The organism is uncultured Sphingomonas sp. (genome assembly GCF_964021865.1).
In the GTDB taxonomy this organism is placed as follows: Bacteria; Pseudomonadota; Alphaproteobacteria; order Sphingomonadales; family Sphingomonadaceae; genus Sphingomonas.
In genome coordinates, this window is the sequence record NZ_CAXIAM010000004.1 from 1 (window position 1) to 55,213 (window position 55,213).

Consider the following 55,213-nt stretch of genomic DNA (forward strand, 5'->3'; position numbering starts at 1 on the left):
ACAACCAGCCGCACTTCGTCGAGGACGGTACCCGCATCTGGTCGGCAAAACCCGAGGGCGGCAGCGGCCTGTATCTTGCCTTGTTCAACACGACCGCCAAGCCCAGGGAGGTCGGCATCGATCTTAAACAGATCGGGGCACCGTCTAAGGTCACGTTGCGTGATCTATGGACAGGCAACGATGCGGGTTCCGCCAGCGGGCGAGTGGCGCGCATGGTACGGCCGCACGGGGCAGAATTGTACCATCTGACATGACCCAGCCCGTCCATGCGCATCGGCCCCCCCGCGCACGGTACCCCGAAGAGGCGAGCACGTGACGCCTTTGCCGTTAGCGCCTATAAAATGGTGATGGCTAAGATTGCGTACCGAACGAAGACGGGTTCCTCGGGGTCATTCAGCTAATCTGCAATGTATGCTGGCGATAAGCCGTGGCGTCGCGCTGTCGTATCGAAGGGCTGCGCCACCATTCCAGCGTCGCAGCGGCCGGGGTCAGACAAACCCTGCCATAACCGCGATGCGACGTGTCGGCCCATTGCAGTTCGGAGTTGCCGGCGACCAGCGCTTGCGAGACGACCGCCGGGTCCTCCTGCGGGAACCAGCTCTCGAAGCCGGGCGACGTGACCGAGGGGACCGCCAGTTCCACACCGGCTTTGTGCCCGCGGCTGTCGCACAGACGATAGGACCAGGCATTGTGACTGTCCCCGGACAGCACGATCAGTCGAGCATCCGCGTCGCGTGCCGCGCGCAGCACCCGTTCGCGCTGCGCCGGATAGCCGTTCCAATTGTCCATGTTCATGGGCACGCCGACGCGGCCGGCGTCGACCAGCAGGGCGACCTCGTCCCGCGCCGTGTCACCGCCCACCGGCGTCCAGCCCAGCGCAGCGTCGGGCATGACCGATATGCCCATGGGCACCGACTGGATCAGGATCTGGTAGCGTGTCCGCCGCGCTGACGCCCGCATCTCGCGCAGCAGCCATGCCTCCTGCGCCTCACCGAGCATCCGCCGATCGGGGCGCATCCACTCGCCTTCCCGAAACGTGGTCAGCCGATCCATGCGGCCCTCGACCGGCATTTGCAGTGGGTAGAAATCGGCTTCGACGGTACGGCCGGTGGTGCGCGTCTCCAGGCTCATCAGGCTGGCGAGCGTGCCGACGTCGCGCACACCCCAGCGGTTCACGTCCGATACCGGCATCCATTCGCGCCACGCCCGCGCTGCGGCGTCACGACGGAGGCGCCAGTCGCCTTCCGTCGCCGGGTCGTGGTTGTAGGCGCCGCCCGTCCACGCATTGTCGGCAAACTCGTGATCGTCCCACACCGCCAGCCACGGCACCCGCGCGTGCAACGCGGCAAGGTCGGGATCGCAGCGATAGCTGGCATAGCGCGCGCGGTAATCGGCGAGATGCACCGCCTCCCCCGCCGGCTCGATCGTTCGACCGGGCAGCGCCTGTGCTGCGGAGGGGTAGGTGCCGCGCGCATATTCATAGATATAGTCGCCGAGATGCACCGCCAGATCGACGGCGGGATCGCGCGCGGCATGGGCATAGGCGTTGAACCACCCGAACGGCAGGTTGGCGCAGGAGAAGACCGCCATCGTGAAGCGTGGCGGCAGCCCGTCCGGCAGCGTCGCGGTACGGCCGGTCGGCGACATGGCGCCGTCCGGGCCGTGAAAACGATAGAACCAGCGTTGCCCGGGTTCTAGCCCGGTCAACACCGTGCGTGCGGTCCAGTCCGCTTCAGGATCGGCGACGGCCACCCCGCGCGCCGCAATCCGGCGAAAGCCCGGATCGGACGCCAGCTCGACCCGCAACGGCACCGGCGCGCCACGTCGACGATAGCGGGTCCAGACCAGCACCGACGATGCGGTCGGCTCGCCCGAGGCGACACCGTGGGTGAACCCGGCCAGCGGCGCGGCGCACAGCCGCCCCGCCGGCAGGAGACCGAACGCCGCCGCGCCGGCGACGAAGGAGCGCCGGCCGATCATGGCCGCTGGCGATAGAGCAGGGTCAGACCGATCGTGCGCGGGCGGAAGCTGTTGTTGACGAAGAACGGCGAGCGTCCGCCGTAGTTGAACCGCTCCAGCCCGGGATGCGCGTCGAGCAGGTTGTCGACGAACAGTTGCGCCTCGACCTGGTCGAAGGTGATGCCCGTCCGCATCCGTACATAGTAGGTCGCAGGCCGATCGCCGAGGATAGGATTGTAGAAGGCGGTATCGGGATCGAGGCTGGACCGCTCACGGAAATTGCGGCTGGAAAATTCGTAATTGCCGCGCACGAACGCGCCATGACCGCCAAGATCGAAGTCGTAGCGACCGCCGACAACCACCTGCCACGGCGTACCCGCCTGAAACAATGCGTTGCCCTTGTCGATGCCGAACGCACCCGATGTCGCACCGCGATTGACGTAGACGCGCTCTGCGAACCGCGCATCGACATAGCCGACCGACAGGTCGAGCGTGACGCCCTGCGTCGGCCGCGCGGTGACGGCAAGGTCGAAGCCCTCCGACCGGACCTGGCCGGAGTTGACCGTGTAGGTGACGGCGCAAGGGTCCAAGGTCACGCGCTGCTGGATGTTCGACCAGTCGATGCGGAACGCGCTGGCGTCGAAGCTCAAACCCGCCAGCCGTCCCTTGGCGCCTACCTCGTAGGACCATGCGCTGTCCGAGCTGAAGGGGATGTCGGGCACCGGACGGCCCGCCGCGGCGAGCTGCGCCAGGCAGCGCTGTCCGATCGGCGCGTTGATCCCGCCGGCACGATAGCCCTTGGCGACGCTGGCATAGAGATTGAGGTCGTGGACGCCGTCGTAGTTGACGACGAAGCGCGGCGTGAGCGGGCGCTCTCGCGTCCGGCCGGCATCCATGCGCGGGGTCGCGCCGATATAGGGGCCGAAGAAGACATTGTCGTTGGTGAGCCGGGTTTCCGACCAACGGAGGCCCGCTTGCGCATGCAGACCGTCGATCGGCTCGACGTTCAGGTTGCCGAAGGCCGCGATTTGTCGTTCGCGCTCCACCCGGTTGCCGCTGTAGGTGATCCCGCCCGGCAACAGCGGTGCGCCGAGCGTATCGACGACGCCGATGCCGTAGATCGCGCGGAAGAATTGTTCGATCGACGGCTCGACCAGCGTCTCGACGTTGCGCTGGCGATTGTTCGAGTAGAAGCCGCCGACCAGCCATTGCACGCGCGCGGTCGGATCGGCGGACTGGATGCGCAGTTCCTGCGAGAAGTTGCGCTGCGTGTTGAGGATCGCGCCGTCGGATCGCAGGCCGCGCGGCAAGATCGTGAAATTGGGGCCGTCCGCCGTCAGAAGCTGGCCGACGCGATCCTCGTAGCCGGCGAAATTATAGAGGGTGTTGTCGTAATAGCGGGTCTGTCGCCGATCGAACCAGGCGGTGTTGGACACGACCGAAAAGCCCGGTCCGTCATAGCCGATGGCGAGGCTCGGCAGCACGAACCGATCGCGGTTGGCGAGCGGAACCGGATTAGCATTGACGTAGCGATGCGCGGTGGGATCGGAGCGCGACTCCCAATATTGGTCCGTATCCGCGCGCTCGCGCCGCTGATAGTAGACGGACGGGGTGATCGCGACACCCGGCGCAGGCTCGATCCGCAGCGTGGCGCGCGTGGTGGCGATCATGGTGCGGTTGGCGTCCTTGTCCACCAGCGCGTTCGTCGCGGCATCGCGCCGGTCCACCCAGCCCCCGGCGCGGCGATAGTCCGTCGCGATCCGCAGACCCGCCACGCCTTCGACGATCGGCATGCCGACCGCCGCTCCCGCCTCCCACGTCGGCGCGCCGCCTTGCGTAAAGGCCAGCTCGGCGCGGCCGTAGACGTCGGTCCGGGTCAGCGACGGTTGTGGGGTGATGTAGCGCACCGTGCCGCCCATCGAGCCCGCACCGAACAACGTCCCCTGCGGTCCGCGCAGCACCTCGACCCGGTCGAGATCGAACACCAGCGGCAACGCCGACGCCGCGCCCTCGCCAAAGGTGCGGACCTGGATCGGTGTTTCGTCGAGATAGACGCCGGTCGTCGCGGCCCCGGCATTGGAGGCGAGACCGCGGATCGCGATCTGGTTGATCTCCGGACGCAGCCGCACGCCGGGTGTGAGTTGTGCGATGTCCGCGAAGTCGCGCACGCCGAGCTGATCCATCCGCCCACGCGACAGCGCCACGACGCTCGACGGCACCTTGGCCAGCGGCTCGGCCGTCCGTTGGGCGGTGACGACGATGTCGGCGCTGACCCCGCTGTCCTGCGCTTCGGGCTCTGCCGAAGCGACGGTCGATGTAGTCGGTGCCGCAGCAGGCTCGCTGCGCACCACGACCCACATTCCGGCACCCGAGGCACGCGCCACCAGGCCCGTGCCGTCGAGCAGGCGGGCCAGCGCCTGCGGCACCGTCATCTGCCCGCGTACGGCATTGGCGCGCCGTCCGCGCGCAACCGAACCCGACACCATGACCTGGACCCGCGCCTGCCGTGCCAGGGTCGCCACGGCCCCCGACACCGACTGCGCCGCAATGTCGAAACTCGCGACCTGTGCCGTTGCCGGCGTTGCGATCGTGACGGCCGCGATCGAGCAGCCCAGAACCCAATGTATCCGCATCATGCCCCCCATGCGGGGACGATCGTCCCCGTTCGGCAGCCAAGATGATCGTCGCGTCGTTTTCCTTATCGACCGATGACGATCCGATCGGATTCCACCGATGACCGCGCCCCAAGGCCGAGTGCTGCAGTGCGTGCGAAGCCTTCGGGATCGTCGGTGCGAAAGACGCCGTACAGCGGCTCCTCGGCCAGCGACCGGTCGGTGACGACGATCGGGCGATTGTTGTAGCGGTTGATCGTCGTCACGGCACTGGCGAGCGTCTGGCCCTGGAGTTCGAGCCGGCCATCGCGCCAGTCGAGCGCCCGGGCGAGCGCCTCCGCGGACACCTGTTCCGTCGATGCCGGCTGCCCCGCCGCGAAGCGTCCGCGTTGACCGGCCTTTAGCACGACACCACCGCGCCCGCCGGTCACCTCGACGATCCCCTCGGACACGATCACTTCGATCGCGTCGTTCCGCGCAACCGAAAAGACGGTGCCGACCGCCCGGACACGGATGCCCGCCGCCTCGACCACGAAGGGCCGCCGGGAATCATGCGCCACGCGGAACAATGCCCGCCCCTGGTCAAGACGTATGTCCCGGCCGGACGATGAGAATCGCGGCTTCAGGCTGGTGGCCGTGTCCAACGTCACGTTCGACCCGTCGGCCAGAGGCGTCTGGCGTATTTCCCCGACACCGGTGGCAAGCGACGGTGTCGATCGGACGGCGAAAATGCCGGCGGCGAGCACGCAGGCCGCCCCTCCTGCCAGCAATGTCCGACGCGCGAGCCGCGGCACCTTGGCCGGAAGTTCGTCGGCGGGGCGAGTCATGAGGGCGAGCGCGGCGCGTGCCCGGATCAGCGCACCGCGATTCAGCGGGTCGTCGGCCAGCCACCGGTCCAGCTCGGCCTGACGTCCGGCGCCGACCTGACCGGCGTCGAGCGCGACCGCCCATTCGGCCGCCGCCCGGTCACGCTCCTCACGCGCGTCGACGACCGGCTTCTCCATTTTCTATCGCTTCGCCATCAGTGCGCATGGCGGACAACAGATGACGCACCGCCTTTGCCGCATCGTTCTCGACCACACCCTCGCTCACGCCCATCCTGTGCGCGATCTCTCTCTGGGAGAGACCTTCCATGCGCCGCAACCGGAAAATTTCACGACATCGCGCCGGCAATGCCGCCAGTGTCGACGACACCATCGCCAGCTGACGGCGGGCATCGGTGATCCGTTCCGGGTCTCCACGCTCATCGATGATGGATGACGCGAGTGTTTCCGTAAGCGCATCGAAACGAACCACCTTCTGCCGCCTGAACCCTTCGCGGCGCAGGTTTTGGACGATCATCAGGAAATAGGCGCGCGGCACCGCGACGTGATCCACGGCATCAAGGTCGCCCAGACGACAATAAGCGTCGTGAATCAGATCGTCGGCCTCGTCCCGGGTCGCTCCGGCCGAAAGCAGCCGGCGTCGTACCCAAGCCTCATGCGGCAGGATGTGCGTGGCGATCCAGTCGATGGTTGCCGGTCTTGCGCCCGCCATGAGCCCTCCTTGGACGGAAGGGTCGTGTGAAGGATGCCGATTGCGCCGTGATGACACGGCGATACTGCGACATTGTTTTGCAGAATGGAGCTTTGCCTGCGGTCACCTCTTGATTCGCCGTCTCCGGATGTCTGCTCCACCTCGAAGGGTAGCTTCCTCGTCAGGTTCGCCTGTTCAAAACGGCTATTGGTCCAGCTCGGCAAAGTGGCGGTGGTAAGTCTGCTCGATAAGGTCACGGTCCCGCTCACTTGTCATCGCCGCTTTCGCCCGCTCCGCCGCGTCGTGTGCTTCCTGTTTGATGAGCGATCGGACCGGTCCGGCATGTCGAGCCAACGCAGCGAGAGCTTTTTGCAGCCTGATGCCGACTTCAACGATCGCCGCGCCATCGCGTGCGATCGGACGACACCAGTCGTTGAGCAACTCGCCTAAGTGAATCGCCGGGACATGGACCCGGGCGGGTAGTGGCGCACCGTCTCTCGTTCGGTGATCAGTCAGGCGCAACATTACACGCGCGCTCGCCTCGATCACCGCAATCGCCGTTCCGGGATCGTTGACCGCCGGTGACAAGGCGCGTGACGCAATTTCGGACAGTACCACCAGCCCAAACCGTGGATCGTGATCGAACGTGCGGTGGTGGGATAGGGTGAATGCCTGTCGGACCTTGTCGACCGCAGTGTCGTCGCAGCCGCCTGCCACCAGCGCGATCGGCCGCTCGGGTTCGACGAGCTTGCCGGGTAGCGCCAGGACGTGGATATCCGCATCGATCGCCTGTGCAAGCCGTCCCAGCACCGCGACGTCGACGTGGGTCACCCGCGCCATCGTCCTCGGCATGACCGGCGTCATGCCGCGAGGGTCAGGCTTCGTCTGCTCGGTGCCGAGCGCCAGCGGCACCGCAATCGTGTCGACCGCCGCCATCGCTGCCCGCTCGACCCGATCGATCGTGTCGGACACGCGTCCGAACCGCGCGATATGTTCGATCCAGCGGAGCAGAGTGACAACGATGAAAAGGATGACGGCTATCGTGCCGACCAGGAGGATTACGCGCCCGGTTTCGCCGTACAAGCCGGTCGACAGCGCGATGATGCCGACAATGGCGAACAGGAAGCTACCGAGGAAGGTAGCCAGCGTGTTCTGCGCGGTGCTGTCGTCGATCAGCAGCTGGACCGCGCGGGGCGTGATCGTGCTGGTCGCGCCCGAATAGGCCGACACCATCGCGGTCAGCGAGAAGGTGGTCACCGCCAGCATGCTCGACGCCAGAATTGTCAGAATGCCATCGACCGACTTCGCGCCGATGGTCGCGGCGAAGTGGTAAGAGATGGTGTGTCCAACCAGGGCACCTGCAAGTGCGAGGGCCCCCCCGAACGCGCTGACCAGCGCCGCCCTGAACCACATCCTGCGTGTTAGCAGGCGAATAAGCCACTGCCACCGCGTCAATGCCACTTCCCTTCAAGCATCCAAGCATCGGCGAGCCGCGCCGGTTCCTGGTGAAGCCGTCTCAATGTCCTGCCTCGGCCGATTCAGTCAGGCCCCAGCGACGGAGCAGCTGCGGCATCGTCAATCCCTGAGCGAAGATCGAGAAGGCCACCACGCCAAAGGTGATCACGATGATCTCTCCCCGTTCGGCGACACTGGCTGGCACCGCCAAGGCAAGCGCCAGCCCGACCGCACCGCGCAGGCCGCCCCACACCAAAACATGCTGATAAGTGGCCGGAAGCCGGAGCCTGGATCGTGCGAATGGCAGGGCAAGTGGATAAACCGCCGCGGCCCGCCCGAGCAGGGTCAGGACGATCGCGATGACCAAGGGCAGCGATACCAATACGATAGGTTGATGGGCCTCGTGGCTACCGATCAGTAGGAACAGGCACGAGTTGGCGAGAAAGGCGGCGTAGGCCCAGAAGTCCAGCACGTGCTGACGACCGGCGACCGATATCGACCCGCGTGGTCCGACATTGCCGATAATTAGCCCTGCCGCCAGAGCGGCGAAGACGCCCGATGCGTGAACATGCTCTGCGAGCAGAAACGATCCCCAGGCAACGACGGTCGTCAGCGTGACTTCGACCAGGTGATCCGTCGTTCGCCCCGCGACGGTCAGCACGGCCATACCGATCACGGCACCGAGGGCGACACCGCCCGCGACCGTCCACAACAGCGAAAGCGACGCCCCCGAAGCGGTCAGCGCCCCACCATTGGTGATCCCGACAAGGATCGCAAAGCCGACCGCGGCGACGCCGTCGTTAAGCAGGCTCTCGGACTCGACCACCATGCTGAGCCGGGGTTCCGCCTTCATCTCCTTGAAAGCGGCGATTACCGACACCGGGTCGGTAGCCGCGATCAAAACGCCGAAGAATGCCGCTCCGAGCAAACTCCAGCCCAGCAGCAGGTGCATGCCCGCCGTCACCACCGCCGCGCTGATTGCCACACCGGCAAAGGCGAGCACGATCGTGAGCGGCATTTCCGCCCGAAATCGTGACCACCGCAGCTGCATCGCCGCTTCGAAGATCAAGGGCGGCAGGAAGACGTTGAAGATCAGCTCGCGCGATAGCGGGAGGTCAGCGCCGACCGGCACATAGGCGAGCCCGATGCCCGCAAGGACGAGACCTGCAGTGTAGGGAAGACCGATGCGCCGGGACAGCATCGCCACCAGCGAAGCCACGACCAGCATCGTGCCGAGCTCTGTCAGTCCTATCTCTGCCATCAGTCCTCTTTCGGGTGCGAAGCGCCATGGAACGCCTGACGAGCTGAACCGCTCAGATTTACCTGTTAACTGACCATCTGAAGGTTGCGCATGTTCAACGGACTCGGTCTGCCGGCTTTGCTCGCGATCTTTGCCGCCTGCGCCGGCGTCATCTGGATCGCGGGCGTGAAGCTCGCCGACACGACGGACATCCTCTCCTCGCGTCTGCATCTTGGCAAGGCGCTTGGCGGCATCATCGTGCTTGCGGTGGCCACCAACCTGCCTGAGGTTGCGATCACCGTCAGCGCCGCGCTTGCAGGCAATCTGGGCGTGGCGGTCGGCAACATCCTCGGTGGCATCGCGATTCAGACGGTCGTGCTGGTGGCAATGGACATCGCCATGAGGGAGAAGGTCCCTCTGACCTACCGCGCGGCCAGCCTCACGTTGGTCGTCGAAGCGGTGCTGGTCGTCGCGGTCTTGATCGTGTCGATCATGGCGACGCAATTGCCCGGCACGCTGATCGCCGCCCGCCTGACCCCTGGGGCGGTATTGATCGCCGTCCTGTGGGTGATCGGCGTGTGGCTCTCCAGCCAAGCAAGCAAGGGACTGCCGTGGCACGATACGAGCGGCACGGCGCCTGATGGTCAGGAAGAGCCAAAGGGACACTCGCAGGCAAAGAAGGACGATGCTTCGGCGGGGCAGGGCGAAAGCACGATCCGCATCGCATTGGTCTTCGGCGCGGCTGCTCTGGCGACCTTGGCAGCCGGTGTGCTTCTTGAGCGGAGCGGCGACGCTATCGCTCAGCACATCGGTCTAAGCGGCGTCCTGTTCGGTGCGACGGTGCTTGCGGCCGCCACCTCGCTGCCCGAGCTTTCGACCGGCATCACCTCGGTACGAATGAAGGACTATCAACTCGCCGTCAGCGACATCTTCGGCGGAAACGCCTTCCTTCCGGTTCTTTTCCTCCTTGCCGTCGTCATTTCCGGCAAGGCGGTGCTGCCGGATGCGCAGGCGAGCGACATCTATTTGGCAGGTCTCGGCGTGCTTCTGACCTGCGTTTACGCCGCTGGCCTGATTTTTCGCCCGAAGAGGCAGATCTGGCGGATGGGCGTCGATTCCTTCGTCGTGCTTATCCTCTACGCGCTCGGCGTGGGTGGCCTGTTCGCTATATCAAGCGGTCACGGCGGCTGAGCGAAACCTTCAAGGCGGGAATTTGGAAGGTTCCGCGATTTGGGACGGTTCAACGATACGGGGTTGCGGATGAACACGACGAACTTCACCGCGCCGGAGCATGCCACGGTGATGGCGATCACACACCTGGAAGCCGAGCGGCTGCGCGGGTATTGCGGCACGCACCGACGGGGAGGGTGACAGGGCGCCGCTTCATCGGCATCTTGCTTCCAGAACAGATCGGGAGAGGAAGATGGACAGCGCAGGACGTCGCTTGTGGCAGGGATTGGCCGTGGCGCTCGCAGCGACGCTCGCGGTGCCACCCGCTATCGCTCAATCCCCCGATACCTATACGCCCGCAGCGGAAAATCTGGCGGCGCGACAGTGGTTTCAGGACGCCAAATTCGGCATCTTCCTCCACTGGGGCCTGTACAGCGAACTGGGCGGGACCGGATCGTCGGGCGGTGCCGAGTGGATCATGCAGGACAACAAGATCCCGGCCGCGAAATACGAGCGGCTCGCCAAGTTCTTCTATCCTCAGCAATTCGACGCCGATGCCTGGGTGCGCTCGTTCAAGGACGCCGGGGCGCGCTACATCGTCATCACCAGTAAGCATCACGATGGCTTCGCGATGTTCGACAGCAAGGTGTCGCCGTACAATGTGGTCAAGGCCACGCCGTTCAAGCGCGATCCGATCGCGGAATTGGCGGCGGCATGCCGGCGGCAGGGCGTGAAGCTGTTCTTCTATTATTCGCAGCTCGACTGGCACCATCCTGACTATTTCCCGCGCGGACGGACCGGCCATTCGGCGGGCCGGCCGGAGGCGGGCAATTGGGACACGTATCTCGATTATCAGGACGCGCAGCTGCGCGAGTTGCTGACGCAATATGGTCCGATCGGCGGGATCTGGTTCGACGGCTGGTGGGATCAGGAGAAGACGCCGCTGCGCGACCGCTGGCGGCTGGAGCGGACGTACCGGCTGATCCACCAGCTTCAGCCCGGTGCGCTGATCGTCAACAACCACCATCACGCGCCGTTCGCGGGCGAGGATTACCAGACGTTCGAGCGCGACCTGCCCGGCGAGAACAAGACCGGCTTCAGCGGCACCGCGACGATCGGTGCGCTGCCGCTGGAGACCGCCGAGACGATGAACGGCAGTTGGGGCTTCAACCTGACCGACGATCAGTACAAGTCGCCGAAGACGTTGGTGCAGACCTTGGTGGGGGCGGCGGGGCGCAACGCCAATTTCCTGCTCAACACCGGGCCGATGCCCAATGGCGAGATCCAGCCCGAAAATCTGGCGACATTCCATACGATTGGTACGTGGCTGAAGGTCAATGGCGCCAGCATCTACGGCACGCGCGGCGGGCCGGTGTCACCGGGTGAGTGGGGTGTTACCACGCAAAGGGGCAAGACGGTGTACGTCCATCTGCTGCGCGCGCATGACGGTCGGGTCGTGCTGCCGTTGAAGGCGCAGGTCGCAGCGGCGCGGCTGCTCGACGGCGGGGCCAGGATTTCGACGGCGCGGCGCGGGGAGGGCGTTGAAATCACAGGGCTACCGCCGCTCGGCGAACGCTGGGATCAGGTGGTCGAGCTGACGTTGCGCTGAGACTTGGTCGATCGCATCGGCCCGGGCATAGGTAAGTCTATGGCTGCTTTCGATGATTCCGCCGACCCGGCGTTGGGCGCTGCATGCAACCGCCTGGCCGCGTGGGTCGAACCCTTGCCCGCCGGGATCGTGATCGACCCGGCATCGGGGCTGAGTGAAGCCGATCTGGCGTTGATATTGCGGCATCTTCACGCGACGCGCCGGCAAGGTGCCGCCGGGCGGACCTCGGTGCCGCTGACGGCACGGGATTGAGGGCATGGCGGTGCAGAGCGAGAAGCAGAAGATGCTGGCCGGGGAGCCGTATCATGCGGGCGACGCGGAATTAATCGCCGACCATCAGGCGGCGCTGGCGTGGATGGCGCGCTACAATGGCGCGGCGGCGCGACCGGCGGACGAGCGGCGCGCGATCCTGCGCGAGCGGCTGGCGGCGGTGGGCGAGGGGGCGGTGATCCGGCCGCCGTTCCACTGCGATTATGGCTATAATATTCGCCTCGGGGACGACGTCTTCCTCAATTATAGCTGCGTCATTCTCGACGTGGTGACCGTGACGATCGGAACAGGCACGCAGATCGGGCCCGCGGTGCAGATTTTGACCGCGGATCATCCGCGCGACCCCGCGGCGCGCGCGACCGGCGCGGAATGGGGCCGGCCGATCGCGATCGGACGCAATGTGTGGATCGGGGGCGGGGCCTTGATCCTGCCGGGCGTCACGATCGGCGACGATGCGATCATCGGCGCAGGGAGCGTGGTGACGCGCGACGTGCGCGCGGGCGCGACGGTCGCCGGCAACCCGGCACGCGAACGAAGCGCACCACTGCCGGCAGCTTGACGGGGCATCGCTGTCGATTATTGTCCGACATAATCGGGAGAGAAATGGATGACCCTGTCTGAGGCCGGCCGTGCCGTCATGATTGCGGCGCTGCGCGCTGCCATGCTGGTGGCGGTCGCGTGCGTCGCGTTGCCCGTGGCCACCGCCGCCGCTGCTCCGCGCCCGCCCGAGGCGCCGTTGCTGTTGCCCGACATGCCGTTGCACGATCCGTGGATCGTCGCCGACCGCGCCACGCGCACCTATTGGCTGTTCACCCGCAACGAGCAGCGGCTGACCGGTGACCGGCGGCTGGGGATCATGGCCTATCGCAGCCGCGACCTGAAGCATTGGCAGCGGCCGGTGATGGTTTTCACGCTGCCCGAGGATAGCTGGGCGAACGACGGCGCTTGGGCGCCGGAGGTGCATCGCTGGAAGGGGCGGTGGTATCTGTTCTCGACCTTCTACAATGACGGGCTGAAGCTGCCCGAGCAGAACGGGCGTCAGCCGGTGCGCCGTTCGACCCTGCTCGCCTCGTCGGCGACGCTGGGCGGGCCGTACCGGCTGGAGCGCGGCGGCGCGCCGATCGTCGATGCCGCGCGGATGACGCTCGACGGCTCGCTGCACGTCGATCGCGCCGGCAAGCCGTGGATGGTCTATGCGCACGAATGGGTGCAGGTCGGCGACGGGACGATCGAGGCGGTGCCGCTCGACGACGCGCTCGCGGCGGCGGGGCCGCCGCAGTTGCTGTTCCGTGCCTCGGATGCACCCTGGGCGAAGCGCGCGGACCCCGCCGACGTGAAGGGCGGCAACGTCACCGACGGGCCGGAACTGTTCCGCACGCGCACCGGGACGTTGCTGATGCTGTGGTCGAGCTACGACCGGCGCGGCTATGTCCAGTCGCTCGCGCGGTCGAAGAGCGGCGAGGTTACCGGACCGTGGGAGCAATTGCCGCCGCTGGTGCGCGGCGACAGCGGGCACGGAATGCTGTTCCGCACCTTCGACGGCAAGCTGATGATGATCGTTCATCGCCCCTTCGAGAATGCGCGCGGCAAGCTGTACGCGATGCGCGACGAAGGCGACACCGTCGCGGTGGTGCGCGAGGCGACCGAGCTGGACGGCGAGACGCGCGTCGTGGAGACGAGCGCCGAGGACCGGGTGGCGGCGACGTCATCGGCGAAGCGGCGCCGCTAGACCTGTATCGCGAAGATGTCGCAGCCGATCGCCGGGGAAAAGAAAGAATAGGATAGGGAAAAAGGGCAGTCTTTTAACAGCTTATAAGGAGAGCTCCGGTAGGAGGGAGTGTCTGCGATCCGTCGCGCCTCCTGTTCCGGACCTTTCACCGATGCGCTTGTTTGCCCTTACTTCGGCGTCGATGTTGATCATGGCGGCGTCGTCTGCCGCCGCGGAGCCCGAAGCCGGCGCGCCGCAGTCCCCGGCCGGCAACGACGTGGTGACGACCGGGGTCGCCAAGGGGCGCGATCGTCTGGACAGCGCGACGTCCACCAGCGCGCTGCGCGAAGCGGAGATCGCGAAGCTGGCGCCGCGCTCTGTCGGCGAGCTGCTGCGCGACATTCCGGGCATCCTCGCCGAAGCGCCGAACGGCGAGAGTATCGCCAATATCACGATCCGCGGGCTGCCGCTGTCGTCGTCGGGCGCCAAGTTCGTCCAGCTTCAGGAAGACGGGCTGCCCGTCACCGAATTCGGCGACATCGTCGGGGCGAGCGCCGACAGCTTCATGCGCGTCGACCTGAACCTGTCGCAGGTCGAGGCGATCCGCGGCGGCTCGGCCTCCACCTTCGCCAGCAACTCGCCGGGCGGAATCATCAACTTCATCTCGAAGACCGGCGAGCGCGAGGGCGGAGCGGTGGCGCTGACCGCCGGGCTCGACTTCGATCAGTATCGCGCCGACTTCGATTACGGAAAGCGGCTGGGCGAGGACTGGCGCTTCCATGTCGGCGGCTTCTATCGCCAGGGCGAAGGCCCGCGCCGCATCGGCTTCGACGGCCAGCGCGGTGGGCAGGTGAAGGCCAATGTCACGCGCGAGTTCGCGGGCGGCTATATCCGCGTGTACGGCAAGTATCTCGACGATCGCTCGCCCTTCTATGACTCAGTGCCGCTGCGCGTGACCGGCACCGATGCCGATCCGAAGCTGAGTGCGGTCCCCGGCTTCGATCCCACCAAGGACACGCTGTCGACCCGCGCGCTGCAATCGGTGGTGCTGCTCGACGAGCAGAACCAGCCGATCCGCGAGGACATCCGCGATGGCCAGCACGTCAAGGAACGCGCGCTGGGGGTCGAGGGGCAATTCACGCTGTCCGACTGGACGATCACCGAGCGGTTCCGCGTCGCCGGGCGCTCGGGCGGGCTGATCGGGCCGTTCAGCAGCCAGATGCTGTCGCCGAGCGCGGCACTGGCGCGGCTGGGGGCGACCGGCGGCACGTTCCGCTACGCCAGCGGCGCGGCGGCCGGGCAGGCGATCGCCGATCCGACCGCGCTCAACGGCAATGGCCTGATCGCGATCTACAATATCCGCGACCGGCGGCAGGCCGATGTCGGCAACGTCACCAACGACGTGCGCGCCAGCCGCGTCTGGGACCTGGGCGGCGGCAGCCTGACGACCACCGCCGGCTTCTATGCCGCGCGCCAGCAGATCGACACCTCGATCCTGTACGGCGTCGCGGTGACCGAGGTGAAGGGCGGCGGGGACGCCGCGCTGCTCGACGTGTTCGACAGCGCCGGCCGCGCACGCACGCTGAACGGCATCTATGCCTACAACCCGCTGTCGGGGACGCAGCGCCGCACGCTGCGGCTGGCGTACAAGGTCAACGCCCCGTTCGCCTCGGCCAATTACCGGTTCAAGCGCGTGTCGATCGGGGGCAGCCTGCGCTACGATATCGGCAGCGCGAACGGGCAGGTCTATGGCGTCGAACTGGGGCAGGGCCGGGTCGGTCAGGTCGCGCGCGATATCGACGGCGATGGCGTGATCTCCGCGCCCGAGCAGCGCGTCGGCGTGACGCCGTCCGCCCCGGGCTTCGTCGATTACGACTATCGCTATCTGTCCTATTCGGCGGGCGTGAACTTCCGCATCGCCGAGCCGCTGGCGGTGTTCGCGCGCTACAGCCGCGGTGCGCGCGCCAACGCGGATCGCATCACGTTCGGCGCAGTGATCGACAATGCCACCGGCGCGCTCGCGATCCCGTCCGCCGCCTATGACCCGGTCAAGCAGGCCGAGCTGGGCGTGAAGTTCCGGCGCTCGAACCTGACGCTCAACCTGACCGGCTTCCACGTCGAGGCGCAGGATTCGAACATCAACACCTCGAACGGGGCGGTGATCGCGCGCGACTATCGCGCCAAGGGGCTGGAGTTCGAGGGCGGGTTCCGCGCCGGGCTGTTCAGCCTGAACGGCGGCGCCACCTTTACCGATGCGACGATCGTGCGCGACCGCGTGAATCCGGCGGTGGACGGCAACACGCCGCGCCATCAGGCGAGCCTGATCTTCCAGGCGACGCCGCAGATCAGCAACGATCGCTTCGCGGTCGGCGCGGTGTTCATCGGGACGACCGACAGCTATGCGCAGGACGTCAACCTGCTGCGGATGCCGGGCTATGTCACCACCAACGCCTTCGTGCAGGTGCGCCCGACCGAGCGGGTGCTGCTGTCGCTGAACGCCACCAACCTGTTCGACGCGGTCGCGCTGACCGGGATCGACGAGGATCGCATTCCGACCAGCGGCATCGTCCGCGGACGGCTGCTGACCGGGCGCGCGATCTCGACGACGCTGCGACTGGACTTCTGACACGCGAACGTCGGCCCGGGGCGGCGACGGCGATCAATAATCGACCGCGTAATCCTTGCGGAAATCCTGCCCGGCGAAGGCGCGGCGCATCGTCCACGGTTGCGGCGGGGCGGTCCAGTAAGCGTGATCGGCAGGCAAGCCGAGTGCGATCAGGCTTTCCGAGGCGATATACATGCTGCCGGCGTTGGAATAGACGTCGCCCAGCGTCGGCTGGTGCCGCGCGAAGCCGATCGTCAGGAAGCCGTCGGCGTTGAAGTTGCTCGGATCGGCGAACACGCGGCGCTGCGCCGCCATCGTCGCGGCGCGCACCTGACCGGGGGGCAAGGTTTCGGGCAATTGCCCGCGCCATGCCAGATGCCCGAGTGGCTGATGCACCGCGGTGCGATAGGTGAGCGAACGGCCGATCGCGGCATAGCTGCCGTCCGGCGCGATCATGCGTTCGAGATGCTCGGCATAGCGCTGCTCGCGCTTCACCGCCCGCGCCAGTTCCTCGGCGGGCTTCAGATTGTTGAAGCTCGGCTTTCCGGCCGCGAGCGTGGCGAGGATCTGCACCAGCATCGGATGGATGACGTAGCTGTTGTAATAATCGAAGTGGAAGCGCGCGCCGTCGCCGTACCAGCCGTCGCCGACATACCATTCGAGCATCTTCTTGACGGTCAGGTCGACGCGCATCGGATCCCAATCCTCGCCGATCGCGAACAGGAACGCCTCGTTCATCGCCGCGAACAGCAGCCAGTTCTGGTACGGCGGGGAGATGCGGCGGAGGCCCTTGATCTCCTCGACGATCCGCGCTTTCGTCTTGGCATCGAGCGGCTTCCACAGCGCGTCGGGGGCGCGCAGCAACGCGCTGGTGAAATAGGCGGAATCGACCAATGCCTGTCCGTGCCCGCGCCAGAGCAGATAGTCGGGGCTCTTCGGGTCGACCGCATGGGTGTAGCTTTCCAGCGCCTGCGTGCGCAGCCGCGCGCGAAGCCGCCCCTCTTCACCGGCGTCGTCGGGGAGCGCGAGCCACGGCGCGATCCCGTCGATCAGCCGCCCGAACGCCTCGAGATAGGCGACGCCGGGGTTGCGGCCGTCCCATGTCGGGCTGAGTTCGGGCGTCCATTCGGCGCGGAGGCGGCCGCGCGCCATGCGGCCGAGCACCGGCTCGGCCATCCGGCGCAGCAGCGCGAGCGCGTCGGCGCGGTCGGTCGCGCCATCGGGGAGCGGCGTTTCGGTGGCGCGTGTCTGCGCCTCGGCGGACGTCGTCGCGAGCGCGGATGTCGCCAGTCCGCCCGCCAGCACCGCGCGTCGATCCATCTGCATCACTCTTGCCCTGCCTTCGGTACCGTAAAATCGAGCGCCGCGCCTTTGGCGTAATCGTCCCATTGCGCGCGCGTGCGGAAATCGCCCTCGCCGTGGCTCCAGGCCGAGCCCGAATAATAGACGAACGGCGTGCCGGGCGTGACGCGCAGCAGCACCAACTGGTTCTCGGCATCGGCACGCACCTCGGCGATCATCCGGGGGTCAACGCGGATCGCAATCGCCATCCGGCCGTGGCCGGGATCGTCCGGCCCCCACCACGACAACAGCCCGTGCGCGCGATCGACGGTCAATTCGCCCGCGCCCTGCCCGGTGGTGCGCTTGCCGATGCCGACGCCGACCAGCAACGGCTCGGGGCGGTCGGAGGACAGGGTCGAGACCATGCGCGTGAAGTGGGTGCCGAGCGGCAGCGTGAAGCGTCGCGTTTCCCACACCTTGCGCACCGTATCGACCGGCCAGGGCGCGTAATCGACGGTGAAGTCGGCGCGGTCGCCGCCGCTGGCGAGAATGCGGTGGCGGACGAAGTTGCGCGACGTCCATAATTTGTTGTCGTGCCAGATGCCCAAGCCACCCGCGCCGCGCGTGGTGCCGACATTGTAGAAGTCGATCCCCTCGCCATGATAGGCGTGCTGGTCGCCGGTACGAAGCTGGCGATCGGCGAACGGCCAGCGGACGTTCTTGCCCCAGCTATCGATCCCGGAGCCCGACGGCGGCTCGGCCGCCTCCAGCGCATGGCCGTAGATGCGATGCGCGGTGCGGTCGTTCTCCCAGAGCAGATCGTCGTAGCGATAGTCGGCCAACAGGGCGACGGCGCGCGGCGTGCGATCGGGGGGCGGGGGCAGCGGGGCGGTCACCGGAAGCGGCGGGGTCTGCTGCGCTGCCGCCGGCGCGGCCAGCAGCAGCCATGCCGTCGCGATCATCCGCGGGCGTCGCATCGTCGGTTCCTCTCGCTTGCCGATGTTGTACGATAACCTAAGCGATCATATCTATTTTGCCAAGCTGGCGCTTTGCGCATGGGGCTTGGCGTCGGACCTTGATATAGAGCGGGAATGACCAAGACCATTTCGATGGCCGATGCCCTGTACATGAAGCTGGAGGCGAAAATCCGCTCGGGCGAGATGCCGCCCGGCGCGCGCCTGCCAACGCAAAAGGAGATCGCCGAGGACGAGCGGGTCAGCCGCACGGTGGTGCGCGAGGCGGTCGCGCGGCTGGAGGCGCATGGCATGGCGATCGCGCGGCAGGGGTCGGGCGTGTTCGTGTCCGACGACGCGCGGTATCAGGCGTTCCAGATCACGCGGCAGGACATGAGCGAGCTGGCCGACGTGATCCGGCTGCTCGAGGTGCGGCTGTCGGTCGAGTCGGAAATGGCGGCCTTTGCGGCGGCGCGGCGAACGCTGACCGACATTTCCGCGATGCGCGGGGCGCTCCGCGACATGGCCGAGGTCGCCGACGATCCTGTCGCCTCGGCGGCGGCGGATACGCGCTTCCACACCGCGATCGCGCGCGCGACGCAGAACGAGACCTTCGTCAAGCTGATCGACTTCCTCGGCGTGCGGCTGGTGCCGCCGCGCAACCTGTATCTGCGCGACCAGCCGCCGGAGGCGCAGCGCGCCTATGTCGAGAAGGTGCGTGCCGAGCATGAGGCGATCGTCGATGCGATCGTGCGCATGAATCCGGCGGGCGCGCGCGATGCCGCGCGGCACCACATGCAGGAGAGCCTGAGCCGCCATACCGAGCTGAGCGAGGCGGCGGGGCTGTCGCGCAGCGGATGATGCAAGCGCATTGACGTGATTGCAAAGTTGTATGATAACCCGATTCATAAGCCGCGATCAGCGGTGCAAGAGGAGGGGTTATCGTGGGCAGGTCGTTGTTCATCGGCATGGCGTCGGCGCATGCCATCGCATTGGCGCTGGCGGCGGCTCCCGCCGCAGCGCAGACCGAGCCGGCCGCGCCTGCTGCCCCCGCCGCCGGCGACCCGCAGGCACCCGCCGACGCGACCGGCGAGGACATCGTCGTCACGGGTTTCCGTCGCAGCCTTGCCGAAGCGCTGGAGCTGAAGCGCGAGGCGGTCGGGATCCGCGACTCGATCGTCGCGGAAGACATCGGCAAATTCCCCGAGGCGAACGTCGCGGATTCGATGCAGCGCATTCCGGGCGTGATCCTCAGCCGGGACGGCGGCGCCGGGACCAACGAAGGGCAGCGGGTGGCCATTCGTGGCCTCAGCTCCGACTTCGTGGTTACGACGCTGAACGGCGCGCCGGTGCGCACCACCTCGGCCGGGAGCGTCGGCAGTTCGAGCCGAGCGTTCAACTATGACGTCTTTCCGTCCGAACTGTTCGGCCGCGTCGACGTCTACAAGTCGCCGCTCGCCAATCTCGAAGAGGGCGGGATCGGCGGCAACGTCGACCTGCAGACGCCGCGCCCGTTCGACAGCAAGGACCGCGTGTTCCGCTATACCGCGCAATATAGCTACAACGACCAGTCGGAAAAATGGCGCCCGCGCGGCTCGTTGATCGTCAGCGACCACTGGGGAAATTTCGGCGTCCTGTTCGGTGCCGCCTATGCCAAGACCGTCAACGAACGGTCGGGTTTCCAGTCGACCGGCGGCTATAATTCGTCGGCGCTCGGGCGGCGCCCGTATTACGGCTCGGTGCCGTCGAACACGAGCGGCCCGTTCCAGTTCGAGCTGAACCTCGACAGCCCGCTCGCGAACCTCGGCAATCTGACGCGTGCGCAGGTCGCCAACGCGCTGCTGCCGCGCTTCTACCGCGTTTATACCTCGAACACCGAGCGCGAGCGGATGGGCTTCGTCGGGTCGGTGCAATACAAGAGTGACCGGTTCGAGGCGAGCATCGACGGTATCTATTCCAAGCTGACCGATCAGATGGACGAGTTCACGTTCGGCGTTCCGGTGCGCAACTCGCGCACCGCGCCGGGCACGACGGCGATCCCGGGCACCGGCACCAATTCCGGGATCATCCCGCTCGACGTGAAGATCGACCAGTACAACAATCTGTACGGCACCTTCGGCAACACGAGCATCATCGGCGAGAGCTTCTTCCGCGATTTCGAGACGAAGTTCTCCTACGGCGTGGCGCGTGCGAAATATGACTTCAGCGACCGGGTTACGTTGCAGGCGCAGGGCAGCATCTCCAAGAGCCGCGCCTGGCAATCGGGCAACCGCATCGTATCGAACATCTACGGGATCACGACGACGTACGATCCGACCGTCAACGTCTCCTATCCGACGATCACGTCCCCGACCTCGTTCACCGATCCCGCCAATTTCCGCGATCCGACGCTCGGCTTCTCGATCCAGCGGGAGGACGATACGGTGAAGAGCCTGCGCTCGGTGCTCGACTGGACGGTGGTCGACACCGGCGACAGCAGCATGGCGTTCAAGGTGGGCGGCAGCTACGTGTCCAGCCTGAAGAGCCGGACCGCGCAGGACGGATCGTCGATCGCGCGCGCGGCGACGCTGCCGAACGGCGGCACCTTCGCCTCCAGCGGCAATGGCGTGTTCCAGTACATGGACCCGTTCCTGCAATACGGCACGCTGAACAACGGCGGGAATTCGGGCTACCCCTCCAATTTCGCGACCTTCTCGCGCGATTTCGTGATGGGCACGTTGGGGGCGAACGACGCCAACCGGCAGGCGGCGCGCCAGCTCAACGCCACCTATGAAGCCGAGGAGCGCGTCAAGTCGGCGTTCCTGGAGACGTCGTTCAAGCTGACGATCGGCGGGCACGAATTGCGCGGCGATGCCGGCATCCGTTATTCGGATACCGAGACGATCATCAACAATTACACCAATCTGGGCGGCGTGTTCACGCCCAACCGGCGTAATGGCGGCTACCAGAACTGGTTGCCGTCGGCGAGCCTCGCCTTCGATATCACGCCCAAGCTGCTGCTGCGCGGTTCGATCGGCAATACGGTGACGCGCGGCGCGCTGAACGACATTGCCGGCAGCATCGTCGTGCCGAACGTGTTCAACAATGCGGTGACGGTCGGCAATCCGGACCTGCGCCCGCAGGTCGCGACCACCTACGACGCGGTGCTGGAATGGTATTTCGCGCCCGCCGCGCTGGTGAGCGTCGGGCTGTTCGAAAAGGACATTACCGACCAGCCGGTCGCGGTGACCGAGGACGTGCCGTTCGCCGCGGCCGGCCTCGACCCCAGCTATTTTAGCTGCGCGGCGTTCGGCGGGCCGACCGGCACCTGCACGTTGGCGCAGGTCAACGCGCTGACCAACAACAACCCGCGCATCCTGCGGACCATCGTGCAGAACGCCGGCCAGTTGAAGCTGCGCGGGCTGGAAGCGGCGTATCAGCAGAATTTCACATTCCTGCCCAAGCCGTTCGACGGCCTGGGCCTGACCAGCAGCTTCACGCTGATCGACCAGCAGCAGAAGGGCATCGACTATAATTTCGTGCTGACCAACGGCAGCGTCGTCGCGCTGCAGAGCGTGCCGAAATATACGTACAGCATCACCGGCTTCTACGAGAAGGGGCCGTTCTCGCTGCGCGGATCGTACAACTATCGCTCGAAGACCGGCGGTGCACAGCGCAACACCGCAAACGACGAGATCTCGTATTTCGCGGCACAGGGCTATCTCGACGCGACCGTCGCGTTCAAGATCAACGATTACATCGAGTTGCGTGTCGACGCGCTGAACATCACCAACGAAAATACCTACACCTTCTACGAAAACCCTTCGAGGTCGGTCGGAGAGACGCACCGCGACAATTCCTACTTCAACGGGCGGACCTTCTCGGTAGGCGTCCGCGGCAAGTTCTAAGACGTCCCCCACCTGGGCGCGCGGCGGTGTCGCGCGCCCTTTCTTTCCGGAGCGCCCGACATGCCGGACATCGCCGCCGCGCCGCCGACCGGGCGCTATCGCTGGACGATCTGCGCGTTGCTGTTCGCGGCGACCGCGATCAACTATATCGACCGGCAGATGATCGGCGTGCTCAAGCCAGTGCTCCAGAAGGATCTGGGGTGGAGCGAGGCGCAATATGCCGACATCGTCTTCTGGTTTCAGGCCGCCTATGCCGCCGGCTTCCTGATAATGGGGCGGTTGATCGACCGGTTCGGCGCGCGGCTCGGCTATGCGCTCGCTTTCTCCTTCTGGACGCTGGCGCATGTCGCGCACGGGCTGGTGAGCAGTGTCGCGCAATTCGGCGCGGCACGGTTCGCGCTGGGGCTGGGCGAGGCGGGCAATTTCCCGTCCGGGCTGAAGGCGGTGACCGAATGGTTTCCGCAGCGCGAGCGCGCGTTCGCGGTCGGGTTGTTCAACGCCGGGGCGAATGTCGGCGCGATCGCGACGCCGCTGCTCGTGCCCGCGATCACGCTCGCTTATGGCTGGCGGATGGCGTTTATCGCGACCGGCGCGTTCAGTGTGCTGTGGCTGATCGCGTGGGTGGCGATCTATCGCCGGCCCGAGGAGCACCCGCGCGTCACGCCGGGCGAGCTGGCGCTGATCCGCAGCGATCCCGCGCCCGCGGTGCAGCGCGTCCCGTGGCTGCGGCTGTTCGCGTATCGCGAGACCTGGGCCTATGCGGTGCCGAAGTTCCTGACCGATCCGATCTGGTGGATGTTCCTGTTCTGGCTGCCCGACTTCCTCGGCAAGCGTTACGGGCTGGACCTCAAGTCGTTCGGGCCGCCGCTGGTGGCGATCTATCTGCTGTCGGACGCGGGCAGCGTGCTGGGAGGCTGGACCTCGTCGCGGCTGCTGCGGCGCGGCTGGTCGGCGAATGCCGCGCGCAAGGCGACGATGCTGGGGTGCGCGATCGCGGTACTGCCGATCGTCACCGTCCAATATGTCGACCACCTGTGGGTCGCGGTCGCGCTGATCGGACTGGCGACCGCGGCGCATCAGGCGTTTTCCGCCAATCTGCTGACGCTGCCGTCCGACCTGTTCCCGCGCGCAGCGGTCGGATCGGTGGTGGGGATCGGCGGCACGGCGGGCGCGATCGGCGGGATGCTGATCGCCAAGTTCGTCGGTCATGTGCTTGGCATTTCAGGCAGCTATGCGCCGATCTTCGCGGTGGCGGGGGGTGCCTATCTGCTGGCATTGCTGTCGCTGCACGTCATCAGCCCCCGGCTCGCCCCCGCCCGTTTCGCTTCCCTGGAGAGTGCCGCATGATCCTTCGACACCTTACCCTTGTCGCCAGTATTGCGGCGGTCGCTGCGGCTGCGGCGGCACAGCAACAGGGACCGGTCGCGCAGGCGGTGAAGCTGGCCGACTGGCAGCTTTCGCACATGGACGTGAACCCGCGCAGCGGCGACATGCGCGCCTGGGAGCCGGCGGTGTTCTGGGCCGGGATGACCGCGCTGGCCGATGCGGGCGCGCCGCCGCGGATCAAGGACGCGATCATGGCGATGGGGCGCGCGAACGGCTGGCGCGCGGGCGAGAAACCCTATTTCGCGGACGATCATGCGATCGTGCAAAGCTATCTGTGGGCCGCCGCGCATGGCGGGCCACCGCAGGCGCTGGCCAGCGCCAAGGCGACGTTCGACCGGGTGGTGGACAAGCCCGCGGTCACGACGCTCGCCTTCGCGGTGCCGCCGGAGGGCTACGGCGCGACCGAATGCCTGACGCGCTGGTGCTGGTGCGACGCCTTGTTCATGGCACCGCCCGCTCTGGTCGAACTCAGCCGCCAGACCGGCGATCCGAAGTACCGCGACTTCGCGCTGAAGGAATTCTGGGCGACGACCGATTTCCTGCTCGATCCGGTCGAACGGCTTTACTATCGCGACAGCCGCTTCTTCGAGCGCCGCGATGCGCAGCACCGCAAGCAATTCTGGGCGCGCGGCAACGGCTGGGTGTTCGCGGGCATGGCGCGGATCATCCCGCTGCTGCCGAAGAACAGCCCCGATCGCGTGCGGATGGAGGGGCTGTTCCGCAGCATGGCGGCGAAGCTGAAGGCGGTGCAGAAGCCCGACGGCTATTGGGCGCCGTCGCTGCTCGCCCCCGAGGGCTCGCCGCCGGAGTCGAGCGGCACCGCGTTCTTCACCTATGGCATGGCGTGGGGCGTCAACGCCGGAGTGCTGCCGCGCGCCGATTATGCCCCGGTCGCGACGCGCGGCTGGGCGGCGCTGGAGCGCGCGATCCAGCCCGACGGGCGGCTCGGCTGGGTGCAGCAGGTCAGCGACCGGCCCGACAAGGTCGCCGCGCAAGAGACGCAATATTACGGCGTGGGGGCGTTCCTGCTGGCGGCGACGCAGATCGCGCAGCTCGACCGCACCCGCTGAACAGGAGCAACGACCGTGTACGCCAAGACCTATTACGCCACCCACCCCGACATGATGGAGGGCGCCTCCAACCAGGCGCTGCGCGACCGCTACTTGGTCGGCGGGCTGTTCCGCGACGGCGAGATCGTGCTGACCTATTCGCATGGCGAGCGCTTCATCATCGGCGGTGCGGTGCCCGGCGCGGCGACGCTGGCGCTGCCGACGCACAGCGAGCCGGAAAGCGCGACGGGGCATCCGTTGCTCGAACGCCGCGAGCTGGGGGTGGTCAATATCGGGCGCGGCACCGGGAGCGTGACGGTCGACGGGCAGGTGTTCGAGCTGGCGCGCTACGAGGCGTTGTACGTGCCGATGGGGTCGTCGGAGGTGACGTTTGCGGGCGAGGGGGCGCGCTTCTATCTGCTCAGCGTGCCCGCGCACGCGCCGTTCCCGTTGCGCAAGGTGACGCTGGATGATGCCAATCCGATGCAGCGCGGCAGTCTGGAGACGTCGAACGACCGTACCATCTACCAATTGGTGTTGCCGCATCTGTGCGCCAGCGCGTCGCTGTGCCTGGGGCTGACGCAGCTCAAGCCCGGATCGGTGTGGAACACGATGCCGCCGCACGTCCATGAGCGGCGCAGCGAGATCTATCTCTATTTTGATCTGGAGGACGACAATCGCGTCTTCCACTATATGGGGCGGCCCGACGACCTGCGGCATATCGTCGTCGATAACGAGGAGGTCGTCATCAGTCCGCCGTGGTCGGTGCACATGGGCGCGGGGACCAGCAACTACACCTTCATCTGGGCGATGGCGGGCGAGAACCAGGATTATAACGATATGGACGTATGCGACATATGTCAGCTGCGGTGAGCCATCCGTTCGACCTGAGTGGTCGGGTCGCGATCGTCACCGGCGCGAACACCGGGATCGGGCAGGCGATCGCGGTGGCGCTGGCGCAGGCGGGGGCGGATGTTGCGTGCGTCGGGCGCACCGCGGCGGAGGAGACGGCGGCGCAAATCCGCGCGCTGGGGCGGCGTGCGGCGGTGATCCATGCCGATCTTTCCACGATCGAACCGGTCGCGCGTGTGGTGGCGGAAACGCTCGATGCTTTGGGGCGGCTCGACATCCTCGTCAACAATGCCGGGATCATCCGCCGCGCCGATGCGGTCGACTTCAGCGAGGAAGACTGGGATGCGGTGATCGACACCAATCTAAAGGCGGTGTTCTTCCTGTGTCAGGCGGCCGGCCGGCACATGATCGCCGCCGGGGGCGGGCGGATCATCAACATCGCCTCAATGCTGACCTTTCAGGGCGGCATCCGCGTGCCGAGCTATACCGCCGCCAAGAGCGGGGTCGGCGGACTGACCAAGCTGCTCGCCAACGAATGGGCGAAGCACAAGGTGACGGTCAACGCGATCGCGCCGGGCTATATCGCGACCAGCAATACGGCGGCGTTGCAGGCTGATCCCGAGCGCAACCGCGCGATTGTGGAGCGGATTCCGGCGGGGCGCTGGGGTGCGCCGGGGGATCTGGGCGGGGCGGCGGTGTTCCTCGCCTCCGACGCGGCGGCCTATGTGCAGGGGCATGTGCTGGCGGTCGATGGAGGGTGGCTGGCGCGGTAGTCGGCCTCCTATGGATGGAGCGTGCGCCGGGCGGCCGTTTATTCGTCATTGCGAGCGTAGCGAAGCAATCCAGGGTGTTCTGGTCCGGCCCTGGATTGCTTCGCTGCGCTCGCAATGACGCGGGGAGGTTCGCAACTGGGTGTCTTACCCGATCGTGCGGCGGAAGAAGGCGAGCGTCTGCTGCATCGCCTGCAGGAACAGCGCGGGGTCGTAGCGCGGGCCTTCGTCGCGCAGGAAGGCGTGCTGCGCGTTCCATTCGTGCCATTCGTAGGACGCACCGACCGCCTCCAGCCGCGCGCGGATCGCCGCGCGGCCGTCGAGCGGGACGTGTGGGTCCTGCCGGCCCCAGACGAGCATCAGTTCGGCCTTCAGCTCCGCCAGTCGTGAGAGGGTGTCGTCGCTGCGGCCTTCGCCGAGCGTGCCCGAGTGGATGTCGGTCGGGTAGAAGCACGCCGAAGCCGCGACGCGCGGGTCGAGCGCGGCGCGGCACGCGAGATGCCCGCCCAGACAGACGCCGAACGTCGCCAGCCTGCCTGTGCACGCGGGATGCGCCGCCAGCGCGCCGATCGCGGCGGTGGCGTCGGCGTCGAAGGACGCGACCGGCTTGGTGATCTTCAGCGCGTTGCCGCGTTCGGTCCCCGTGGTATCATAGGCAAGCACCGTGCCGGCGGGCTCATATTCATGGTAGACCTCGGGGACGGCGACGACATAGCCGTTGCCGGCCAGCATCGCCGCCAGTCGCCGGATCGGCGCGGTAACCTGATAGATTTCCGAATAGAGCAGCACCCCCGGGAAACGCCCCTCGGCAATCGGACGGAAGAGGTGCATCCGCATCGTCCCGCTGCCCGGCACGTCGACGTCGACGGTTTCATCGCTGCGCAGGATCATGGAGCAATTATCCTATTTGTTCTTGAAACTATTATGAAAGCACTATCGTGTAATCGGGCGGCATGGCACCACCCACGTTCCATATCGAAGCCGACGCGCCGGGAGAATTCCTGAAGCTGACGCTGACCGGCGACTGGGATGCGGAGATCACCGCGCGCTTCGCCGCGGAGGTCGGGGCGACGCTGCGGCGGATGGTGACCGAGGGGACACGCCACGGTCAGTTGCGCACGTTGATCGACATGAAGCGCAAGAACGTCGTGCCGCAGACCGTCGCTGCCGAGTTCGCGAAAATGGTGCGCCCGGATTCGCCGTCGAAGCGGATCGCGCTGGTGTTCTCGGGCGCGCTGCACCGCATGCAGGCGAAGAGGATCGCCGACGAACGCTGCGCGCTGTTCGAGAGCGTCGAGGAGGCACGAGCGTGGCTGTTCGCGGATTGAAGCCGGTCGCGGCGGGACGCCCTTCGTCCTAGCGCGACGGCTTGGTCAGCGTTTCCACCACGGCGCGCGGCGGCGGTGTCGCGCCGGCCTTGGCAAGCGCGGCGGGGGGCCAGCGCTGTTCGCGGATCGCCGCCTTCACGTCGGCGGGGGCGGGCGGGGGCCACGGGGCACCGCTTGCGCGCAATTTCGCCTCGAGCCGCTGCCGTGCGGCCTCCTCGTCGGGGGACGACAGCTTCAGCGGTTGCGCGATGCCGTAGGCGGGCAGCGCGCCGCCCGCGCCGACCGCCCACGGGTTCGCGCCCGCTTCGATCAGCACCTCGGCGACCTGCATCGAGTCCATGTCGACCGCGTCCTGCAACGGGCCGCTACCGGTGGGGTCGATCCGGTCGAGCTTCGCCTTGTGCGCGATCAGCAGCCTGGCGGCGGCGGGATCGGCAACGCGCGCGGCGGTGCGCAGCGGCCAGACCACATCCTCGCCCTGCGGATCGGGGCTGGCACCGGCGGCGAGCAGAGCGCGCATCGCGTCCAGATCATGCGCGTCGATCGCGGTGTCGAGCGGCAGGCCGGGGATGGCGCCATCGGGTTTCGCGCCAAGCTGGAGCAGCGCGTCGCGCATCGCCGGGTCACAGCGCGCGACGGCGAACGACAGCAGGTCGCCGGCCTGGCCGTCGGGCCGGAAATCGGGGTAGCGGGCAGGCGGGACGTGGGTGGTGAGCACGGCAGGGTCGGCCTGCACCAGCGCGCGGACCCTGGCGACATCGCCCGCGAACACCGCGGCGGCGATGTCGCGCCCCGACTGGCCGTTGGTGACCGCCTTGAGGATCAGTCGTTCGTCGAACTTCATCGTCGCGCCGCGTCCCTTGCATCCCTGCGCCGCCGCGGGGGCGGGGCGCGAACAGGCCGTCGCCGGCACCACGATAGCCAGCGCCGTGGCAAGGGTCAGCCAGCGCGTCAGCGTGGCAGGCTCGACAGCACCCAATCCATGCTGTGCCGGTCGATCGGCAGCATCGGGCTGAGATTGCGTTCGAACCAATTCAACCCCTCCGGCGCGACGGCCTCCATCTCATGCCGCGTACCATAGGCTTCGGGCAGGTCCAACAACACCGCGCCCGCCGCCGCGCCGCCCGGCCCGCCGGTCAGGATGCCGCCCAGCACGCCGCCGATCACGCGGTCGCCGCCGTCCTGGATGCCCGACAGGATCTCGCCGTCGACATACCACGCCTGCACCGACGCCGGCGTGGCCGTGCCGTTGGTGGCGCGGATCGCATCGGCCTGCGCGATCGTGGCGTCGTGAAGGCCCGACGCGTTGAACGTGTCGGCGGGTCGCCCGCCGGCGATCGCCGCGGCCGAGGCGAGCCCGCCACCGAGCGAGTGCCCGGTGAACGACACCTGATCCGCCAGTTCGGAACGCCCGATACGCTCACCGATCAACAGCGCGGCGCGATAATGCGCGGATTCGGCACCGAATGCCTGTTGCGCATTGGTCGTCCAGTCGGCGAGGCTTTCGAAGCGTGTCCCGCGCATCGCGATCACGTAGCGCGTATCGTCGCCGCTGCCCTCGGCATAGACGCGGGCGCGGAAATCGCCGGCTTGCAGCACCGAGGGATCGAGGTTCAGCTCGCGCAGTTCCGCTTCGCTGGCCACGCGATAGCCGGCGGGCGGGGCGGCGGTGTCGTTGTAGACGTCCTGCGCGAGCAAGGCGTGCGCGCGGAGTTCGGCGGGATCCTGTGACGAGGGCGCGGCGGGGCTGGCGAGCATCCGGGCCGCGGTGGTTGCCAGCGGTGCGATCGTCCCGAGCGTCGTCGGCGGAAGCGGGAGCGATGGGAGCGGCGTGGTCGCGCGGGATGTGGAACTTAGCGCGTTGGCCTGGCCGATCTGCATTGTCACCTCCCTGATCGTGGGGGCGACGATAGGGTTCGGCGGCGAGGTTGGCTCTAATCGAAACGGTTAGGTTCAGTCCGCCACCGCGAGCGCGCCGACGCCGATGCCGGCGTCGTGCAGATGGCGCGCGAGGCCTGGGAGGCGATCGGCGTAGTCGGCCGAGCCGTTTGCTACCTCCAACGAAATGTCGAGCGTTCCTGCGGCGTTGCGGACGAGTCGCGCGCCGGTCGCCGGCCAGGCGTCTTTCCCGAAGCGAACCGAGACTTCGCGCGCGCCCTTGCCGTTCTCGCGCGTCCACAGGTCCGCAAGCATCTGCGCGAAGGCGCTGGGATCGACATGCGGGGCGGGCATCGTGGGTATCCCGACGACCGGCGCGGCGAGCTGCCCGGAAAAGGATTGGCCGCCCGACTGGCCGCCGGTATCGCGTTCCTCCTCGCGGTGGACGGCGTGGCGATCGTCGGTGGGCAGCGCGGCGGTGCGCTCGCGGGTTTCGCCGGTCGCGGTGCCGGTGGGGGTGCGCGGGGCGTCCTTGCCGGTGCCGGTTTTCGCCGGCGCAGGGCGCGGTGCGGTGCCGTCCGGTTGCATCTTCGCGCGCGCACGGGCGAACGCGTCACCCATTGCGCGCACGTCGTCGGCGCGCGGTTCCTGTCCGGGACGCTGTTGCGGCTCTGCGGCGCGGGTCGGGGTGCTGCGGGTCGCGGAGACGCTGGTCATTTAAACCTCCTGGTATCCTCGCTGTCGCGTTGCTGGCGCTCGTCGCTGCGTAGATGCGCACGGCGGCGGAGCGTTGCGGTGCGCTCGGCCAGCAGGTCGTGGCGTGCGCGGGCGACGATCGCGGCACGTCGGCGCGCCTGTTCTTGCGCTTCGGCGGCTTGGCGGGCCGCGTCGGCATCGTTTCGAGTTTGATCGGCGACCGAGCGGCGAAAGAGCGCCGCGTCGAGCACCGCCAGCCGGCGTTCGGCCTCGGCCGGATCGGCGGCGAGCGCCGCGTGCGCCTCGGCCTGCGCCTGCGCGGCGGTGGCGGCAGCGTCGGCGGCGCGGCGCGCGGCGTCCTGTGCCGCGTCGGCTTGCGCGCGCGCCTCGGCCAGCGCGCGGGCGGCGGCCTGTAGGCGGACCTGCCGCAGCCGCAGCAGCTGAGTCGCCTGACGACGCGCATCGCTCGCGCGGCTCATCCGCCGATCGCCCGCAGGCGGAACAGGCTGGTGTCGAGCGGCTCGTTGCGGTTCGGGGGCTGGCGGAGCAGCGCGTCGATCTCCGGCCGTGCCGCGATCGCCTGATCGGCGAGCGGGTCGGTGCCGGGCTTGTATTCGCCGACCTGCACGAGGAATTCGATCTCGGCATGTTTCGCGAGCAAGGCGCGGACGCGCGTGGCGGCGGCGCGGTGATCGGGGGTGGCCAGCCGCGGGAAGAGGCGGGAGAGGCTGCCGAGCACGTCGATCGCGGGATAATGGCCCGCCGCGCCCAGCTTGCGCGACAGCAGGATGTGGCCGTCGAGAATCGAGCGCACTTCCTCGCCGACCGGATCGCCCTCGTCCTCATCCTCGAGCAGCACGGTGTAGATCGCGGTGATCGAGCCGGTCTCGTCGGTGCCGGCGCGCTCGAACAGCCGCGGCAGCTCGGCGAAGACCGAGGGCGGGAAGCCGCGGCGCACCGCCGGCTCGCCCGCCGCCAGCCCGATCTCGCGCAAGGCGCGCGCGAAGCGGGTAACCGAGTCCATCAGCAGCAGGACGTCGCGGCCCTGTTCGCGAAACCCCTCAGCGATCGCGGTCGCCTGATAGGCGGCGCGCACGCGCTCCATCGCGGCGCGATCGGAGGTGGCGCAGACGATCACCGCGCGCGCCAGCCCGTCCGGCCCCAGCGCATCCTCGATGAACTCGCGGACCTCGCGTCCACGCTCGCCGATCAGCGCGATGACGATGACGTCGGCGGCGGCGAAGCGCGCGATCGAGCCGAGCAGCGTCGACTTGCCGCCGCCCGCCGCGGCGAACACGCCCATGCGCTGCCCGCGGCCGAGCGTGAGCAAGGTGTCGATCGCGCGCACGCCGGTCGGGAGCGTCGCATCGATCAGCCGGCGGCGCATCGGATTGGGGGCGGGGGCGTGGAGCGCGCGACGCGGCAGGCCGGCGGGCAGTGGGCCGTGATCGTCGATCGGGGTGCCGCGCGCGTCGAGCACGCGGCCGAGCAGCGCGTCGCCATAAGCCACCCGATCGTCGCCGCTGCGCACGATCACCTCGGCATCGACCGACAGCCCGCGAACGTCGCCCAGCGGGGTGAGCACGGTGGCGTTGCCGGCGATCCCGACGACCTCGACGGGCACGACATGGCCGGTGCCGGGTTCGACCACCTCACACGCTTCGCCGATCCGCGCGGCGATCCCAGTGACCTTGAGCGTGGTGCCAAGGATCTCGACGATCCGTCCGCGCCGGTCGAGCGTCCGTGCGCCGTCCAGCCCGGCGATCAGCCGGTCGACCAGCGCGGCATCGTCACGCAGCATCGCCGGCCCCGTTCTGCAATCCCCAGGCGGCGGCAATCTGCGCGAGTTGCACGTCGAGCCCGGCGCGCGCGCGGCCGAGCGGGGTTTCGATCACGCACTCGGTCGCGTCGAGCGTGGTGTCGGTGACGACCCGCAATCCTGCGGCGTGCGCGAGCCGCGCTTCGGTCGCAGCGACGGCGGGGGGTGCGATGCGAATTGTGGTCTCGGCAGGGGCGGCGACCGCCTCGGCGGCGCGGGCGGCGAGCGCGGCGACGGTGTGGGCGGGGCCGATCTCGCCCGCGATGCGGCGGACGACCTCGAGCGCGAGCCGTGCGATCTCTTGCGCGCGACCGGCGTCGCGTGCCTGATCGCGTGCGGCGATCTCGGCGAGCAATGCCGCGCCGGCGGCTTCGCCTGCCGCACGGCCGTCGCGATAGCCGGCGGCGTGGCCCTCGGCATGGCCCTGCGCGGTGGCGGCGTCGACCGCGGCGGCGCGGGTGTCGTGCAGGTCACGCGCGTGGGCGAGCAGCGCGAGCGCATCGCGCAACGGTGCGATGTCGCCGGCGCGGACGAGCGGATCGTCGGCGAGCAGCGTCGCGAAGCGATCGACGGCAAGAATCGTGTAGCTCATGCCGCGGCCACCAGCGCGCGCGCCTCGGAGGCGGTGAGCGCGAGCGGGAAATCGGGGGCGGGGGGCAGGATGCTGCGCAGCCCGAGCGGGAGCGCGCGGCGCAGAATTGCGTGGCCGAGTGGGGCGAGCGCCTCCGCCTCGACCCAGGCGCATTGCGGCAGCCCGGTATCGGCGTGCGCGATGGCATGATCGATCGCGGCGCTGCCCGCCACCTCGGCGAGCGTGCCGAGCCACGCGCCGTCGATCGAGCGCGCGAGTTCGTCGGCGAGCGCCAAAGCAGCGACGCGGCGCGCGAGCGTGTCACGCGTGCCCTCGTCCCGGCGCAGCCAGTCGGGGACCAACGCGAGTTCCTCCCACCGGACCGCGGGGGCATTGGGCTCGGTGAGCGCACGCTTGCGCGGGGCCGCGACGCCGCCGAGGTCACGGCCGAGCGCGGCGAGCGCGGCGCGGGCGGACGCGCTCATGGCCGCACCTGCGGCACGATCGCGCGCCGCCGCTGGTTCCAGCGCCGGAACGCCGGATAGCCGAGCAACGCGGCGACGAGCAGGAGCAGCGCGACGATCCCGCCGATCACCGTCGCGGACACGCCGCTCTCGGCCCGCTGCGGCGCGACCAGCCGCATCGGTTCGGCGGGGAAGGTCTCGACCGTGACGCGCTCGTACTTCAGTCCCTCGACCGCATTGACGACCAGCGCCTTGATCTTCCCGATCTGCTGATCGATCGCGGTGCCGGAGCGGTATTTGACGAACACCGACGCCGAGGCGGGCGGCGGCGTCTCTGCCAGCGGTTGCGCCTCGGGCAGCGCAAGGTGGACGCGGGCGGCGACCACGCCGTCGATCTGGGTGATCGTCTGCTGGAGTTCCTGCTGCATCCCGAAGGTCAGCCGGGCGCGCTCCTCGGTCGGCGAAGACAGCACGCCCTTCTTGGGGAAGAGCGTGCCGAGCGACTGGAATTCCTCACGCGGATAGCCCTGCGCATGGAGCAGCTCGATCGCGCGCGGGAAATCGCCTTTCGCGGTCGAGATCTTCCACTGGTTCTCGCCGGCCTCTTCCTTGTCGGCGGTGATCCCGGCGCTTTGCAGCACCGCGACCATCTCATTGGCCTGCGGCTCGGTAAGCTTGGAATACAGCTCCGCACGCCCGCACGCCGCAAGCAGCAGCAAGGCGCCGATCGCGGCGAGCGGGGGGGCGCGCATCATCATAATTCCCGGGTCACGATTGCTGGCGGAACAGCTGCTGGATGCCGTCCGACGTGCGGTTCGCGATCGAGGACGACAATTGGCAGTGGAACATGAATTCGTGGCATTTCATCGTCAGGTTGACGACCTCGCCCGGCGTCATGTCCGCGCCACCCGCCTGCGCGGCGCGCGCGATCTCGCCGACCGACTTCGCCTCGCCGTTCACCTTCTCGATCTGCCCCAGCATCGCCTTCATCGCCGGGGCGAGCGCGTCCGGGCTGCCGACCGACATCGCCGGTTGGACGCCCGCGGCGCCGAGCGCGCCCTGAAAGCCGGTCATATCGGCCAGGCTTGCGCCCGGCCCCATCTGGCTGACGCCGGGCGTGTCGACCGACACGCCCATGCCGCCCGCCGCGATCGGATCGATCGTCATTGCGGCTCTCCCGTCTTAGCCCTTGCGCGCCATCGTCTCGAGCGCCTTGCCGACGCTGTCGAGCGAGCTGGACGAGCTGTTCGACAGGAACGACATGCGCATCGCCTCGGCGGTCAGTTCGGTGATCTGCGAGGGGTTGTCCTGCCCGCCCGCGCCGAGCTGCTGCGACAGCGTGTCGAGCTTGCCGGCCTGGCGGTCGAGCGTTGCGCCCCAGGCGTCCGACAATGCCTCGAACCAACTACCCGAGGTGCCGTGCGGGCGCTGGTTGTTCAGCGGGGCGGTGGCCATCGTGGTGAGGCCGGTCGTAACGGTCATATCGCTCATCACCTTGCTCCTTCTTGCTTCACAATCAAAAAGTTACGCGTGTCTGTCGGCCGCCCTTGTCGAGGACGACCATGTTACCCTGGATCGCGACCAGCCGATGCCCGCTGGGCAGCAGCGCGCCGCTGAAATAGCGCGCCCCGTCGACGGTCTGGATGTACGACGGGTCGCCTGCGACGACGGTCGAGACCTTCTTGGTGGCGTCCGACACGCTGCGCACCGCAACCTCCTCGTCGGGCGGCAGGTCGCCGCGGACGCGCAGCTGGCGGATGCCGGGCACGTCGCTGCGGATCGCCGTGATCAGCCGCGTGCGCTGCGCCTCGGTGACGGGCACGGTGCGAAGCTCGACGACGCGCAGGCCCAGCGGGCGCGCGGCGGCGCGGATGTTCTGTAACCGTGCGACGTCCGCGGAGGCGGCGGCGAGATCGGCGGTGGTGCGGATGCGCAGCTCGGCGGGGATGTCGTGCGCGGCGAGCGCCTGCTCGGCCTTATCGCGCGCGGCGGCGCTGGTGACGAACCCCTCGACCAGCACGCCATCGCCGTCCGGGCGCGCGGCGACGCGCAATTGCGTCAGCCCGGCCTGCGCCAGCGCGCGTTCGGCGCGGCTTTCGTTGGTGCCGAACAGCCCGAGCCCGGCGACCGCGGTCGGCATCACCAGTACGAGCAGCAGCACCGCGAGCGCGATGCCCGCGATCGTGACGACGCGGCGGTTGCCGCCGATCCGGCCGAGCTGCGTCCGTGCATCGCCCAGCGCGGCGAGCGCGCGATCGGCGACCGGCTCGGGCAGTTCGGGAGGCGCGGGCTGGGTGTCGGCGAGCTGCCCCGCCTCGGCCCAGCGTTCGCTGTCCGGCTCACCCCAGGCGAGCGCGACCCCGCCGATCGCGAAGGGGACGTACGGCGGCAGCAACGAGGTGCCGCCGGCCTCGACCGGCGAGCCGAGCAGCGTCGCGCTGCCGCTGAGCACGGTCAGCTGCGCGGCCTCGCCGTCGCGCTCCAGCTCGACCGCGACACCTTTGGTGGCGGGATCGCGGATCACCACGTCCTGCCAGAATTCGTGCCCGATCGAGACGCGCCCGCGCGGAGGCAGCCGCTTCTCGGTTCCGGACAGGCGTCCGGTGAGGACGCGCAGGACGGCGGTGTCGGTCATGGTCGGCTCGTACTCGCAGCCGGCGGCGTCGCGGCGCGCGTGCCGGGGACCAGCGGCGCGGAAGCGACGGGGCGGACCGGTTGGGCGGGAACGGTCATCGTCGCGGTGCTGGCGTTGGTGCCGACGTCGACGACGCGCGGCGAGATCAGGAACAGCCGCTCGATCCGCCCGCGCGAGCGCGAGCGCGACTTGAACAAATTGCCGAGGATCGGAATGTCGCCGAGCAGCGGGATCTTGTATTCGACGTCGCTGTCCTGATCGACGGTCATCCCGCCGAGTAACAGGCTCTGGCCGTCCTGCACCATCGTCTGGTTGGTGACGCTGGCGCGGTCGACCACCGGCAGCCCGTCGACACGGTCGGAGGTGATCGCGCCGTCCTCGATCGCGACCCGAACGCGGATGCGGGTCTGGTCGTGGTCGCGGAAGACGTTGGGGGTCACGCGCATGACCGTGCCGGCGGTGACGTTGAACAGGTCGACCTCCTGCCGCCCGGCGACGCGGACGTAAAAGGTGCGGGTGCGGTCGAACAATGCCTCGACGTTCGACAGCGTCATCACCTGCGGCCGCGCGACGACGCGGGCGACGTTCTTGCGCTCCAGCGCCTGCAGCCGGCCGATGAACTCGCGGCTATTGCCGATGATCGCCGAGATCACGCCGCCCTGCGCGGAGGGGGTGATGTTGTCGACGTTGCCGCGACGGTCGCCACCGGTGCGGTTGAGGCGGCCGTCGCTGTCGCTGTCGCCGCTGCCGAACAGCGCGCCGAACCCGCCCGAGCCGAACCGCCAGTTGATACCGAGGTTGCGCAGCTTGGTGGTGTCGATGTCGATGATCGTCGCGTCGACCTCCACGACCTGCGGCTCGACATCGAGCGCGCGGATCAGCGAATCGTAGGAGGCCATCCGCTCGGGCACGTCGCGGACGATCACCGCGTTGAGCTGCGGGCTGGGCTCGATGCGGACGACGTCCTGCGTGAGCGGCGCGACAAGATCGCCGCCGCCGGCCACCGGGCCGCCGAGCACGTCGCTGTCGCCCTGCGGATAGGCGCCGCCGAGCGGCAGGCCGAGCCGCGGCGTCTGCTGTCCGTTCGGTTGCACCGCATCGAAGCCGAAGCCCTTGAGCCGCGGCTGGCTCTGCCGGACGAGCCGCGCGCCGAACTGCGGCGCATTGGGCGACGCGCTGCCGCCGGGGCGCTGGTCGAGCACCAGGTTCTGGAGGATCGTCGCCAGGCCGGGGACGGTAAGCTGCTGCTGCCCCGAATAGACGGTCGTGTCCTGCGCCTGTGCATAGCGAAGGTAGAAGACGCGGAATTCGAGCGGCTGGACCGGCGCATTCGCGGGCAGCGCGCCGCCATAGCCGGGCAGCGGGCGCGCGCCCGGCGTTGTCGCGGCGGTGGCGGTCGCGCCCGTGCGGGCGAGCGCGGTCACCTGTTCGATGAAGCGCGGCGTGCCGCTGGCGACCAAGGTGCCGTCGGCGGCGGCGCGCAGCGTGTTACGGTCGTTCAGCAGCCGCAATGCGCGGACACGGGCGAGGATGCGCGCCCCGTCGGCGGTCTGAATGGTCTGCACGCCCAGTTCGTTGGTGGTGTAGACGTAGAGCGCTGCGCCGTCGTCATAGCTGACGAGGTTGAAGGCGCGCGAGATGTCGCGGTAGATCCGGTCGACCGGGCCCGAGAAGACGCCGTTGACGGTGCCGGTCAGGTTCGGGCTGGTGATGACGGGGCGGCCGATGCGCCCGAATAGGTCGCGCAGAAACGCCGCGACCGGTTGATCGCGCGCGGTGATCGACACCGTCGCGGTCCCGCCGCGCGACTGCGCCGCGGCGATCGCGGGGACCGCCGTCGTTCCCGCCAGCGCCATCGCTAATGCCGTCACACCGGATCGTTTCACACCCATCCACATATGCCTTTATTATCCTTCCGAGCCGACGAGCGCGGGCTGCGCGGGCAGGACGCCCGGCGGCAGGCCGATCTGGCCGACGATCGTGATAGAAGCGTTCGAAGTCAGTTCGTTGAAGGCCATCACCGGCATTTCGAACAGCTCGGGTTCGAGCAGGTGACGCAAGCTGCGGCGCACCTCGAAGGCGGTGACGATCACGCTCGCCTGCGTCTGTTCGACCGCGGCGACGATCGTCTCGATTACCCGGCGCGCGACCTCCGGCGGGAGCGCGACGCGTTCCTCGCCGTCGACCAGCCGCACCGCGTCCCGCACCGCGGTTTCCAGCTCGGGCGCGATGACCAACGCATGGACCTGTCCGTCACGCTGCGCGCGTTCGAGCAGGTAGCGCTTGATCGAAACGCGGGTGAGGTCAGCGATCCGCGGCACGTCGCGCTCCTGCGCGGCCGCCTCGGTCAGCGCCTCGAGCACGTCGCGCATGTTGCGCAGCGACACTTCCTCGGCGGCGAGGCGGCGCAGCACGTCGGCGATGCGCGGCGCGGGCAGCGCGCGGACCGCTTCCTTGACGACCTCCGGATAGTCCTCGCCGATGCGGTTGAGCAGCGTCACCGCCTCCTGCACGCCGAGGAAGCGCGGCAGATGGCGGCGCATCAGCGCGGCGATGCCCGCGACCGCGTCGTCGGTGCCGGTCCACGCGCCTTCACCGACCGGCAGCTCATAGGCGAGCAACTGCCAGGCGCGCGGGCCGTCCGGCGCGACGAAATGGATCGCAACGCGCGGGAGCGGCACGCCCGAGCGATGCTGCAATTGTTCGAGCATCGCGCGCAGCGCTGCGGCGAGCGCGGCCTCCTCGTCGGCGGGCGGGCGCGGGCCGCTGAGTTGCAGCAGCAGCGGGAGCACCGGGCGCGGTGCGGCAGGCTCGGCAGCGAGCGTCAGCGGGCGCGGTGCCTCGCGGCCGCGCGACATCACGCGCCGGAGCGGACCGGCGTGGCGCAGGACGTGCGGGCGCAGCCGCGGGTGGAGCGACGCCCCCGCCAGCATCAGCACCAGCCCGAGCAGGACAAACGTGCCGGTCGGGAAGCCGGGGATCATCGCGAAGGCGAGCGCGATCACGCCGACCACCAGCAGCACGCGCGGCTGCGCGGTCAGCTGGCGCTGGATCGCGTGGCCGAGGTTGGCATCCTGCTCCTCGTCGATCGAGCGCGTGACCATCAGCCCCGCCGCCATCGCGCCGAGCAGCGCCGGAATCTGCGCGACCAGCCCCTCGCCGATCGTCAGGATCGAATATTTGTGGGTGGCCGCCCCCACTTCCATACCCTGTTGCATGACGCCGATCGCGAGGCCGCCGATCAGGTTGACCACGACGATCACGATCGAGGCGATCGCATCGCCCTTCACGAACTTCATCGCGCCGTCGAGGCTGCCGTGCAGCTTGCTTTCCAGCTCGAGCACGCGGCGGCGGCGGCGCGCCTCGTCCTTGTCGATCAGCCCCGAGCGCAGGTCGCTGTCGATCGACAATTGCTTGCCGGGCATCGAATCGAGGCTGAAGCGCGCTGCGACCTCGGCGACGCGTTCCGCGCCTTTGGCGATGACGATGAACTGCACGACGGTGATGATGAGGAACATCACCAGCCCGACGACGACGTTGCCCGCCGCCATCAGCTGCCCGAAGGTCTGGATGATGTGCCCGCCATGCCCTTCGCTGAGGATCAGCCGTGTCGTCGTGATCGACAGCGCGAGCCGGAAGAGCGTGCTGACCAGCAGCACCGACGGAAAGGACGAGAAGTCGAGCGGGCCGCGGATGTAAAGCGTGGTCAGCAACAGCATGACCCCGACCGTGATGTTGATCGCGACCAGCATGTCGACGATCACGATCGGCAGCGGCAGGAACAGCAGCGCGACGATCGCGACCAGCACCGCGACCAGCCCGAGATCGGAGAAGCGCGCGGAGAGCGACAGCCGCGGGGCCAGCCCGGCGGACTGGAAATAGCGTTCGACGCTCATCGCTCAGCGCCCCTGCCGCGTGCGCTGCCAGCGCTGCATGATCGCGCCGACATAGCCTTGCGTCTCGCGGTATTTCGGGATGCGGCGGCCAGCCTTCATCACCGCACCCGGCCCGGCGTTATAGGCGGCGAGCACCAGCGGCACGTCGTTGCCGAACTTGGCCTGCAATTGCTTGAGATAGACCGCGCCCGCCGACATCGCGAGCACCGGGTTGGTGAGCATCGCCTTCGGATCGGACACGCCGACGCTGCGCGCGGTCGCGGGCATCACCTGCATGAGCCCGAGCGCGCCCTTGCCGGACACCGCATCCATGCGGCCGCCCGATTCCTGCCGCATCATCGAGGCGAACAAGTGCGGGTTGATCCGGTACTTGCGGCTGATCGCGGCGACGAGCGGGGTAGGGGCGGCGGTAGGACGTCGCGCGTTGCCGCGGGTCGCGCGGATCGATGCGACGCGGCGGTTGCCGGGCATCGCGATCGAAACCGCGCGCGCCGTCATCGATTCTGACGTCGCTGCCGATTGCTCGGCGGTCGCCTGCGTCGGGGAGGAAAGAGCAGCGGCGGGCGCGTCTGCGCCACGCGTGCCGGGGGCGTCGCCGCACAGCGCCACCGCCTCGCGGAAGCGGGGATCCAGCGCCATGCCTCCACAGGAAGTCGCCATAGCCGGCTGGGGGGCCGCCAGCATGAAAGCCAGCATCGCGCCCGTCGACATTTGCATTCGCATCGCCATCAATCGGCCTCTCCGTCTGGCGCAACACCGACATCGCCGGTGTGCTGTTCGTGAAAGGTCGACGTCCGTGGGGGTCCTGCGGCACCGTCGTTGCGGCTTAATAAGTAGCTATCCGACGACTGGATCGTAACCGGACATTTCTTACAAAAAGGCACGGCTGAACGTTTGTTCGGCACGGTTAGTCCATGAAAATTAACCATGTTGGAACCGTTTACATGGTTCCGCTGACGTAATAATCGGCTGAATAGCTCGGGTTTAATCGATTACTGGCTAGAGCTGCCGTAATCCTGCCATCATTTGCCACTCATCCGCATCATGGGTTAATAAGTTCGCATCAGTTCGACACGTGGAATGGGTCCTGCGGCGAACCGACACCTCCGTCATGCTGGCGGGGACCGACGTTGCCGGCGATGGCCGACGCGTGTCCGCTCCTTCATCGGGGTAGGCGACGCCGTCGTGAGCGGAGCGGTGCGTGGCGGAACAGAATAACGGCGGCGACAAGACCGAACAGCCTACCCCCAAGCGGCTGGCCGATGCCCGGAAGAAGGGCGACGTCGCCAAATCGAAAGACGTGACCGCAACGGTGACGTTGTTCGTCTGGGCGTTGGTGTTCCTGTTCGGCGTCAGCGTCGCGGGAACGCGATTGGTGGGGCTGTTCGAGGATACGTTCGTCGCGGTCGCGGCGGGGCGGCCGTTCGCGCCGGTCGCGGTCGATCTCGGCTGGAGCGCGGCCGGGGCGTTGCTGTTCATCACCGCGGCGGCGCTGATACCGCCGGCGATCGCGGGCGTCCTGTCCGAATTCCTCCAGGCGGGGGGTGTCTTCACGCTCGACAAGGTCAAGCCCGGGCTCGACAAGCTGAACCCGATCGAGGGCATCAAGAAGATGTTCAGCATCGACAATCTCGGCGAGCTACTCAAGACGCTCGCCAAGGCGCTGCTGATCGTCGCGGTGATGTGGCTGGTGTTCAAGGGCGCGATGCCGGCGATCTTCGGCGGGGCCGGGCCGGCATGGCTCGCCTCGGGCGCGACCGACGGGCGCGCGGCGGCGGGTGCGGCGCTGATGTCCTCCGGCCGGGTCGTGCGCGACGCGCTGATGTGGACGTTCGGGGTGTTCCTGTTCGTCGCTGTGCTCGACATGGCGTGGCAGCGGCACCGCTACATCAAGAAGCTGCGCATGAGCCTGCGCGACATCCGCGAGGAATCGAAGGAGAATGAGGGCAACCCCCTCATCAAGTCGAACCGTCGGCAACTGCACGAGGAATGGGCGAACCAGAATGCGATCGGCGCGGCGCGCGGGGCCAGTGTGCTGGTCGTGAACCCGACGCATATCGCGATCGCGCTGGACTATGACGCGGAGCGCTGCCCGGTGCCGGTGATGACCGCCAAGGGCGAGGGGCCGCTGGCGCAGGCGATGCGCGCCGCCGCGGTCGAGGCCGGGGTGCCGATCGTCCGTCATGTTCCCGTCGCGCGCGGACTTTACGAGGATGGTCAAGTGGATGCGGTGATCCCGCGCGACATGTTCGATGCGATCGCGCAGATCGTGCTGTGGGCGCAGAAGGCCCGCGACGACGGTGTCGTGGCCGAGCCGGTCGATCTTGAGGGAGTGGCGTAATGGATTCGACGATCGGCACCGCGTTGACCGGATTGCTGGGAATGGTGATCGCGCTGGCGATCGTGCTGGGGCTGGCGTTCGTGACGCTGCGCACGCTCAAGCGCTGGCAGGATCGCGGGTTTGAGCGCGGCGGCGATGCCGACCGCCAGCTAAGGTTCGTCCGCGCGTTGCCGATCGGGCAGCGCGAGCGGCTGCTGCTGGTCGAGGCGCAGGGCGAGCTGATGCTGATCGGCGTGTCGGCCGGATCGGTGAGCCTGCTCCGCAACTGGGGCAGCGACGCTGCGCCGCTGGCCGACGGCATCACGGTGACGCCGTGAGCGGCGCGCTGGCGGCGCGGCTGCGGCGGATCGCGCCCGATCATGCGGAGACGCAATTGCGGCTGGTGGGATCGCTCAACCGCCGCCGCGTCGGCGTGTGGCGGACCGAGGCGCGCGCGGCGACCGATGACGAGCGGGACGGCGCGCCGGGCTGGCTGCGCTTCGCAACGCCGGCCGGCGAGGTGGCGGTCGCGCCGCTGATCGTCGACGGCGCGGCTGTATCGCCGACGACCTTGCAGGATGCGGTGTCGGCAGCGGCGCTGCTCGACCCGATCGAGCCGCTGGTTGCCGCGCTGGAGGCGGTGATCGGCGGCGCGCTCCAGCCGGTCGGCGTGGCCGACGCGGCGGCGGACGACCGGTTCGTGCTGCATCTTGACGCGGTGCGCGGTGAGGCGACGACGATCCGGCTGCTGGTGGCGGTGCCGCCCGGCCTTCCGCTCGCGCCCGATCCGCTGACCGCGCCGCCGCTCGACCCCGCCGCGCTGGCGGCGGTGCCGCTCGCGTGGCGCGCGACGATCACCGGCCCGGCGCTGGCCGCCGCGCGCGCGGCGACGCTGGCGACCGGCGATCTGCTGCTGCTCGGCCTCGCGCCGTTGCGGACCCAATTGCGCTGTGGCGCGCTGACCCGCGCCGCGCACCTCGACCCCAGACAGGGAAGGATTATCGTGCAGGAAGACGCCACGGCTCCGATCGACCCGACGACCGAGCCCGACGCCGCGCCGACCGGGGCACCCACCGACATTCCGGTCCGCCTGACCTTCGCGCTCGACGGCGGCACGCTGCCTGCGGGCGATCTCGCGACGCTGGGGGCAGGCAGCGTGTTGCCGCTGCCCGCCACCGGCGAGACGTTGGCGGTGCGGATCCTGAGCGGCGGCGCGACGATCGGCACCGGCGAGCTGGTTGCGATCGGTGACGGTTTCGGCGTGATCGTCACGGCACGGCACGGAGATCGCTGAGGCATGGACCTGTCCACCTTCACGCCCGGCTCCGCGCTGGTCGTCGTCGTCGCGCTGGCGATCGCGCCGTTCTTCGCGGTGATGGTCACGTCCTTCACCAAGATCGTCGTGACGCTCAGCCTGTTGCGCAATGCGCTGGGGCTGCAGCAGGTGCCGCCTAATATCGTGCTCAACGGCCTCGCGCTGGTCCTGACGTTGTACGTCATGTATCCGGTCGGCCAACGGATGCAGGACGCGATCGTCGCCGATCAGGTGATGCAGACGCAGCAAGGCAGCGTGATGGGATCGACCACGACGATGGTCAATGCCGCGACCGCCGCCAAGGAGCCGCTGCGTGATTTCCTGCTGAAGCATTCCGACGCGCGCGAGCGGCGCTTCTTCCTACGCACTGCCGAGCGGGTCGGCGATCCGCAGCGTGCGCAACAGATGACCGACCGCGACTTCGTGGTGGTGATCCCGTCGTTCGTGGTGCGCGAGCTGAGCGCGGCGTTCCAGATCGGATTCCTGATCTTCCTGCCGTTCCTGGTCATCGACCTCGTCATCTCGAACATCCTGCTGGCGATGGGGATGATGATGCTATCGCCGACGACGATCTCGTTGCCGTTTAAGCTGTTGCTGTTCGTGCTGGTCGACGGGTGGGTGAAGCTGGCGCACGGCCTCGTGCTGTCCTACGCATGAGGGGAACAGCCGCATGAACGCCGATTTCGTCCAGCTGACCTATGACGCGCTGTGGCTGGTGCTGATCCTGTCGGCGCCGCCGATCGTCGTCGCGGCGGTCGCGGGGCTGCTGGTGGCGGTGGTGCAGGCCGCGACGCAGATCCAGGAACAGACGCTGCAATACACGATCAAGTTCTTCGCGATCGTGCTGACGCTGTTCGTCACCGCCTCGCTACTCGGCGGATCTTTGTACCGGTTCGGCGACCGGGTGTTCACGCAATTTCCGGCGCTGATCGCCCGATGAACGGCCCGCTATGAACGGCTGGGCCGATCAGGTCCTATTGCTCGGCGTTGCGACCGCGCGGGTGGCGGCGACGTTCCTGCTGCTCCCGATGTTCTCGACCGAGACGGTGCCGGCAATGGTCCGCAACTCGATCTTCGTCGCGATGGGCGTGATCTCGCTGATGATCCAGCCGCCGCTGCTCGTCTCCGCGCTGGCGCCGCAGCAATGGGCCGGGCTGATCGCCAAGGAGGTGCTGGTCGGGCTGACGATCGGTTTCTTTTTCGGATCGGTGTTGTGGGCGTTGCAGGGCGCGGGCGAGATCATCGATGCCAAGGTCGGCGCGACGCTGGCGCAGGTCGTCGATCCGCTGTCCGGCAACCAGACCTCGCTGAATGGTGCGTTCCTGGGACGGCTGGCGAGCGTGGTGTTCCTGTTCTCCGGCGGGCTGAGCATGGTCGTGCAGGTGGTGGTGCAAAGCTATGCGATCTGGCCGATCGCCGCGCCGATGCCGCGGCTAGACGCCGCGACTTTGGTGCTGTTCGAGGGCGAGTTCGGGCGGCTGATGGTGCTCGCCACCTTGTTCGCGGCGCCGGTGCTGAGCGCGTTGTTCCTGATCGACCTGTGCCTGGGGCTCATCAACCGTTTCGCGCAGCAACTCAACGTGTTCACGCTGTCGATGTCGCTCAAGGCATTCGCGTCGACCGCGCTGATCCTGCTGCTGCTGGGCAGCTATGTCGCCGCGATCGTGCATGACGTCGCCACCCGGCCCGAGGCGCTGCGCGCGCTGCTCCGCGCGTTCGCGGCGCAGGGGAGTGCGCCGTGACGACCGCCACTGCGACCGAGGACGAGCGGATCGCGGCGATCGCCGAGCTGCTGCGCCGCGCCGATGCGCAGCCGGGCGCGCCCGCCCCGGTGACGCTGGGCGAGCATATCGTCGAGGCGGCGCGCGTGCCTGCCCGGCATCGCGATGCGCTGCTCAAGCTGACGCCGACCGAGCTGACCTGCGTGCGGTTTCTGGGCTGGGGGCGTGCCAATCGCGATATCGCGACGCTGATGCTGATGTCGGAGAATACGGTGCGGGTGCATCTGGCCAATGTCGCGCGCAAGCTGGAGCTGGACGGGATGCGCGAGCTGGCGGTGCTGGCGGGGTTGCTGTTCTACCCGACCGATTGAGCTTGCGGGGGCGTGGGGCAGGGGGTGGTTCGGCGTCGGATCGATAGCCCAGACGGCGGCACATGGCCTTCATCTTCTGCATCTTGAGATGATCGTCGCCATATCGCTTGCGATAGACCGGAAGATAGTCGGTGCAGATGGTCGCGGTGCGTGCGTTGCCTCTCGCTGCACGCGTGCCGCGATCACGCTCGGCATGGCCGTCCATCATCGACCGCGAGAGTTGGCCCTGAACGATCGCACCCATGTCGATCTGCGCGGTTGCGGGCATGGCAACGAGCGCAAACGGCTGGACGGCGGCGCGAGCGATATGACGGTAGCGCATGGCGCAGCTCAATAACCTGCCCGGCGGCAACTTTGCTCGACCACCCGAACGTCTGGATGGTCGGCACCATATTGCTGACGGTAATTCGGCAAGCCCTTCGTGCAGATGGTCGCCATTTCCGATGCAGCCGCGCGCGGCGTGTCTGCGCGCGCTCGCGCACGATCGATGTAACCCTGATTCTGCCCCATCAGGATCATGCCCTGAGCTTGGCTCGTTGTATCCATCTGCGCTGTCGCGGGAGACAGGGACAGCAGAGGATTCAGACAAAATGCGATAATAAGAGCTGGCTGCCGGGCTTTCATTGCGTTTTCCTTCCGCCTCCCGAGCCTGATGATCGGCACGAGCGCAGCTTAGTAGCCGGCCCGACGACACAGACGGCTCAATTGGACGACGTCGGCGTTGTCAGCCCCGTATTGCGCGCGCGCGCTAGGTAGCTGCTTTGTGCAGATAACTGCCATGCGAGCGGCCGACGTGCGAGGGCGAGCAACTTTGCCGCGCGCACGATCTGCGTATCCTTGGTTCATGGCCCCGAGTATCTGGCCCTGCGCCACCGTGCCCGGATCAAGTTGCGCGGCGGCGGGCGAGGCAAGAAAGACCGAACCGAGTGCTGCGATCAAAATTGCGGAAACGGCACGCATGATCGCCCCCGGCCAACCGTTTCAGTATCCGGCGCGACGGCACATGGGCTTGAGCCGCTGCACGCGGGAGTCGCCTTGGCCATGGCGCTTGATATACACGCTAATATCGACGGTGCATGTTTGCCGGATCTCGGCGGGGCTAGGTCCTGTGCGCGATGTGCGTCCTGAGCGCTCGGCATGGCCATCCATCATCGACCGTGTCAGCTGTCCCTGAACGATCGCGCTCGTGTCGATCTGCGCAGCCGCAGGCGTTGCGATGTATGCGAAGAACAGAGTCATGCCGAGCTTCGTTGTACGGACGATCACGATCCGAACGCCTTCTCAATGCCGATCAATAGCCCGCCCGGCGACACAGGCCAGCCAATTCAACTACGTCGGCGTTGTTCGCGCCGTACTGCGCGCGAAAGCTAGGTAAGCGCTGCGTACAAAGATACTTCACCCGGGCCGGCGATGGGCGCGCAGTAGCTGTGCGCCCACGTGCACGATCAGCATAACCTTCGTTTTGTGCACGGAGAACCTGGCTTAGTCCGACGGTTGCCGGGTCGACCTGTGCCACCGCCGGGGTGCCGAGCATCGCCACCAGGGCAAACATCAAGACCATCTTCATTGTAGCATCCTCAATTGCGCTACCAAGTCTATACATCGATTCTCGTAAATCGTCAAAAAGGATGCGTGACCAGGCGAGCCTGGTCACGCGTTTGGATTGTTAGTTCTTACGAGCGGCGTTGCCCATCGCTTCGCCGACTGTCTTGATGGCGTTGGTCGTAGCACTCATCAACATATTGAACTGCTGCGAGACGACGCTGAATTCGGCGGAGAGGCTCGGCGTATCTTTGGTGATTCGTCCAGCCATGTCCTCCATTTCGGCACCCAGTTTATCGAGTTGCGCACCGAGAGCCTTTGCCATGGCCATCAACCAGCCCTGGCCCTTCGTACCGCGTACCCCGCCGCCCTGCGACTCCTCAGCCTGTTCGCGGCTCTGACGTACGATGTCGCTGATGAAGTTCTCGGTCGTGCGCTGCTGCTCGCCGATCTCACTCGGAGAAGCGTTGGTGAAGCTACCGAGTTCCTGGATCGTGTCGCGCACGCTGTCGACCTGGCTCGGGAAATTGCCCGAACCCGCGGCGAATGCGTTCTGCGCCAGCGAGATCGACGCCTGCGGCAAGCCGAGCTGCGCGCCGAGGCGGCCGATGATTTCCTGTCCGATGCTCGCATAGAGCTGCGACGTGAGCGACGCCGCCAGGCCGCCGGCCGGGCCGAGCGCCGCGGTGGCGAGGAGCGAGACCGGGCTGAAGTTGCCGATACCGAAAACCATCTGCTTTCTCCCAATTGCGGCGTCTGCCATGACGCCGGTTGCCGTTCGATGAACCGTTTATGCGGCGTTGCGGCCGGGGCCGGTATCAGCGTTTCGATTAGGCGGGGGGCGATCGCCTAATCGAAACGATGATGCCGGTGCGCCCGGCGGACGCGTACCGCGGGGACGTGCCATGATGACGGAGGCGTGTGTGACCAACCGACAGCGCGGCGGCAGGATGGGCTGGCCTTGGGTGATGCTTGTCGGTGGGCTCGCGGTCGGCACGCCGCTGGCCGCGCAGGAGTGGTCCGGCGGGGCGATGGACCCGGCGGCGGTCAGCGCGCCGATGGCGGTGCAGGCGGCGAGCGCGGCGCAGGCGCACCATCGCACTGGCAAGGCGAAGGGCTCGCCCGCGCGCAGCCGGCAGATCTGCGCGAACGCGCGCGACCGGATGGCGGCGGGCGAGGACGATCCGAACCTGCCGCGGCTTTTGGCGCTGTGCCGGAAGGGCGGGTACTGACGCGATCGAGCGGGGTCGATGCAGGATGACGAGGAGGTTGGAGATGGACGGGATCAATCGTGCGACCGGGGCGACGGTGCATCCGCCGGCCGTCGGGCTGGGCTGCGGCGATCGCAAGGCGGCGGAGCGGATCGTGCAGGATGCGAATGCCGCGATGCAGAACCAGATCATCGATCGCCGCGCGGACGCCGCGACACCGGCGCTGCCGCAGAGCGCGCTCGATCGCTTGCTGTCGACGCCGGGACCGCTCGACCGGTTCGCGGCCGAGCCGCCGGTGGAGCACACCTAATCGTAACGATGATGGCGCGGACGGCCGGGACACGCCATCTAGGGTCGGTAAGGAGCGTGAGATGAACCCTGTCGCCAGCATCGGCGCCGCCCCCATGCGCGGCGCGCCCTCGACCGACCCGATGACCGCGCCGGCCGAGCGGCAGACGCCGTTGGAGCGGTTGCTGGCCGAGCCGGGTCCGCTCGATCGTTTTGCTGCGCCGGAGCCCGGCTCCCGTCCCGCCGACGCCGAGCATGGCGCGGCACCGCTCCGCTGATCCAGAGGTGACGTCATGACCGCGATCGACGGTTTCTCCCGGCTGCCTACTACCCCCGTTCACGTGGCCGGTGCGGTAACGCCGATCGGCGACGGCGCGCATGATGATGCGCGCTCGCTGGCCGGGACCGCGATCGGCGAGATTGGGCACCGGGTGCTCGCGTGGGTGGGGCAGAGCGCGCGGACGCTTGACTCCGCCTCGCACGCCTGGGCGGCATCGAGTGGTGTCGCGACGGGCGGGTTCCGTCCCGATCCGGCCGAACTGGCGCGCGGCGGGGATGTATACGAGCTGCGCGGGCTGGCCGCCGATCTCGGTGCGCGGACCGGCGCGACGCCGACGCAGGAGGGCGAATTGCGCCGCGCGCTGGAGGATGTGACGCGGCAGGCGGTGGTGCAACTGGCCGGGCTGTCGGGGGCACCGGCCGACCGGCAGCTGGCCGGGATGCGCGCGGCGCTGAGCGAGGCGCTGGACACCAGCGCCGGCGACGGCGCGGACGGCGTGATTTCGCGGTTGCAGGCCGCCGCGCAGCAACTGGCGCGCGGCAACGGCGCATGAGCCGCCGGAACCGGCCGTGCGCGGCGGCGTAGAGGCGGCGACGGGATCAGGAGAAGCGATCTAATGCGACGGAGGATAGCAGCCGCGATCGGTGGTCTGGCCGTGGCGCTAGGCGCTGCACCGCTCTGCGCGCAGCGGGCGCAGGTGGTCAATGCCGGCAGCGAGCAGGCGCTGCGGATCGGGACGGTGACGGTGTCGCGGCCGTTCGGCGGGACGCTGGTCGACGGGCTGGCGGTGGTCGGCGCGTACCGGATCGGGCGTGAGCGGTTGTGGCTGGTGCGCGGTGACGGTGGGCCGCAATGCCCGGCGCGCTATGTCGTGGTGGCGCGCCGCTCCGCCGAGGAGTTGGTGACGAGCACGCCGTTCGGCCCCTGCGCGGTCGCAGGAAAGTCGCGCGTCGCTGACGGTGCGTTGGTCGTGCCGATCGCGGGCGCGATTTACGCTTATCGCAACGGTGACGTTCGGCTGCTCGACGCACCCCGCGTTGTCCGCAATGTGCCGGTGGCGCCGCGCTGCGTCCCGGGCGCGCAGGTGCCCGCGACCGAGCAGGCCGCGACGCTGACGGCGTTCGAGGATGGCTTTCCCTCAAGCTACGGCGACGCGCGGGCGTTGAAGCGGCTCGAGATGACACCGCCGGAGTTGCGCGACCTGCTGACGGGACTCGCCTGTCTCGCCAGCTGGCCGGCGGCGCAGGAGGTTGTGCCTGATCGCGCCACCGCACTGTTCGCCGACAAGCGCTGGGGCCCACGCGCGTTCGCGATGCTCGATGTGATCGCCGAGGATCGCACCACCACGCCCCATCTGGTGGCGCTGACCCGCAGTTTCGCCGCCGAGATGCGCTACCGCGTCGATCGCCGCACGAAAATCTAAGCCTGTTGCCTGCGCTCGATCTTCCTTGTTGCTGCCGCTAGACGAATTTGCGCGTGACCGCATCTACCGGTACGTCGTGCAAGCGACGGAAGCGTGCCTCAACGAGGCTGAACAGGCCGAAGCCCAGCAGGCCAGCACCGACGATCAGGTCAAAAGGGTGGGTCAGCCAACGTAAAACCCGCGCCATGCCGCCAGTGCCGCTGGCCTGTTCTTCGATACCGGCGTTGAGGAGCAGCCAGCCATGATGAGGAACACGGCGCCGCGCGCCGCATAACCTGCCCGACCGCTCCACCGCACCCATGGTTGCCGCACAATGCGCGGATCGAGGTAGCGGAGGAACGAGCCCTTGGCGGCCTTGACGAGCTGGACGCTTCCTAAAGCGACCAGAATGGCTGCGGCGACCATGACGAGCGCCCAGCCGCCGGGCAACCGCAGCGCCATCTGAGTGCCCTCTCGCGTGCTGTCGCCCGATTGCGCCACCCCGCGCATGAGGCCGACCGCCTGCCATGCCAATGCGAGATGCACGATACCACTGACGCCCGCGCCGACACGCTCGGCCCAGCCTTTCGCGTCCACGCCGTGCCGTTCGATGTCTAAAGCGGCATCGGCCACCCGCCAGATTCCGTAGGCGATCAGCCCGATTGTCAGCACGCCGAGTAGGAGTTGGCCGCCGCCTCGACCGAGAAATTCAAGCGCGCCGCTGGGATCTTCCGCCCGCCCGGTGCGCAGGATCAGCGTGGCGATCACTAGATAAAGCAGACCCCGGGTGGCAAAGCCTACCCGCGTCAGCAGTGTCAGGCGGGCGTCGACGTTCATGCAAGGTCCTCCGGTCGTTGAGGAAACCCGGTATCCGGCAGCTCGTTCCAAGCCTGTAATGAACAGTTGCGGCGCTTTCAGCGTAGAAGCAGGGTTTGATACGGGCACGCGCATGGAGGGGCGGGCTGATCCGATGAGCCGTTGCGGACACGCCGAGGCGGCGTGAGTCATCACGTCCAAAGCACAACGGCCCCGCGATCGCTCGCGAGGCCGTCGAAAAAACTGGTGGACGCACTTGGGCTCGAACCAAGGACCCGCTGATTAAGAGTCAGCTGCTCTACCAACTGAGCTATGCGTCCAGCGATCATGGGGAAAGCGCTTCCGGAGAACCGCCCCGCGATCGGGAAGCGCGCCTCTAACAGCGCTTCCCGGATTCGCAAACCCCTTTTTTGACTTTTTTCACCAGCGCGACGACCGGCGTGCCGAGATCGAACGGTCGATGCCCATCAGGATGCCGAGCGAGATCAGCACCGTCATCTGCGCCGATCCGCCGAAACTGACCAACGGCAGGGGGATACCGACCACCGGCGCCAGCCCCATCACCATCATCAGGTTAATCGCCATGTAAAAGAAGATCGTTGTTGCCAGCCCTGCCGCGGCGAGCTTGGCGAAACGATCCTCGGCACGAACGCCGACGTTCACGCCCCAGCGGATCACGAGCAGGAAGGCGATGATGAGGAACGCACCGCCCGCCAGCCCCCATTCCTCCGCCATCGTCGCGAAGACGAAGTCGGTATGGCCCTCCGGCAGATAATCGAGATGGCTCTGCGTGCCCTGCAGGAAGCCCTTGCCGAACAGCCCGCCCGACCCGATCGCGATCTTCGACTGGCTGATGTGATAGCCGGTGCCGAGCGGGTCGCTCTCCGGGTCCATGAAGATGAGGATGCGGTGGCGTTGGTAATCGTGGAGCACGTAGTTGAAGGCGAGCGGGATCGCTGTCGCCACCGCCAGCGCGCCGCCGACGAACAGCCGCAGCGGCACGCCGGAGAGAAACATCACGGTTGCGCCGCCCGCGCAGATCATCAGCCCGGTGCCTAGATCGGGCTGCGCCATGACGATCAGCGCGGGCATCCCGATCAGGACGGCCGCGGGCCAGATCGCCTGGAAGCGGCGCGTTTCGGCAGCGGGCAATAGATCGTAGAAGCGCGCGAGCGCCAGCACGATGGCGAGCTTCATCGTTTCCGACGGCTGGATGCGCACCGGGCCGTAGCCCAGCCAGCGCTGGCTGCCGCCGCGCACCGCGCCCAGCAGTTCGACGAGCACCAGCAGGATAAGGAAGATGCCGTAGATGTAGAAAGCCGACTTCTTCCACCATTCCAGCGGCACCCGCGACAAGGCGATCGCGCCGATCATGAACACCGCGAACCGCAATCCCTGCGGGATCACCCAGGGGCGCAGACTGCCGCCGGCGGCGGAATACAGGACGACGAGGCCGAAGCCGCCGATCGCGGTGACGAGCAGCAGCACACGCCACGGCAGGATCGCAAGCGGCGCGGGAACGAAGCCACTCATGGTTGCGGGTCCGTGGCGGGGTCGAGCGGCGCGGCGCGGCGCTCGCTGTCGGTTTCGGGCTCGGGCGAGCCGGTCCGGGCGGGGCCGCCGCTGGTGGCAATGTCGCGCGCGGTCGCCTCGGCGCTGACGTTCGATGCGTCGGTTGCGGCCGCGACCGCGGGCGAGTTCGAGGCGGGCACGTCGTCGTCGTCGATCACCGGCGGGGCCGGAGCATGGGCGGCGCGATACGCGGCGCGCTGCGCGGCCATGCGCGTGGCGATGTCGCCGCCCCAGGTCGGCTCGACCTCGGCAAGGCTCTTCATCGCCCGGTCGCGATCGAACAGATAGGTCATGATGTCGCGGCCGATCATCGGCGTGTCGAGGTTGCGGACGGTATGGCCGTTATGCTCGAGCACCACCGCCGCGGCATAGCGCGGATTGTCATAGGGCGCGAAGCACACGAACAATGCGTGGTCGCGCAGCTTGAACGGCAATTGCCCGTTCTTGAGCACGCCCGAGCGCCGCTCCGCCATCGTGATCCGGCGGACCTGCGCGGTGCCGGTCTTGGCGGCGATCGCGACGCCGGGCACCAGCATCCGCGCCGCGCCGCCGGTGCCGCCGTGATTGACGACCCCGTCCATCGCCTCGCGGATGATGCGGAAATGCTCGGGGTCGATCGGCAGCATCTCGGCCTGCGGCTTGAACGGATCGCGGATCAGCGACGGCACCAGCCGACGACCGGACGCGAGCCGGCTGGCCATCACCGCCAGTTGCAGCGGGTTGGAGAGCACATAGCCCTGGCCGATCGAGGCGTTGAGCGAATCCGCGACCTTCCAGTCGGTCTTGTACTTGCGCTGCTTCCACGCGCTGTCGGGGACGGTGCCGTAGCGTTGCGTGGAGAAGGGCAGGTCGAACTTCTGCCCTAATCCCAGCTCGCGCGCGACCGGCGCGATTTTGTCGTAACCGACGCGGCGCACCATTTCGTAGAAATAGATGTCGCAGCTCTGCATGATCGCGTTCTTGAGATCGAGCGGACCGTGACCGCCGCGCTTGTGGCAGTGAAAAACGCCATTGCCCACGCGCATCGCGCCCGAGCAGAACACGCGTTCGTCCGCGCCGACACCGGCGGCAAGCAGCGCCAGCCCGTTCATCGGCTTGACGGTCGAGCCGGGCGGATAGAGCCCCTGCGTCACCTTGTTCATGAGCGGAACGTGATCGTCCTCGCTCAGCATCTTCCACTCCATCTGGCTGATGCCTTCGGAGAAGGTGTTCGGGTCGTAGGCGGGCATCGACACCATCGCGAGCATTTCGCCATTGGTGCAGTCGAACACCACCGCCGAGCCCGAATTGGTGCCGAGCCGCCGCGCCGCATATTCCTGAAGGCCCGCGTCGATCGTCAACCGCAGCGTGCGGCCCGGCACGTCGGGGCGGGTGGCGAGTTCCTTCACCAGCTTGCCGCGGGCGGTGACCTCGACGCGCTTGGCGCCAGCGGTTCCGCGCAAGAGTGGCTCCATCGTCTTCTCCAGCCCGTCCTTGCCGAGCTTGAACCCCGGGGTGACGTAGAGCGGGTCGCGGGTCTTCTTGTATTGTTCGGCGGTCGCCGCGCCGACATAACCGATCAGATGCGCGACCGCCGGGCCGGCGGGGTAATGGCGCGCAAAGCCGCGCGTCGGCGCCACGCCGGGCAGTTCGGGCTGGCGGACCTGCACCGCGGCGAAGCGTTCCCAGTCGATGTTCTCGGCGATCTCGACCGGGCGGAAGCCGGGGGCATGCTCCAGCTCGGCATTGATCTGCGCGAGATCCTCATCGGACAGGCCGATCAGCGCGCGCAGATGCGCGAGCACGCGGTCCTTGTCCTCCAGCCGGTCGGGGATCACGTCGACGCGGAAATCGGTGCGGTTGCTGGCGATCGGCTGGTTGTGGCGATCGACGATCCAGCCGCGGCGCGGCGGGATCATCGTCATGCTGATGCGGTTGCTCTCGGCGAGCAAATTGTAATGCTCGTTCTGCGCGATCGCGAGATAGCCCATCCGCCCGATCAGCAGCGCGCCGAGCCCCGCCTGTCCGGCGCCGAGCAGCCAGGCGCGGCGGGAGAAGCTGTAGCTCTGCGCCGCCTCGGTCATGATCTTCGGCGCGCGCGGCCTCATAGCGCGCGCCGCAGGTCGATCCACGCGACCAGCCGCGCGGCGGCGGGGAAGAGCAGCACAGAGGTCATGATCTGGAGCAATAGCACGCTGTCGACATGGGCATCGAGCGGTGTCGCCACCAGTCGGCCACCGAGCAGCACGAACGCGATCGCCAGCGCGGCGATCGCCCAGCTTTGCGCGAAGTCGCGCACGCCGGAGCGCGCATCGATCGCCTCCACCAGAAAATAGGCCAGCGTCCACAGCAGCATCGCGCTGCCCAGCGGTTGACCCGAGAGCAGATCGTCGAACAGCCCGAGCAACGCCGGGGCCCAGACGCGCAGCGACAGCGGCGCGAGCAGCCGCCACGACAGCATCAGCAGCAGCCCGACCGGCGGCAGCAGCGGCAGCGTCGCGCCCCACGGCAGGATCGTGACCAGCGAGCCGACCATCACCGTCGCCCACGGCAACAGCCGCGCGCGTCCACGGCCGAGCGGTTCCTCGAAGGGCGGGCGGACAGGGGGCGTCACGGATCGGGCGTGGGCGTCGGAGTCGGCGTTGGGGCGGGCGTGGGCGACGGTGGCGGGGGCGGCATGAACGCACGATGGACGATCGCGAGATCCAGCGTGTCCGGTCGCGCGAACGGCCGGGCCGGCGCGCTGTCGGTGCCGTCGCGCAGCACGCGCGCGACGGGCACGCCGGGG

At 67.9% G+C, this 55,213-nt stretch carries 58 protein-coding genes, 1 tRNA gene and 1 pseudogene (1 of these 60 cut by a window edge); 27 read left to right on the top strand and 33 right to left on the bottom strand.

Annotated elements, in window-relative coordinates:
* Positions 1–254 (top strand): annotated as a pseudogene (locus AADI75_RS01790) (alpha-galactosidase); the annotation flags it as partial.
* 139 nt (positions 255–393) lie between these two features.
* Here the strand turns inward: AADI75_RS01790 and AADI75_RS01795 are convergent.
* The 6 genes from AADI75_RS01795 to AADI75_RS01820 all read right to left on the bottom strand — a co-directional run bounded on the left by AADI75_RS01795 (position 394) and on the right by AADI75_RS01820 (position 8,802).
* Positions 394–1,980 carry an alkaline phosphatase D family protein gene (locus AADI75_RS01795; RefSeq protein ID WP_341207344.1) on the bottom strand — a complete coding sequence of 529 codons (1,587 nt, stop codon included), beginning with the start codon at positions 1,978–1,980 and terminating at the stop codon, positions 394–396.
* The gene (locus AADI75_RS01800) at positions 1,977–4,592 is read right to left on the bottom strand and encodes a TonB-dependent receptor (protein WP_341207345.1); all 2,616 of its coding nucleotides are present in this window, start codon (positions 4,590–4,592) and stop codon (positions 1,977–1,979) included. Before AADI75_RS01800 ends, AADI75_RS01795 begins: the two co-directional genes overlap by 4 nt.
* A gap of 65 nt (positions 4,593–4,657) precedes the next feature.
* Positions 4,658–5,575 carry a FecR domain-containing protein gene (locus AADI75_RS01805; RefSeq protein WP_341207346.1) on the bottom strand — a complete coding sequence of 306 codons (918 nt, stop codon included), beginning with the start codon at positions 5,573–5,575 and terminating at the stop codon, positions 4,658–4,660.
* A complete protein-coding gene (locus AADI75_RS01810; protein ID WP_341207347.1) occupies positions 5,547–6,107 on the bottom strand; it encodes an RNA polymerase sigma factor in 561 nt (186 codons plus the stop codon). The genes AADI75_RS01805 and AADI75_RS01810 overlap by 29 nt, the downstream gene beginning before the upstream one ends.
* 183 nt (positions 6,108–6,290) lie before the next feature.
* Positions 6,291–7,541, bottom strand: coding sequence for a DUF2254 domain-containing protein (locus tag AADI75_RS01815; protein ID WP_341207348.1), 1,251 nt, complete (start codon positions 7,539–7,541; stop codon positions 6,291–6,293).
* Positions 7,542–7,602: 61 nt separating this feature from the next.
* Entirely contained in the window at positions 7,603–8,802 is a 1,200-nt protein-coding gene (locus AADI75_RS01820) for a cation:proton antiporter (protein ID WP_341207349.1), read from the bottom strand.
* Between the two features lie 90 nt (positions 8,803–8,892).
* Here AADI75_RS01820 and AADI75_RS01825 point away from each other — a divergent pair, with 90 nt between their 5' ends.
* The 6 genes from AADI75_RS01825 (at position 8,893) to AADI75_RS01850 (ending at position 16,164) form a co-directional block, all read left to right on the top strand.
* Positions 8,893–9,972, top strand: a complete 1,080-nt coding sequence (locus AADI75_RS01825) for a sodium:calcium antiporter (protein ID WP_341207350.1) — start codon at positions 8,893–8,895, stop codon at positions 9,970–9,972.
* 232 nt (positions 9,973–10,204) lie between these two features.
* Positions 10,205–11,560: an alpha-L-fucosidase gene (locus tag AADI75_RS01830; RefSeq protein ID WP_341207351.1), complete on the top strand. Its 1,356-nt coding sequence runs from the start codon at positions 10,205–10,207 to the stop codon at positions 11,558–11,560.
* A gap of 39 nt (positions 11,561–11,599) precedes the next feature.
* Complete coding sequence (locus tag AADI75_RS01835) at positions 11,600–11,812, top strand: hypothetical protein (RefSeq protein WP_341207352.1); 213 nt, start codon at positions 11,600–11,602, stop codon at positions 11,810–11,812.
* A gap of 4 nt (positions 11,813–11,816) precedes the next feature.
* Complete coding sequence (locus tag AADI75_RS01840) at positions 11,817–12,389, top strand: sugar O-acetyltransferase (protein WP_341207353.1); 573 nt, start codon at positions 11,817–11,819, stop codon at positions 12,387–12,389.
* A gap of 48 nt (positions 12,390–12,437) precedes the next feature.
* Positions 12,438–13,559, top strand: coding sequence for a glycoside hydrolase family 43 protein (locus AADI75_RS01845; RefSeq protein WP_341207354.1), 1,122 nt, complete (start codon positions 12,438–12,440; stop codon positions 13,557–13,559).
* Between the two features lie 190 nt (positions 13,560–13,749).
* Positions 13,750–16,164 carry a TonB-dependent receptor gene (locus AADI75_RS01850; protein WP_341207355.1) on the top strand — a complete coding sequence of 805 codons (2,415 nt, stop codon included), beginning with the start codon at positions 13,750–13,752 and terminating at the stop codon, positions 16,162–16,164.
* A 33-nt stretch (positions 16,165–16,197) separates the two neighbouring features.
* Here AADI75_RS01850 and AADI75_RS01855 read toward each other — a convergent pair whose 3' ends face one another.
* Both AADI75_RS01855 and AADI75_RS01860 read right to left on the bottom strand, forming a co-directional pair.
* Positions 16,198–17,469, bottom strand: coding sequence for a DUF2264 domain-containing protein (locus AADI75_RS01855; protein ID WP_341207356.1), 1,272 nt, complete (start codon positions 17,467–17,469; stop codon positions 16,198–16,200).
* Positions 17,469–18,401, bottom strand: a complete 933-nt coding sequence (locus tag AADI75_RS01860; RefSeq protein ID WP_341207357.1) for a DUF4861 family protein — start codon at positions 18,399–18,401, stop codon at positions 17,469–17,471. Before AADI75_RS01860 ends, AADI75_RS01855 begins: the two co-directional genes overlap by 1 nt.
* 114 nt (positions 18,402–18,515) lie before the next feature.
* Between AADI75_RS01860 and AADI75_RS01865 the strand changes: the two genes are divergently transcribed.
* The 6 genes from AADI75_RS01865 to kduD all read left to right on the top strand — a co-directional run bounded on the left by AADI75_RS01865 (position 18,516) and on the right by kduD (position 26,324).
* A complete protein-coding gene (locus tag AADI75_RS01865) occupies positions 18,516–19,238 on the top strand; it encodes a FadR/GntR family transcriptional regulator (RefSeq protein ID WP_341207358.1) in 723 nt (240 codons plus the stop codon).
* Between the two features lie 83 nt (positions 19,239–19,321).
* A complete protein-coding gene (locus AADI75_RS01870; RefSeq protein WP_341207359.1) occupies positions 19,322–22,264 on the top strand; it encodes a TonB-dependent receptor in 2,943 nt (980 codons plus the stop codon).
* A gap of 60 nt (positions 22,265–22,324) precedes the next feature.
* Positions 22,325–23,611 (top strand): MFS transporter, encoded by a 1,287-nt coding sequence (locus AADI75_RS01875; RefSeq protein WP_341207360.1) that lies wholly within the window; start codon positions 22,325–22,327, stop codon positions 23,609–23,611.
* Positions 23,608–24,720, top strand: coding sequence for a glycoside hydrolase family 88 protein (locus AADI75_RS01880; RefSeq protein WP_341207361.1), 1,113 nt, complete (start codon positions 23,608–23,610; stop codon positions 24,718–24,720). Before AADI75_RS01875 ends, AADI75_RS01880 begins: the two co-directional genes overlap by 4 nt.
* A gap of 15 nt (positions 24,721–24,735) precedes the next feature.
* Positions 24,736–25,572, top strand: coding sequence for a 5-dehydro-4-deoxy-D-glucuronate isomerase (gene kduI / locus AADI75_RS01885; RefSeq protein ID WP_341207362.1), 837 nt, complete (start codon positions 24,736–24,738; stop codon positions 25,570–25,572).
* Positions 25,569–26,324: a 2-dehydro-3-deoxy-D-gluconate 5-dehydrogenase KduD gene (gene kduD, locus AADI75_RS01890; RefSeq protein WP_341207363.1), complete on the top strand. Its 756-nt coding sequence runs from the start codon at positions 25,569–25,571 to the stop codon at positions 26,322–26,324. The genes kduI and kduD overlap by 4 nt, the downstream gene beginning before the upstream one ends.
* A 144-nt stretch (positions 26,325–26,468) precedes the next feature.
* On the opposite strand, the gene AADI75_RS01895 is transcribed toward kduD, so the two are convergent.
* Positions 26,469–27,212: a dienelactone hydrolase family protein gene (locus tag AADI75_RS01895; RefSeq protein WP_341207364.1), complete on the bottom strand. Its 744-nt coding sequence runs from the start codon at positions 27,210–27,212 to the stop codon at positions 26,469–26,471.
* A gap of 62 nt (positions 27,213–27,274) precedes the next feature.
* On the opposite strand from AADI75_RS01895, the gene AADI75_RS01900 reads away from it, so the two are divergent.
* A complete protein-coding gene (locus AADI75_RS01900; protein ID WP_341207365.1) occupies positions 27,275–27,649 on the top strand; it encodes a hypothetical protein in 375 nt (124 codons plus the stop codon).
* 28 nt (positions 27,650–27,677) lie between these two features.
* On the opposite strand, the gene AADI75_RS01905 is transcribed toward AADI75_RS01900, so the two are convergent.
* The 14 genes from AADI75_RS01905 to AADI75_RS01970 form a co-directional block, all read right to left on the bottom strand.
* A complete protein-coding gene (locus AADI75_RS01905) occupies positions 27,678–28,628 on the bottom strand; it encodes a hypothetical protein (RefSeq protein ID WP_341207366.1) in 951 nt (316 codons plus the stop codon).
* Entirely contained in the window at positions 28,601–29,530 is a 930-nt protein-coding gene (locus tag AADI75_RS01910; protein WP_341207367.1) for an Mbeg1-like protein, read from the bottom strand. Before AADI75_RS01910 ends, AADI75_RS01905 begins: the two co-directional genes overlap by 28 nt.
* Before the next feature lie 72 nt (positions 29,531–29,602).
* Entirely contained in the window at positions 29,603–30,244 is a 642-nt protein-coding gene (locus AADI75_RS01915) for a hypothetical protein (protein ID WP_341207368.1), read from the bottom strand.
* Positions 30,241–30,702 (bottom strand): hypothetical protein, encoded by a 462-nt coding sequence (locus tag AADI75_RS01920; RefSeq protein ID WP_341207369.1) that lies wholly within the window; start codon positions 30,700–30,702, stop codon positions 30,241–30,243. Before AADI75_RS01920 ends, AADI75_RS01915 begins: the two co-directional genes overlap by 4 nt.
* The gene (locus tag AADI75_RS01925; protein ID WP_341207370.1) at positions 30,699–32,024 is read right to left on the bottom strand and encodes a FliI/YscN family ATPase; all 1,326 of its coding nucleotides are present in this window, start codon (positions 32,022–32,024) and stop codon (positions 30,699–30,701) included. Before AADI75_RS01925 ends, AADI75_RS01920 begins: the two co-directional genes overlap by 4 nt.
* Positions 32,014–32,634 (bottom strand): hypothetical protein, encoded by a 621-nt coding sequence (locus tag AADI75_RS01930; RefSeq protein WP_341207371.1) that lies wholly within the window; start codon positions 32,632–32,634, stop codon positions 32,014–32,016. Before AADI75_RS01930 ends, AADI75_RS01925 begins: the two co-directional genes overlap by 11 nt.
* On the bottom strand, positions 32,631–33,098 hold the full coding sequence (locus AADI75_RS01935) for a hypothetical protein (RefSeq protein WP_341207372.1): 468 nt from the start codon (positions 33,096–33,098) through the stop codon (positions 32,631–32,633). Before AADI75_RS01935 ends, AADI75_RS01930 begins: the two co-directional genes overlap by 4 nt.
* The gene (sctJ, locus tag AADI75_RS01940) at positions 33,095–33,832 is read right to left on the bottom strand and encodes a type III secretion inner membrane ring lipoprotein SctJ (RefSeq protein ID WP_341207373.1); all 738 of its coding nucleotides are present in this window, start codon (positions 33,830–33,832) and stop codon (positions 33,095–33,097) included. The genes AADI75_RS01935 and sctJ overlap by 4 nt, the downstream gene beginning before the upstream one ends.
* Before the next feature lie 13 nt (positions 33,833–33,845).
* Positions 33,846–34,244, bottom strand: a complete 399-nt coding sequence (locus tag AADI75_RS01945; protein ID WP_037488476.1) for a hypothetical protein — start codon at positions 34,242–34,244, stop codon at positions 33,846–33,848.
* A gap of 15 nt (positions 34,245–34,259) precedes the next feature.
* A complete protein-coding gene (locus AADI75_RS01950) occupies positions 34,260–34,568 on the bottom strand; it encodes a hypothetical protein (protein WP_310098226.1) in 309 nt (102 codons plus the stop codon).
* 25 nt (positions 34,569–34,593) lie between these two features.
* Positions 34,594–35,712, bottom strand: a complete 1,119-nt coding sequence (locus AADI75_RS01955) for a hypothetical protein (RefSeq protein ID WP_341207374.1) — start codon at positions 35,710–35,712, stop codon at positions 34,594–34,596.
* Positions 35,709–37,583 (bottom strand): type III secretion system outer membrane ring subunit SctC, encoded by a 1,875-nt coding sequence (sctC, locus tag AADI75_RS01960; protein ID WP_341207375.1) that lies wholly within the window; start codon positions 37,581–37,583, stop codon positions 35,709–35,711. Before sctC ends, AADI75_RS01955 begins: the two co-directional genes overlap by 4 nt.
* Before the next feature lie 36 nt (positions 37,584–37,619).
* The gene (locus tag AADI75_RS01965) at positions 37,620–39,608 is read right to left on the bottom strand and encodes a flagellar biosynthesis protein FlhA (RefSeq protein WP_341207376.1); all 1,989 of its coding nucleotides are present in this window, start codon (positions 39,606–39,608) and stop codon (positions 37,620–37,622) included.
* Between the two features lie 3 nt (positions 39,609–39,611).
* Positions 39,612–40,247: a lytic transglycosylase domain-containing protein gene (locus tag AADI75_RS01970; protein ID WP_341207377.1), complete on the bottom strand. Its 636-nt coding sequence runs from the start codon at positions 40,245–40,247 to the stop codon at positions 39,612–39,614.
* 562 nt (positions 40,248–40,809) lie between these two features.
* On the opposite strand from AADI75_RS01970, the gene AADI75_RS01975 reads away from it, so the two are divergent.
* From AADI75_RS01975 to AADI75_RS02010, 8 genes are all read left to right on the top strand, one after another.
* Positions 40,810–41,949 carry an EscU/YscU/HrcU family type III secretion system export apparatus switch protein gene (locus tag AADI75_RS01975; RefSeq protein WP_341207378.1) on the top strand — a complete coding sequence of 380 codons (1,140 nt, stop codon included), beginning with the start codon at positions 40,810–40,812 and terminating at the stop codon, positions 41,947–41,949.
* Entirely contained in the window at positions 41,949–42,266 is a 318-nt protein-coding gene (locus tag AADI75_RS01980; protein WP_341207379.1) for a flagellar biosynthetic protein FliO, read from the top strand. Before AADI75_RS01975 ends, AADI75_RS01980 begins: the two co-directional genes overlap by 1 nt.
* Positions 42,263–43,222 carry a FliM/FliN family flagellar motor switch protein gene (locus tag AADI75_RS01985; RefSeq protein WP_341207380.1) on the top strand — a complete coding sequence of 320 codons (960 nt, stop codon included), beginning with the start codon at positions 42,263–42,265 and terminating at the stop codon, positions 43,220–43,222. Before AADI75_RS01980 ends, AADI75_RS01985 begins: the two co-directional genes overlap by 4 nt.
* 3 nt (positions 43,223–43,225) lie before the next feature.
* Positions 43,226–43,900, top strand: a complete 675-nt coding sequence (sctR, locus tag AADI75_RS01990; protein ID WP_341207381.1) for a type III secretion system export apparatus subunit SctR — start codon at positions 43,226–43,228, stop codon at positions 43,898–43,900.
* Between the two features lie 13 nt (positions 43,901–43,913).
* The gene (sctS, locus tag AADI75_RS01995; protein WP_341207382.1) at positions 43,914–44,183 is read left to right on the top strand and encodes a type III secretion system export apparatus subunit SctS; all 270 of its coding nucleotides are present in this window, start codon (positions 43,914–43,916) and stop codon (positions 44,181–44,183) included.
* A gap of 10 nt (positions 44,184–44,193) precedes the next feature.
* Positions 44,194–44,985, top strand: coding sequence for a type III secretion system export apparatus subunit SctT (sctT, locus tag AADI75_RS02000; RefSeq protein ID WP_341207383.1), 792 nt, complete (start codon positions 44,194–44,196; stop codon positions 44,983–44,985).
* Entirely contained in the window at positions 44,982–45,335 is a 354-nt protein-coding gene (locus tag AADI75_RS02005) for a LuxR C-terminal-related transcriptional regulator (RefSeq protein ID WP_341207384.1), read from the top strand. Before sctT ends, AADI75_RS02005 begins: the two co-directional genes overlap by 4 nt.
* A gap of 88 nt (positions 45,336–45,423) precedes the next feature.
* Positions 45,424–45,672 carry a hypothetical protein gene (locus AADI75_RS02010; RefSeq protein WP_341207385.1) on the top strand — a complete coding sequence of 83 codons (249 nt, stop codon included), beginning with the start codon at positions 45,424–45,426 and terminating at the stop codon, positions 45,670–45,672.
* Here AADI75_RS02010 and AADI75_RS02015 read toward each other — a convergent pair.
* The 4 genes from AADI75_RS02015 to AADI75_RS02030 all read right to left on the bottom strand — a co-directional run bounded on the left by AADI75_RS02015 (position 45,666) and on the right by AADI75_RS02030 (position 47,640).
* Positions 45,666–45,959, bottom strand: coding sequence for a hypothetical protein (locus AADI75_RS02015; RefSeq protein ID WP_341207386.1), 294 nt, complete (start codon positions 45,957–45,959; stop codon positions 45,666–45,668). The two genes, AADI75_RS02010 and AADI75_RS02015, sit on opposite strands and share 7 nt — an antisense overlap.
* A gap of 357 nt (positions 45,960–46,316) precedes the next feature.
* Complete coding sequence (locus AADI75_RS02020) at positions 46,317–46,574, bottom strand: hypothetical protein (RefSeq protein WP_341207387.1); 258 nt, start codon at positions 46,572–46,574, stop codon at positions 46,317–46,319.
* A gap of 52 nt (positions 46,575–46,626) precedes the next feature.
* Complete coding sequence (locus AADI75_RS02025; protein WP_341207388.1) at positions 46,627–46,989, bottom strand: hypothetical protein; 363 nt, start codon at positions 46,987–46,989, stop codon at positions 46,627–46,629.
* 12 nt (positions 46,990–47,001) lie between these two features.
* On the bottom strand, positions 47,002–47,640 hold the full coding sequence (locus tag AADI75_RS02030) for a hypothetical protein (protein WP_341207389.1): 639 nt from the start codon (positions 47,638–47,640) through the stop codon (positions 47,002–47,004).
* A 160-nt stretch (positions 47,641–47,800) separates the two neighbouring features.
* Between AADI75_RS02030 and AADI75_RS02035 the strand changes: the two genes are divergently transcribed.
* The 5 genes from AADI75_RS02035 (at position 47,801) to AADI75_RS02055 (ending at position 50,079) form a co-directional block, all read left to right on the top strand.
* Positions 47,801–48,109, top strand: coding sequence for a hypothetical protein (locus AADI75_RS02035; RefSeq protein ID WP_341207390.1), 309 nt, complete (start codon positions 47,801–47,803; stop codon positions 48,107–48,109).
* Positions 48,110–48,152: 43 nt separating this feature from the next.
* Entirely contained in the window at positions 48,153–48,398 is a 246-nt protein-coding gene (locus tag AADI75_RS02040; protein WP_341207391.1) for a hypothetical protein, read from the top strand.
* Between the two features lie 61 nt (positions 48,399–48,459).
* Positions 48,460–48,654, top strand: coding sequence for a hypothetical protein (locus AADI75_RS02045; RefSeq protein WP_341207392.1), 195 nt, complete (start codon positions 48,460–48,462; stop codon positions 48,652–48,654).
* A 15-nt stretch (positions 48,655–48,669) separates the two neighbouring features.
* On the top strand, positions 48,670–49,209 hold the full coding sequence (locus AADI75_RS02050) for a hypothetical protein (RefSeq protein WP_341207393.1): 540 nt from the start codon (positions 48,670–48,672) through the stop codon (positions 49,207–49,209).
* Positions 49,210–49,272: 63 nt separating this feature from the next.
* Positions 49,273–50,079: a hypothetical protein gene (locus AADI75_RS02055; RefSeq protein ID WP_341207394.1), complete on the top strand. Its 807-nt coding sequence runs from the start codon at positions 49,273–49,275 to the stop codon at positions 50,077–50,079.
* A 162-nt stretch (positions 50,080–50,241) separates the two neighbouring features.
* Here the strand turns inward: AADI75_RS02055 and AADI75_RS02060 are convergent, their stop codons facing one another.
* The 6 genes from AADI75_RS02060 to mreC form a co-directional block, all read right to left on the bottom strand.
* Positions 50,242–50,895 (bottom strand): DUF1206 domain-containing protein, encoded by a 654-nt coding sequence (locus tag AADI75_RS02060; protein WP_341207395.1) that lies wholly within the window; start codon positions 50,893–50,895, stop codon positions 50,242–50,244.
* Positions 50,896–51,118: 223 nt separating this feature from the next.
* A tRNA-Lys gene (locus AADI75_RS02065) sits at positions 51,119–51,194 on the bottom strand.
* Positions 51,195–51,294: 100 nt separating this feature from the next.
* Entirely contained in the window at positions 51,295–52,407 is a 1,113-nt protein-coding gene (rodA, locus tag AADI75_RS02070) for a rod shape-determining protein RodA (protein WP_341207396.1), read from the bottom strand.
* Positions 52,404–54,533 (bottom strand): penicillin-binding protein 2, encoded by a 2,130-nt coding sequence (gene mrdA / locus AADI75_RS02075; RefSeq protein WP_341207397.1) that lies wholly within the window; start codon positions 54,531–54,533, stop codon positions 52,404–52,406. Before mrdA ends, rodA begins: the two co-directional genes overlap by 4 nt.
* Complete coding sequence (gene mreD, locus AADI75_RS02080; RefSeq protein ID WP_341207398.1) at positions 54,530–55,039, bottom strand: rod shape-determining protein MreD; 510 nt, start codon at positions 55,037–55,039, stop codon at positions 54,530–54,532. The genes mrdA and mreD overlap by 4 nt, the downstream gene beginning before the upstream one ends.
* Positions 55,036–55,213: the 3' end of a rod shape-determining protein MreC gene (mreC, locus tag AADI75_RS02085; RefSeq protein WP_341207399.1), read on the bottom strand. 725 nt of this gene lie beyond the right edge of the window; only the last 178 of its 903 coding nucleotides appear in the window; its start codon lies beyond the right edge, outside the window; its stop codon occupies positions 55,036–55,038. The genes mreD and mreC overlap by 4 nt, the downstream gene beginning before the upstream one ends.

Excerpts from the sequence above, each read along its gene's own strand:
- AADI75_RS01795 (WP_341207344.1), bottom strand. The coding sequence starts at position 1,980 with ATGATCGGCCGGCGCTCCTTCGTCGCCGGCGCGGCGGCGTTCGGTCTC.
- AADI75_RS01800 (WP_341207345.1), bottom strand. The coding sequence starts at position 4,592 with ATGCGGATACATTGGGTTCTGGGCTGCTCGATCGCGGCCGTCACGATC.
- AADI75_RS01805 (WP_341207346.1), bottom strand. The coding sequence starts at position 5,575 with ATGGAGAAGCCGGTCGTCGACGCGCGTGAGGAGCGTGACCGGGCGGCG.
- AADI75_RS01810 (WP_341207347.1), bottom strand. The coding sequence starts at position 6,107 with ATGGCGGGCGCAAGACCGGCAACCATCGACTGGATCGCCACGCACATC.
- AADI75_RS01820 (WP_341207349.1), bottom strand. The coding sequence starts at position 8,802 with ATGGCAGAGATAGGACTGACAGAGCTCGGCACGATGCTGGTCGTGGCT.
- AADI75_RS01825 (WP_341207350.1), top strand. The coding sequence starts at position 8,893 with ATGTTCAACGGACTCGGTCTGCCGGCTTTGCTCGCGATCTTTGCCGCC.
- AADI75_RS01830 (WP_341207351.1), top strand. The coding sequence starts at position 10,205 with ATGGACAGCGCAGGACGTCGCTTGTGGCAGGGATTGGCCGTGGCGCTC.
- AADI75_RS01835 (WP_341207352.1), top strand. The coding sequence starts at position 11,600 with ATGGCTGCTTTCGATGATTCCGCCGACCCGGCGTTGGGCGCTGCATGC.
- AADI75_RS01840 (WP_341207353.1), top strand. The coding sequence starts at position 11,817 with ATGGCGGTGCAGAGCGAGAAGCAGAAGATGCTGGCCGGGGAGCCGTAT.
- AADI75_RS01845 (WP_341207354.1), top strand. The coding sequence starts at position 12,438 with ATGACCCTGTCTGAGGCCGGCCGTGCCGTCATGATTGCGGCGCTGCGC.
- AADI75_RS01850 (WP_341207355.1), top strand. The coding sequence starts at position 13,750 with ATGGCGGCGTCGTCTGCCGCCGCGGAGCCCGAAGCCGGCGCGCCGCAG.
- AADI75_RS01855 (WP_341207356.1), bottom strand. The coding sequence starts at position 17,469 with ATGCAGATGGATCGACGCGCGGTGCTGGCGGGCGGACTGGCGACATCC.
- AADI75_RS01860 (WP_341207357.1), bottom strand. The coding sequence starts at position 18,401 with ATGCGACGCCCGCGGATGATCGCGACGGCATGGCTGCTGCTGGCCGCG.
- AADI75_RS01865 (WP_341207358.1), top strand. The coding sequence starts at position 18,516 with ATGACCAAGACCATTTCGATGGCCGATGCCCTGTACATGAAGCTGGAG.
- AADI75_RS01875 (WP_341207360.1), top strand. The coding sequence starts at position 22,325 with ATGCCGGACATCGCCGCCGCGCCGCCGACCGGGCGCTATCGCTGGACG.
- AADI75_RS01880 (WP_341207361.1), top strand. The coding sequence starts at position 23,608 with ATGATCCTTCGACACCTTACCCTTGTCGCCAGTATTGCGGCGGTCGCT.
- AADI75_RS01895 (WP_341207364.1), bottom strand. The coding sequence starts at position 27,212 with ATGATCCTGCGCAGCGATGAAACCGTCGACGTCGACGTGCCGGGCAGC.
- AADI75_RS01900 (WP_341207365.1), top strand. The coding sequence starts at position 27,275 with ATGGCACCACCCACGTTCCATATCGAAGCCGACGCGCCGGGAGAATTC.
- AADI75_RS01910 (WP_341207367.1), bottom strand. The coding sequence starts at position 29,530 with ATGCAGATCGGCCAGGCCAACGCGCTAAGTTCCACATCCCGCGCGACC.
- AADI75_RS01915 (WP_341207368.1), bottom strand. The coding sequence starts at position 30,244 with ATGACCAGCGTCTCCGCGACCCGCAGCACCCCGACCCGCGCCGCAGAG.
- AADI75_RS01920 (WP_341207369.1), bottom strand. The coding sequence starts at position 30,702 with ATGAGCCGCGCGAGCGATGCGCGTCGTCAGGCGACTCAGCTGCTGCGG.
- AADI75_RS01925 (WP_341207370.1), bottom strand. The coding sequence starts at position 32,024 with ATGCTGCGTGACGATGCCGCGCTGGTCGACCGGCTGATCGCCGGGCTG.
- AADI75_RS01930 (WP_341207371.1), bottom strand. The coding sequence starts at position 32,634 with ATGAGCTACACGATTCTTGCCGTCGATCGCTTCGCGACGCTGCTCGCC.
- AADI75_RS01935 (WP_341207372.1), bottom strand. The coding sequence starts at position 33,098 with ATGAGCGCGTCCGCCCGCGCCGCGCTCGCCGCGCTCGGCCGTGACCTC.
- sctJ (WP_341207373.1), bottom strand. The coding sequence starts at position 33,832 with ATGATGCGCGCCCCCCCGCTCGCCGCGATCGGCGCCTTGCTGCTGCTT.
- AADI75_RS01945 (WP_037488476.1), bottom strand. The coding sequence starts at position 34,244 with ATGACGATCGATCCGATCGCGGCGGGCGGCATGGGCGTGTCGGTCGAC.
- AADI75_RS01950 (WP_310098226.1), bottom strand. The coding sequence starts at position 34,568 with ATGAGCGATATGACCGTTACGACCGGCCTCACCACGATGGCCACCGCC.
- AADI75_RS01955 (WP_341207374.1), bottom strand. The coding sequence starts at position 35,712 with ATGACCGACACCGCCGTCCTGCGCGTCCTCACCGGACGCCTGTCCGGA.
- AADI75_RS01965 (WP_341207376.1), bottom strand. The coding sequence starts at position 39,608 with ATGAGCGTCGAACGCTATTTCCAGTCCGCCGGGCTGGCCCCGCGGCTG.
- AADI75_RS01970 (WP_341207377.1), bottom strand. The coding sequence starts at position 40,247 with ATGGCGCTGGATCCCCGCTTCCGCGAGGCGGTGGCGCTGTGCGGCGAC.
- AADI75_RS01980 (WP_341207379.1), top strand. The coding sequence starts at position 41,949 with ATGGATTCGACGATCGGCACCGCGTTGACCGGATTGCTGGGAATGGTG.
- sctR (WP_341207381.1), top strand. The coding sequence starts at position 43,226 with ATGGACCTGTCCACCTTCACGCCCGGCTCCGCGCTGGTCGTCGTCGTC.
- sctS (WP_341207382.1), top strand. The coding sequence starts at position 43,914 with ATGAACGCCGATTTCGTCCAGCTGACCTATGACGCGCTGTGGCTGGTG.
- sctT (WP_341207383.1), top strand. The coding sequence starts at position 44,194 with ATGAACGGCTGGGCCGATCAGGTCCTATTGCTCGGCGTTGCGACCGCG.
- AADI75_RS02010 (WP_341207385.1), top strand. The coding sequence starts at position 45,424 with ATGATCGTCGCCATATCGCTTGCGATAGACCGGAAGATAGTCGGTGCA.
- AADI75_RS02015 (WP_341207386.1), bottom strand. The coding sequence starts at position 45,959 with ATGAAAGCCCGGCAGCCAGCTCTTATTATCGCATTTTGTCTGAATCCT.
- AADI75_RS02020 (WP_341207387.1), bottom strand. The coding sequence starts at position 46,574 with ATGACTCTGTTCTTCGCATACATCGCAACGCCTGCGGCTGCGCAGATC.
- AADI75_RS02030 (WP_341207389.1), bottom strand. The coding sequence starts at position 47,640 with ATGGCAGACGCCGCAATTGGGAGAAAGCAGATGGTTTTCGGTATCGGC.
- AADI75_RS02040 (WP_341207391.1), top strand. The coding sequence starts at position 48,153 with ATGGACGGGATCAATCGTGCGACCGGGGCGACGGTGCATCCGCCGGCC.
- AADI75_RS02045 (WP_341207392.1), top strand. The coding sequence starts at position 48,460 with ATGAACCCTGTCGCCAGCATCGGCGCCGCCCCCATGCGCGGCGCGCCC.
- AADI75_RS02050 (WP_341207393.1), top strand. The coding sequence starts at position 48,670 with ATGACCGCGATCGACGGTTTCTCCCGGCTGCCTACTACCCCCGTTCAC.
- AADI75_RS02055 (WP_341207394.1), top strand. The coding sequence starts at position 49,273 with ATGCGACGGAGGATAGCAGCCGCGATCGGTGGTCTGGCCGTGGCGCTA.
- AADI75_RS02060 (WP_341207395.1), bottom strand. The coding sequence starts at position 50,895 with ATGAACGTCGACGCCCGCCTGACACTGCTGACGCGGGTAGGCTTTGCC.
- rodA (WP_341207396.1), bottom strand. The coding sequence starts at position 52,407 with ATGAGTGGCTTCGTTCCCGCGCCGCTTGCGATCCTGCCGTGGCGTGTG.
- mrdA (WP_341207397.1), bottom strand. The coding sequence starts at position 54,533 with ATGAGGCCGCGCGCGCCGAAGATCATGACCGAGGCGGCGCAGAGCTAC.